Annotated in this window: 60 protein-coding genes and 1 riboswitch (1 of these 61 cut by a window edge); of the genes, 31 read left to right on the top strand and 29 right to left on the bottom strand. The window is 63.0% G+C overall.

The features are described from left to right. The 3 genes in view from EDD52_RS13965 to EDD52_RS13955 are tightly spaced (at most 41 nt apart) and all read left to right on the top strand, a layout consistent with a single transcriptional unit that may run on beyond the window. Positions 1 to 152, top strand: the 3' end of a protein-coding gene (locus EDD52_RS13965) for an ABC transporter permease (protein ID WP_132246001.1). Its footprint begins 718 nt before the window's first position; the window shows 152 of its 870 coding nt (coding positions 719-870); its start codon lies beyond the left edge, outside the window; its stop codon occupies positions 150 to 152. Next, complete coding sequence (locus tag EDD52_RS13960) at positions 149 to 931, top strand: ABC transporter permease (protein WP_132245999.1); 783 nt, start codon at positions 149 to 151, stop codon at positions 929 to 931. Before EDD52_RS13965 ends, EDD52_RS13960 begins: the two co-directional genes overlap by 4 nt. Before the next feature lie 41 nt (positions 932 to 972). Next, positions 973 to 1956 carry an ABC transporter substrate-binding protein gene (locus EDD52_RS13955; RefSeq protein ID WP_165907552.1) on the top strand — a complete coding sequence of 328 codons (984 nt, stop codon included), beginning with the start codon at positions 973 to 975 and terminating at the stop codon, positions 1954 to 1956. Between the two features lie 176 nt (positions 1957 to 2132). Here EDD52_RS13955 and EDD52_RS13950 read toward each other — a convergent pair whose 3' ends face one another. From EDD52_RS13950 to EDD52_RS13940, 3 genes are read right to left on the bottom strand one after another with little or no spacing between them, the layout of a single operon-like run. After that, positions 2133 to 2819: a DUF1045 domain-containing protein gene (locus EDD52_RS13950; RefSeq protein ID WP_132245995.1), complete on the bottom strand. Its 687-nt coding sequence runs from the start codon at positions 2817 to 2819 to the stop codon at positions 2133 to 2135. A gap of 35 nt (positions 2820 to 2854) precedes the next feature. Then, positions 2855 to 4009, bottom strand: a complete 1155-nt coding sequence (locus EDD52_RS13945) for a winged helix-turn-helix domain-containing protein (protein WP_243651945.1) — start codon at positions 4007 to 4009, stop codon at positions 2855 to 2857. A 59-nt stretch (positions 4010 to 4068) separates the two neighbouring features. Further along, positions 4069 to 5097 carry a LacI family DNA-binding transcriptional regulator gene (locus EDD52_RS13940; RefSeq protein ID WP_132245991.1) on the bottom strand — a complete coding sequence of 343 codons (1029 nt, stop codon included), beginning with the start codon at positions 5095 to 5097 and terminating at the stop codon, positions 4069 to 4071. Between the two features lie 938 nt (positions 5098 to 6035). On the opposite strand from EDD52_RS13940, the gene EDD52_RS13935 reads away from it, so the two are divergent. Genes EDD52_RS13935 through EDD52_RS13925 form a run of 3 tightly spaced genes read left to right on the top strand, consistent with a single transcriptional unit; the run spans position 6036 to position 9711 of the window. Then, entirely contained in the window at positions 6036 to 6542 is a 507-nt protein-coding gene (locus EDD52_RS13935; protein ID WP_132245989.1) for a 2Fe-2S iron-sulfur cluster-binding protein, read from the top strand. Further along, positions 6539 to 7525, top strand: a complete 987-nt coding sequence (locus EDD52_RS13930; protein WP_132245987.1) for an FAD binding domain-containing protein — start codon at positions 6539 to 6541, stop codon at positions 7523 to 7525. Before EDD52_RS13935 ends, EDD52_RS13930 begins: the two co-directional genes overlap by 4 nt. Then, the gene (locus EDD52_RS13925; protein ID WP_132245985.1) at positions 7522 to 9711 is read left to right on the top strand and encodes a xanthine dehydrogenase family protein molybdopterin-binding subunit; all 2190 of its coding nucleotides are present in this window, start codon (positions 7522 to 7524) and stop codon (positions 9709 to 9711) included. The genes EDD52_RS13930 and EDD52_RS13925 overlap by 4 nt, the downstream gene beginning before the upstream one ends. A gap of 127 nt (positions 9712 to 9838) precedes the next feature. Here the strand turns inward: EDD52_RS13925 and EDD52_RS13920 are convergent, their stop codons facing one another. The 12 genes from EDD52_RS13920 to EDD52_RS13865 form a co-directional block, all read right to left on the bottom strand. Beyond that, the gene (locus EDD52_RS13920; protein WP_132245983.1) at positions 9839 to 10639 is read right to left on the bottom strand and encodes a crotonase/enoyl-CoA hydratase family protein; all 801 of its coding nucleotides are present in this window, start codon (positions 10637 to 10639) and stop codon (positions 9839 to 9841) included. Then, positions 10636 to 11895, bottom strand: a complete 1260-nt coding sequence (locus tag EDD52_RS13915; RefSeq protein ID WP_132245981.1) for a CaiB/BaiF CoA transferase family protein — start codon at positions 11893 to 11895, stop codon at positions 10636 to 10638. Before EDD52_RS13915 ends, EDD52_RS13920 begins: the two co-directional genes overlap by 4 nt. A gap of 8 nt (positions 11896 to 11903) precedes the next feature. Further along, positions 11904 to 12233 (bottom strand): NIPSNAP family protein, encoded by a 330-nt coding sequence (locus EDD52_RS13910; RefSeq protein WP_132245979.1) that lies wholly within the window; start codon positions 12231 to 12233, stop codon positions 11904 to 11906. A 132-nt stretch (positions 12234 to 12365) separates the two neighbouring features. Next, complete coding sequence (locus EDD52_RS13905; RefSeq protein WP_132245977.1) at positions 12366 to 12737, bottom strand: YciI family protein; 372 nt, start codon at positions 12735 to 12737, stop codon at positions 12366 to 12368. Positions 12738 to 12801: 64 nt separating this feature from the next. After that, positions 12802 to 13761 carry a Bug family tripartite tricarboxylate transporter substrate binding protein gene (locus EDD52_RS13900; RefSeq protein ID WP_132245975.1) on the bottom strand — a complete coding sequence of 320 codons (960 nt, stop codon included), beginning with the start codon at positions 13759 to 13761 and terminating at the stop codon, positions 12802 to 12804. A gap of 79 nt (positions 13762 to 13840) precedes the next feature. Then, positions 13841 to 15334 carry a tripartite tricarboxylate transporter permease gene (locus EDD52_RS13895; RefSeq protein WP_132245973.1) on the bottom strand — a complete coding sequence of 498 codons (1494 nt, stop codon included), beginning with the start codon at positions 15332 to 15334 and terminating at the stop codon, positions 13841 to 13843. A gap of 2 nt (positions 15335 to 15336) precedes the next feature. Beyond that, on the bottom strand, positions 15337 to 15804 hold the full coding sequence (locus tag EDD52_RS13890) for a tripartite tricarboxylate transporter TctB family protein (RefSeq protein ID WP_132245971.1): 468 nt from the start codon (positions 15802 to 15804) through the stop codon (positions 15337 to 15339). A 27-nt stretch (positions 15805 to 15831) separates the two neighbouring features. Further along, entirely contained in the window at positions 15832 to 16887 is a 1056-nt protein-coding gene (locus EDD52_RS13885) for an Ldh family oxidoreductase (protein WP_132245969.1), read from the bottom strand. Beyond that, entirely contained in the window at positions 16884 to 17771 is an 888-nt protein-coding gene (locus tag EDD52_RS13880; protein WP_132245967.1) for an alpha/beta hydrolase, read from the bottom strand. Before EDD52_RS13880 ends, EDD52_RS13885 begins: the two co-directional genes overlap by 4 nt. Before the next feature lie 36 nt (positions 17772 to 17807). After that, on the bottom strand, positions 17808 to 18365 hold the full coding sequence (locus EDD52_RS13875) for an NADPH-dependent FMN reductase (protein WP_132245965.1): 558 nt from the start codon (positions 18363 to 18365) through the stop codon (positions 17808 to 17810). A gap of 21 nt (positions 18366 to 18386) precedes the next feature. Beyond that, complete coding sequence (locus EDD52_RS13870) at positions 18387 to 19292, bottom strand: VOC family protein (protein WP_132245963.1); 906 nt, start codon at positions 19290 to 19292, stop codon at positions 18387 to 18389. Positions 19293 to 19423: 131 nt separating this feature from the next. Continuing rightward, positions 19424 to 20269: a fumarylacetoacetate hydrolase family protein gene (locus EDD52_RS13865; RefSeq protein WP_132245961.1), complete on the bottom strand. Its 846-nt coding sequence runs from the start codon at positions 20267 to 20269 to the stop codon at positions 19424 to 19426. A 246-nt stretch (positions 20270 to 20515) separates the two neighbouring features. Here EDD52_RS13865 and EDD52_RS13860 point away from each other — a divergent pair, with 246 nt between their 5' ends. Further along, positions 20516 to 21145: an FCD domain-containing protein gene (locus EDD52_RS13860; protein ID WP_207906029.1), complete on the top strand. Its 630-nt coding sequence runs from the start codon at positions 20516 to 20518 to the stop codon at positions 21143 to 21145. A 174-nt stretch (positions 21146 to 21319) separates the two neighbouring features. On the opposite strand, the gene ygfZ is transcribed toward EDD52_RS13860, so the two are convergent. Then, on the bottom strand, positions 21320 to 22051 hold the full coding sequence (gene ygfZ / locus EDD52_RS13855; protein ID WP_132245957.1) for a CAF17-like 4Fe-4S cluster assembly/insertion protein YgfZ: 732 nt from the start codon (positions 22049 to 22051) through the stop codon (positions 21320 to 21322). 67 nt (positions 22052 to 22118) lie between these two features. Between ygfZ and EDD52_RS13850 the strand changes: the two genes are divergently transcribed. Beyond that, a complete protein-coding gene (locus EDD52_RS13850) occupies positions 22119 to 22706 on the top strand; it encodes a glycosyltransferase (RefSeq protein ID WP_165907549.1) in 588 nt (195 codons plus the stop codon). Between the two features lie 21 nt (positions 22707 to 22727). Here the strand turns inward: EDD52_RS13850 and EDD52_RS13845 are convergent, their stop codons facing one another. Both EDD52_RS13845 and EDD52_RS13840 read right to left on the bottom strand, forming a co-directional pair. Further along, positions 22728 to 24485 (bottom strand): ABC transporter ATP-binding protein, encoded by a 1758-nt coding sequence (locus tag EDD52_RS13845; protein WP_243651944.1) that lies wholly within the window; start codon positions 24483 to 24485, stop codon positions 22728 to 22730. Beyond that, positions 24482 to 25183, bottom strand: coding sequence for a fused DSP-PTPase phosphatase/NAD kinase-like protein (locus EDD52_RS13840; RefSeq protein ID WP_132245953.1), 702 nt, complete (start codon positions 25181 to 25183; stop codon positions 24482 to 24484). The genes EDD52_RS13845 and EDD52_RS13840 overlap by 4 nt, the downstream gene beginning before the upstream one ends. Positions 25184 to 25318: 135 nt before the next feature. Here EDD52_RS13840 and EDD52_RS13835 point away from each other — a divergent pair, with 135 nt between their 5' ends. Further along, positions 25319 to 26536, top strand: coding sequence for a pyridoxal-phosphate-dependent aminotransferase family protein (locus tag EDD52_RS13835; RefSeq protein WP_132245951.1), 1218 nt, complete (start codon positions 25319 to 25321; stop codon positions 26534 to 26536). Positions 26537 to 26560: 24 nt separating this feature from the next. Here EDD52_RS13835 and EDD52_RS13830 read toward each other — a convergent pair whose 3' ends face one another. Both EDD52_RS13830 and EDD52_RS13825 read right to left on the bottom strand, forming a co-directional pair. Then, positions 26561 to 26743: a hypothetical protein gene (locus EDD52_RS13830; RefSeq protein WP_132245949.1), complete on the bottom strand. Its 183-nt coding sequence runs from the start codon at positions 26741 to 26743 to the stop codon at positions 26561 to 26563. 96 nt (positions 26744 to 26839) lie between these two features. Further along, positions 26840 to 27946 carry a pyridoxal phosphate-dependent aminotransferase gene (locus EDD52_RS13825; protein WP_132245947.1) on the bottom strand — a complete coding sequence of 369 codons (1107 nt, stop codon included), beginning with the start codon at positions 27944 to 27946 and terminating at the stop codon, positions 26840 to 26842. A 212-nt stretch (positions 27947 to 28158) separates the two neighbouring features. On the opposite strand from EDD52_RS13825, the gene EDD52_RS13820 reads away from it, so the two are divergent. The 3 genes from EDD52_RS13820 (at position 28159) to EDD52_RS13810 (ending at position 30685) form a co-directional block, all read left to right on the top strand. Next, positions 28159 to 29445 (top strand): lipoprotein-releasing ABC transporter permease subunit, encoded by a 1287-nt coding sequence (locus EDD52_RS13820; protein WP_132245945.1) that lies wholly within the window; start codon positions 28159 to 28161, stop codon positions 29443 to 29445. Then, positions 29438 to 30136, top strand: a complete 699-nt coding sequence (locus EDD52_RS13815) for an ABC transporter ATP-binding protein (RefSeq protein WP_132245943.1) — start codon at positions 29438 to 29440, stop codon at positions 30134 to 30136. Before EDD52_RS13820 ends, EDD52_RS13815 begins: the two co-directional genes overlap by 8 nt. A gap of 138 nt (positions 30137 to 30274) precedes the next feature. Continuing rightward, positions 30275 to 30685, top strand: a complete 411-nt coding sequence (locus EDD52_RS13810) for a c-type cytochrome (protein ID WP_132245941.1) — start codon at positions 30275 to 30277, stop codon at positions 30683 to 30685. A 199-nt stretch (positions 30686 to 30884) separates the two neighbouring features. Here the strand turns inward: EDD52_RS13810 and irrA are convergent, their stop codons facing one another. Beyond that, positions 30885 to 31304, bottom strand: coding sequence for an iron response transcriptional regulator IrrA (irrA, locus tag EDD52_RS13805; RefSeq protein WP_132245939.1), 420 nt, complete (start codon positions 31302 to 31304; stop codon positions 30885 to 30887). Between the two features lie 194 nt (positions 31305 to 31498). Here irrA and fabA point away from each other — a divergent pair, with 194 nt between their 5' ends. From fabA to EDD52_RS13790, 3 genes are read left to right on the top strand one after another with little or no spacing between them, the layout of a single operon-like run. Beyond that, positions 31499 to 32008, top strand: a complete 510-nt coding sequence (gene fabA / locus EDD52_RS13800) for a bifunctional 3-hydroxydecanoyl-ACP dehydratase/trans-2-decenoyl-ACP isomerase (protein ID WP_132245937.1) — start codon at positions 31499 to 31501, stop codon at positions 32006 to 32008. Positions 32009 to 32035: 27 nt separating this feature from the next. After that, positions 32036 to 33265, top strand: a complete 1230-nt coding sequence (fabB, locus tag EDD52_RS13795) for a beta-ketoacyl-ACP synthase I (RefSeq protein ID WP_132245935.1) — start codon at positions 32036 to 32038, stop codon at positions 33263 to 33265. Positions 33266 to 33272: 7 nt separating this feature from the next. Continuing rightward, on the top strand, positions 33273 to 34064 hold the full coding sequence (locus EDD52_RS13790) for an enoyl-ACP reductase FabI (protein ID WP_132245933.1): 792 nt from the start codon (positions 33273 to 33275) through the stop codon (positions 34062 to 34064). A 50-nt stretch (positions 34065 to 34114) separates the two neighbouring features. On the opposite strand, the gene EDD52_RS13785 is transcribed toward EDD52_RS13790, so the two are convergent. Next, positions 34115 to 34981: a hypothetical protein gene (locus EDD52_RS13785; protein ID WP_132245931.1), complete on the bottom strand. Its 867-nt coding sequence runs from the start codon at positions 34979 to 34981 to the stop codon at positions 34115 to 34117. A gap of 113 nt (positions 34982 to 35094) precedes the next feature. Between EDD52_RS13785 and miaB the strand changes: the two genes are divergently transcribed. From miaB to EDD52_RS13730, 11 genes are all read left to right on the top strand, one after another. After that, on the top strand, positions 35095 to 36405 hold the full coding sequence (gene miaB / locus EDD52_RS13780) for a tRNA (N6-isopentenyl adenosine(37)-C2)-methylthiotransferase MiaB (protein ID WP_132245929.1): 1311 nt from the start codon (positions 35095 to 35097) through the stop codon (positions 36403 to 36405). 137 nt (positions 36406 to 36542) lie between these two features. After that, positions 36543 to 37274 carry an outer membrane protein gene (locus EDD52_RS13775; RefSeq protein ID WP_132245927.1) on the top strand — a complete coding sequence of 244 codons (732 nt, stop codon included), beginning with the start codon at positions 36543 to 36545 and terminating at the stop codon, positions 37272 to 37274. 190 nt (positions 37275 to 37464) lie between these two features. Beyond that, positions 37465 to 38448, top strand: a complete 984-nt coding sequence (locus EDD52_RS13770) for a PhoH family protein (protein ID WP_132245925.1) — start codon at positions 37465 to 37467, stop codon at positions 38446 to 38448. 48 nt (positions 38449 to 38496) lie between these two features. After that, a complete protein-coding gene (gene ybeY / locus EDD52_RS13765; protein WP_132245923.1) occupies positions 38497 to 39003 on the top strand; it encodes an rRNA maturation RNase YbeY in 507 nt (168 codons plus the stop codon). Between the two features lie 23 nt (positions 39004 to 39026). Then, positions 39027 to 39956, top strand: a complete 930-nt coding sequence (locus EDD52_RS13760; protein WP_132245921.1) for a transporter associated domain-containing protein — start codon at positions 39027 to 39029, stop codon at positions 39954 to 39956. Continuing rightward, entirely contained in the window at positions 39949 to 41439 is a 1491-nt protein-coding gene (lnt, locus tag EDD52_RS13755; RefSeq protein WP_243651943.1) for an apolipoprotein N-acyltransferase, read from the top strand. The genes EDD52_RS13760 and lnt overlap by 8 nt, the downstream gene beginning before the upstream one ends. Positions 41440 to 41478: 39 nt before the next feature. Further along, positions 41479 to 41526: riboswitch (SAM-SAH riboswitch) on the top strand. Positions 41527 to 41532: 6 nt separating this feature from the next. After that, positions 41533 to 42699 (top strand): methionine adenosyltransferase, encoded by a 1167-nt coding sequence (metK, locus tag EDD52_RS13750; protein ID WP_132245919.1) that lies wholly within the window; start codon positions 41533 to 41535, stop codon positions 42697 to 42699. A gap of 197 nt (positions 42700 to 42896) precedes the next feature. Continuing rightward, positions 42897 to 43775, top strand: a complete 879-nt coding sequence (locus EDD52_RS13745) for a DUF1353 domain-containing protein (protein WP_132245917.1) — start codon at positions 42897 to 42899, stop codon at positions 43773 to 43775. A 45-nt stretch (positions 43776 to 43820) separates the two neighbouring features. After that, on the top strand, positions 43821 to 44549 hold the full coding sequence (gene trmB, locus EDD52_RS13740; RefSeq protein WP_132245915.1) for a tRNA (guanosine(46)-N7)-methyltransferase TrmB: 729 nt from the start codon (positions 43821 to 43823) through the stop codon (positions 44547 to 44549). 86 nt (positions 44550 to 44635) lie between these two features. Further along, on the top strand, positions 44636 to 45988 hold the full coding sequence (gene aroA, locus EDD52_RS13735) for a 3-phosphoshikimate 1-carboxyvinyltransferase (protein WP_132245913.1): 1353 nt from the start codon (positions 44636 to 44638) through the stop codon (positions 45986 to 45988). Positions 45989 to 46071: 83 nt separating this feature from the next. Next, positions 46072 to 46689 (top strand): (d)CMP kinase, encoded by a 618-nt coding sequence (locus EDD52_RS13730; RefSeq protein WP_132245911.1) that lies wholly within the window; start codon positions 46072 to 46074, stop codon positions 46687 to 46689. A gap of 1 nt (position 46690) precedes the next feature. Here the strand turns inward: EDD52_RS13730 and EDD52_RS13725 are convergent, their stop codons facing one another. From EDD52_RS13725 to EDD52_RS13705, 5 genes are all read right to left on the bottom strand, one after another. Beyond that, positions 46691 to 47335 carry a phosphoribosylanthranilate isomerase gene (locus tag EDD52_RS13725; RefSeq protein ID WP_132245909.1) on the bottom strand — a complete coding sequence of 215 codons (645 nt, stop codon included), beginning with the start codon at positions 47333 to 47335 and terminating at the stop codon, positions 46691 to 46693. A gap of 10 nt (positions 47336 to 47345) precedes the next feature. After that, positions 47346 to 47696: a lipopolysaccharide assembly protein LapA domain-containing protein gene (locus tag EDD52_RS13720; RefSeq protein WP_132245907.1), complete on the bottom strand. Its 351-nt coding sequence runs from the start codon at positions 47694 to 47696 to the stop codon at positions 47346 to 47348. A gap of 4 nt (positions 47697 to 47700) precedes the next feature. Next, positions 47701 to 47982: an integration host factor subunit beta gene (gene ihfB, locus EDD52_RS13715; protein ID WP_132245905.1), complete on the bottom strand. Its 282-nt coding sequence runs from the start codon at positions 47980 to 47982 to the stop codon at positions 47701 to 47703. A 649-nt stretch (positions 47983 to 48631) separates the two neighbouring features. Next, positions 48632 to 48838, bottom strand: a complete 207-nt coding sequence (locus tag EDD52_RS13710) for a hypothetical protein (RefSeq protein WP_132245903.1) — start codon at positions 48836 to 48838, stop codon at positions 48632 to 48634. Positions 48839 to 48856: 18 nt separating this feature from the next. After that, entirely contained in the window at positions 48857 to 49261 is a 405-nt protein-coding gene (locus tag EDD52_RS13705; protein ID WP_132245901.1) for a hypothetical protein, read from the bottom strand. A 242-nt stretch (positions 49262 to 49503) separates the two neighbouring features. Between EDD52_RS13705 and EDD52_RS13695 the strand changes: the two genes are divergently transcribed. Continuing rightward, positions 49504 to 49821 carry a hypothetical protein gene (locus EDD52_RS13695; RefSeq protein WP_132245897.1) on the top strand — a complete coding sequence of 106 codons (318 nt, stop codon included), beginning with the start codon at positions 49504 to 49506 and terminating at the stop codon, positions 49819 to 49821. 28 nt (positions 49822 to 49849) lie between these two features. On the opposite strand, the gene EDD52_RS13690 is transcribed toward EDD52_RS13695, so the two are convergent. Then, positions 49850 to 50758: a GlxA family transcriptional regulator gene (locus EDD52_RS13690; protein WP_243651942.1), complete on the bottom strand. Its 909-nt coding sequence runs from the start codon at positions 50756 to 50758 to the stop codon at positions 49850 to 49852. Between the two features lie 93 nt (positions 50759 to 50851). On the opposite strand from EDD52_RS13690, the gene EDD52_RS13685 reads away from it, so the two are divergent. Both EDD52_RS13685 and EDD52_RS13680 read left to right on the top strand, forming a co-directional pair. After that, complete coding sequence (locus EDD52_RS13685; protein WP_132245893.1) at positions 50852 to 51439, top strand: cysteine hydrolase family protein; 588 nt, start codon at positions 50852 to 50854, stop codon at positions 51437 to 51439. A 63-nt stretch (positions 51440 to 51502) separates the two neighbouring features. After that, complete coding sequence (locus tag EDD52_RS13680) at positions 51503 to 52102, top strand: LysE family translocator (protein ID WP_132245891.1); 600 nt, start codon at positions 51503 to 51505, stop codon at positions 52100 to 52102. 462 nt (positions 52103 to 52564) lie between these two features. Here the strand turns inward: EDD52_RS13680 and EDD52_RS13675 are convergent, their stop codons facing one another. After that, on the bottom strand, positions 52565 to 52837 hold the full coding sequence (locus tag EDD52_RS13675) for a hypothetical protein (RefSeq protein ID WP_132245889.1): 273 nt from the start codon (positions 52835 to 52837) through the stop codon (positions 52565 to 52567). 120 nt (positions 52838 to 52957) lie between these two features. On the opposite strand from EDD52_RS13675, the gene EDD52_RS13670 reads away from it, so the two are divergent. Together EDD52_RS13670 and EDD52_RS13665 are read left to right on the top strand one after the other, a co-directional pair. After that, positions 52958 to 53872 carry a LysR family transcriptional regulator gene (locus EDD52_RS13670; RefSeq protein ID WP_132245887.1) on the top strand — a complete coding sequence of 305 codons (915 nt, stop codon included), beginning with the start codon at positions 52958 to 52960 and terminating at the stop codon, positions 53870 to 53872. Positions 53873 to 54409: 537 nt separating this feature from the next. Further along, complete coding sequence (locus tag EDD52_RS13665) at positions 54410 to 55021, top strand: hypothetical protein (RefSeq protein WP_132245885.1); 612 nt, start codon at positions 54410 to 54412, stop codon at positions 55019 to 55021. Positions 55022 to 55420: the final 399 nt, after the last annotated feature.

Genomic DNA, 55420 nt, shown 5'->3' with positions numbered 1-55420 from the left:
GCGCGCGGATGCTGATCGGGTCGCAATTCGGCAATCCGATGATCATGTGGTCGGCGCTGTTCGCGGCGGCAATCCTTGCCGCGCTGCTGATCTGGATCGTCTCGGGCGTCGAACGGCTCGCTGTGCGGGTCATGGGCGGGGGGCAGGCATGATGCGTCAGCCTTCAGTCGTGATGCGGATCGGCCTGCCGCTGGGCTTTGGCCTGCTGGTTCTGATCCTGTGGGAGCTGCTTGTCGGTGCCTTCAACATCCCGCCCGCGATCCTGCCCGCCCCGTCAGAGATTTGGGCCGCGATTGAACGCTCCACCGCGATCCTCTGGGTCGACTGGGTCCAGACGGTCGTGAAAGGCGCGCTGACCGGGCTGGTCATTGGCAGCCTTGCGGGGTTTGGTGCCGCGCTGGCCATCGACAGGGTGGATTTCCTGCGCAGGGGCCTGCTGCCCGTGGCCAATTTCGTGGCCGCACTTCCCATTGTGGGCGTGGCCCCGATCATGGTCATGTGGTTCGGCTTTGACTGGCAATCCAAGGCGGCGGTCGTGGTGGTCATGGTGTTCTTTCCGATCCTCGTGAACACGCTGGCCGGGCTTGCCGCAACCGACAGGATGCAGCGCGATCTGATGCGCACCTATTCGGCGAGCCATGCCCAAACCTTGAGCAAACTGCGCCTGCCTGCCGCGATGCCCTTCATTTTCAACGGGCTCAAGATCTCGGCCACCCTTGCGCTTATCGGTGCTATCGTGGCGGAATACTTTGGCTCTCCCACCAAGGGGATGGGGTTCCGCATCTCGACAGAGGTGGGGCGGCTGGGGATCGATATGGTCTGGGCTGAAATTGCCGTCTCTGCGTTGACAGGAACGGTGCTTTACGGGCTCGTCGTGCTGATCGAGCGTTGGGTGACCTTCTGGCACCCGTCGCAGCGGCGGGGCCGATAACAATGAAACGCGATCAACAACATGGAGTGTTCAGGATGACGATGAAGAAGATTGCAGGACTGGCCTTTGCGGCAGGGCTGATCGGCTCTGGCGTGCAGGCGGCGGATGATCTGACGCTGCAACTGAAATGGGTCACGCAGGCGCAGTTCGGTGGCTATTACGTGGCGCTTGAAAAGGGATTTTATGAAGAAGAAGACCTGAACGTCACCGTGAAACCCGGCGGCCCGGATATTGCGCCGACGCAGGTGATTGCGGGCGGCGGTGCCGACGTGATCGTCGAATGGATGCCCGCCGCACTGGCCGCGCGCGAAAAGGGCCTGCCGCTGGTCAATATTGCCCAGCCCTTCAAGTCGTCCGGCATGATGCTGACCTGCCTGAAGGAAAGCGGCATCGAAGGGCCCGAGGATTTCCCCGGCAACACGCTGGGTGTCTGGTTCTTTGGCAATGAATACCCGTTCCTGTCCTGGATGAGCCAGCTTGGCATCCCGACGACGGGCGGCGCGGATGGTGTCGAAGTGCTCAAACAGGGTTTCAACGTGGACCCGCTGTTGCAGAAACAGGCGGCCTGTATCTCGACCATGACCTATAACGAATTCGGTCAGGTTCTGGACGCGGGCATCGCAGAGGATGATCTGGTCACCTTCAAATACGAGGATCAGGGCGTCGCCACGCTTGAGGACGGGCTTTACGTGCTGGAAGACACGCTGGCAGACGAAGCGATGGTCGACAAGCTGACCCGATTTGTGCGCGCGTCGATGAAGGGTTGGAAATACGCCGAGGAGAACCCCGACGAGGCGGCCGAGATCGTGCTGGAATATGACGAAACCGGCGCCCAGACCGAAGCTCACCAGAAACGGATGATGGGCGAGATTGCCAAGCTCACCGCAGGTTCGAACGGTGCGCTGGACGAGGCGGATTACCAGCGTACGGTCGATTCGCTTCTGTCGGGTGGGTCCGATCCGGTCATCACCGCGCAGCCCGAAGGCGCGTGGACCCATGCGATCACCGACAAGGCGCTGAACTGACGCCCGTCAAAGATATTGCATGAGACAGAATTGGGGCGGTCCATCGGGCCGCCCCTGCGCATTCTGAAAAGGCGTTGCGGGTCATGGGCTGTGGTGCAATCGGCCCAGCCGCCGCTTCCTTAGGTGACTGATGTGACGCCATTGTGACGGGTGTGCTTTGCGCATCCTGTAGGGCATCAGCCGCGCAGCGGATGCCTTGAGATCATGTGGAACATGCCTGCGTCATCCTCGCCCACAAGTGTCAGCGCGTCCAGAATGAAGGGCGACGGCAGGAGCGGTGCCAGATGCTCTGTCAGGGTGGCCTGCAAGGCCTTGGCGCGGGCCACGGGCAACCGGCTGCTCAGCGTCAGGTGAAACCGGTACTGGTCCATCACGAAAGGATAGCCCCACCGGTCCAGCAATTCTGCCTGCCGTGCCGACAGCGTGCGCGCGCGGTAACGGTCCAGCTCTGCCGGGGTGAGGGGCGCGCGGAAACCGTCCAGCGCATCTACAGTGCCCGCGGCCAGCTCAACCAGGTCGCCGGTTTCGCCTGTGGGTGTCAGCGCCACGAAACGGCCAAGGCGGCTGACCTCCAGCCCGTCGGCCCGGGCGGGGGGCAGGCGCAGGCTCAGCGTTTCCACCGCCCCGGCCAGGGCATCGACACTCTGCCCATCGGCCAGCCGGAAAGGCGGCTTCAGCGTCGCGTGAAACCCGTAGCGGCGGGGCGCTTCCGTCAATCCATGGGCAGGCTCGGCAAGGCCCGGAACATCCGGCGCTGCGCGCGCCGTGCCGGTCGCCATGTCCCAGCCCAGCCATGCGGACCCGAACCGCGCCAGCGCCCCCCCTGCGGGGACGTAGTAGATTGCATAGCGACGATAGGTCATGTCCGGCCTCCACCGCGGGGCGTGCTGCGGCGATGTCAGCTTAGGGCATCGGCGATGAGCGGACCAGCCGGCAGGCGCACCTCTTCCAGCCCGGCAAAACGTGCGATGCGGTCCAGCTCTGCCTCCAGCCGGGCAAAGCGCGCATCGCTCCAGCGGACACCATGTTCGGGCCAAAGCGCGGTCACGTTCAGAACGCCCGCCCGGCGATCCGCCTTCATGTCGATCCGGCCGACAAGGCGATCCCCTTCAAGCAAGGGGAAGACGTAATAGCCGTAGACGCGCTTTGCCGCCGGGGTGAACACCTCGATCCGGTAATGGAAGCCGAACAGGCGTTCGGCACGGGCCCTGTCTCTCAACGCCGGATCGAAGGGGCTGAGCACGCGCATCCGGGCAGGGGGCCTTGGCGCGCTTTCTGCCGCATCGGCGATGCCCGGCCGGGCGACAGAGCGCCGCAGGCTGCCATCGGCACCCTCAATATCGATTTCCCGCAAGGCCCCCGAGGCAAGACCGCGCGCGACCCAATCCTTTGCCTCTGCCGCCGTGGCCTTGGCCCAGAACGCTGCGATCTCTCCGGAGGTGGCAAATCCCAGACGGTCGAGCGCCGCGTTGCAGGCCCAGTCGATGGTCTCGGCCACTGTCGGGCGATGGGCAAGATGCTGCGCCGGGATGACGTTCTCGGCAAGGTCATAGATCTTGCGGAACCCCTCGCGCCTTGTCACGGCCAGCGCGCCCGACCGCCACAGGTATTCCAGCGCCGTCTTTGACGGGTGCCATTCCCACCAGCCGCCGGATGTGCGCCCCTCGCCCTTGCCAACCTCTGACGAACTGGCAGGCCCGTGGGTGCGGATATGGTCCAGCACGGGTTGCGTCTTGTCCTCGAAACCCTCGGGGCGGGCCTTGCGCCACCGGGCGCCAAGCGTGTCGGCGTCCCGCGCGCAGCGCAGATGCCAATAGGGGTAAAACTCTGTCGGGATGACCGCCGCGTCATGCGTCCAATGTTCGAAAATCGCGCGGTCCCGGTCCAGCAAAGGCGCAAGGTTGCGCGGCCGGTAGGATTGCCTGCGCGCATGCAGGATCATGTGATGAGCCCGCGCGACCGTGTTGATGCTGTCGATCTGGACGAAACCAAGCCGCTGGATCAGCTTTGCCAGCGCGCAGCCCTTTGCCCGGCCGGTCGGGGGTTCGGCCAAGGCGTGCCGGTCCAGAAACAACCGGCGCGCATCACGATTGCCAAGAACAGGCGTCCCCGTCACTTCCGCTTGAGCGTGTCGCCATAGGCGATCGTCGGCGTCAGCTCTACATGGCGTTCGTATTTGGCCTCGTCACCGTCTGCGACGCGGGTGGCGATGATCTGGGCAGCGGTTCTGCCAACGTCCAGCCGACAGGCATCCATCGTCGCCAGCTGCCGCGGCAGCCCGTCAAGCAGATCGACCCCGTTAAATCCGGCAAGCCCGATCTCTGCCGGGATGTCGACGCCTTTTTCCAGCAGGTAGAGCAGGCCACCCGCCCCGATCATGTCGTTGGAATAGTACAGGAAATCAAGATCCGGCGTGCGTTCCAGCATGGCCTGGGTCATCTCGCGCCCTTTCACAAGGGCAGAGCCGCCGGAATAGAACTCCTGATCCGCGACCTCGATCCCGCCCTTGGCCAGCGCCTCTGTGAAACCTTCGAACCGTTTGCGGGCGCGATGATCCAGCGGCATCTTGGTGCCCATGAACCCGATGCGTTTATACCCGGCCTTCAGGATCGCCTTGGCCATTTCGCGGCCCGCGCGCCGATGCGAAATGCCAACCATGCAATCCACCGGCGTGCCGTCCACATCCATGATCTCGACCACCGGGATGCCCGCGGCCTGCAACATGGCGCGCGACGCCTCGGTATGTTCCAGCCCCGCGATGATCACGCCAGAGGGGCGCCAGGACAGCATCTCGTACAGGACGCGCTCTTCCTTTTCGGGGGTGTAATCGGTGACACCGACGACGGCTTGCAGCTCTGTATCTTCCAGCACCTGATTGATGCCGGTCATGACTTCGGGGAACACCATGTTCGACAGGGACGGGATGATGACAGCCACAAGATTGACCCTCTGGCTGGCCAGCGCGCCTGCGATCTTGTTGGGGACGTAGCCAAGCTGCCTTGCGGCTTCCAGCACCTTCTCGCGGGTCGAGTCAGAGACGTCGCCCCGGTTTCGCAGTACCCGGCTGACCGTCATTTCGGAAACGCCCGACGCTTCGGACACGTCACGAAGGGTCAGCGGGCGAGAGTCATCATGTGCCAAACTCGGAGTTCCTGTAATTGATCGTGCGTGATGCTACGCAATCGCCTGACCCGGTTCAAGGCAACAAAGCGGCAAGGGTGAATGCACCGTCAACGCCGCCGATAGGGACTTGCCGGGCCGCGCGAAGAATCGTAGAACCACCGTGGATGTGTGTCTGCGTAGCTCAGCTGGATAGAGCACAGGATTCCTAGACGATAATTGGGCGTTGCGATGGGAAACCGCGCAATGGATCTGCTCAAATTCGGGGAACGCTACGGTGCAACCGCACCTTGCCAATCCCGAGCCAAGCCCCGCAAGGGGAAGGTGTAGAGACTGGACGGGCAGCACCTACGGACCGGTGGTCTAGGGTGAAGGGACAGTCCAGACCACGAACGCCCGCAGGGCGGCGGCGAAAGCCGAAGTGGTATGAATCCTGGGGCCGTGGGTTCGAATCCCGCCGCGGACACCATCCTGTCACCTTAACGCGCTGTTTTCAGATGCTTTCAGGCCGGGTTTGCGCGGGCCTCAGCCGTCCTGTTGCGATGCACCCGCAAGGCGCATCTGCCGCGACGGCCACCCCGTTCAACACGCCATGCGCGCCGAAATCCCGGCAGGCTGAAACGGCCTCGATACAGCGCGTTCGGGGGGGATCAAGCAGCGCCAGTATGTCCACCCCGGCTGATTGATTTCCGTCAGCGCCTGCCACTCGACCGGCATGGCACGGAAAGGGCAAGAACGGCTCGTTCCCTTCCTCGACCGCATTTCCGATCCGGGCCGTTCATGGTGGCGCGCAGCCTGCGGCGCAACGGGCAAACGCCGTTTCTTCGCCACCACCCGGACCCGCTGCAAACGGGCACCCATTGCGGCCAGCCGTTCTGCGGCCTTCTCAAAAACCTCGGAACCAAGGGATCGCAGCCAAGTTAGTCTCCCGAGCTTGGATCAATTCAAAGAGGTTTCCCGTGCAGACAAATCTGACAATCAACGGCACGCCGCAACGGCTGGAGCTTGATCCAAGGACAACGCTTCTGGACGCGCTGCGCCATCATCTGGGCCTTACGGGAAGCAAGAAAGGCTGCGACCACGGCCAATGCGGCGCCTGCACGGTCATGGTCAACGGGCGGCGCATCAATGCCTGCCTGACGCTTGCCTGCATGCATGACGGCGACGAGGTGACGACCATCGAAGGGATCGGCCAGCCCGACAACCTCAGCCCGCTGCAACAGGCCTTTGTCAGCGAGGACGGCTTTCAATGCGGCTATTGCACGCCCGGTCAGATCTGTTCTGCCACAGCGATGCTGGAAGAGGTCAGAAACGGATGGCCGAGCCATGTGACAGATGATCTTGACGGTGGGGCGGACCTCACGACCGAGGAAATCTCGGAACGGATGAGCGGCAACCTTTGCCGCTGTTCCGCCTATCCCAATATCGTCGAGGCGATCCGCAAGGCTGCAGGGGAAAACGCATGAGGTCGTTTGAATATACCCGCGCCGAAAGCACCGGCGCCGCAACGCGCGACGCCGCCACTGGCGGCACTTTTATCGCCGGGGGCACCAATCTGCTGGATCTGATGAAGCTCGAAGTCATGGCGCCCGAAGCCCTGATCGACATCAACCGGCTGGACCTCAACCAGATCGAGGGCACCGAGGATGGCGGGCTGCGCATCGGCGCGCTCGTGACCAATAGCGACCTTGCCAATGACAGCCGCGTGCGCCGCAACTGGCCGGTGCTGAGCCGCGCCTTGCTGGCAGGCGCCAGTGGTCAGCTTCGCAACAAGGCGACAACGGGCGGCAACCTGCTTCAACGCACCCGGTGCCTTTATTTCTATGACCGCGCGATGCCCTGCAACAAACGCGCACCGGGCAGCGGCTGTGCTGCGCGGGACGGGTTCAACCGTATCCTCGCCGTGCTGGGCACGTCGGAGCATTGCATCGCCACGCATCCCAGCGACATGGCCGTCGCCATGCGCGCTCTTGGGGCAGAGGCCGAGACGCTGAAAGAGGACGGAACCACCCGGCGGCTCACCCTGGAGGAGCTTTACCTGCTTCCCGGCGACCGCCCCGACCGCGAAACCGTGCTGGAGCCGGGCGAGCTGATCACCGCGGTCGTCCTGCCCGCCCCCGTCAGGGCGCGCCAGACCTATCGCAAGGTGCGCGACAGGGCGTCCTATGCCTTTGCGCTGGTCTCTGTCGCCGGGATCGTGGCGATGGAAAACGGCCGCATCACCAAGGCAAATCTCGCCTTTGGCGGGCTGGCCCCGAAACCCTGGCGCGACGCCGCGGTCGAAGAGCTTTTGACCGGCGAGGCGCCCTCGGACGCGCTTTTCAACCGGGCCGCCGATCTGCTGCTCGCCGACGCGCAGGGCTTTGGCGGCAATGATTTCAAACTGCCCCTTACCCGCCGCACGCTCGTATCGGTGCTTACGGAACTGACGCAGGAGGCACGGATATGACAGAGCATTTCAAAATGGAGACCCCGGCAACCGAACGGCGGCTGGATGACATGGCGCAGGGGCTTGTCGGCGCACCGCTGGACCGGCCAGAGGGGCCGCTGAAAGTCACCGGCACCGCCACCTATGCGAATGAATGGCAGATCGAGGGCATGGCGCATGGTGTCATGGTACGCGCACCCGGCAATAGCGGGCGTGTCATTCTTGCCAACCGTGACGATGTGGCGAAACTGCCCGGCGTCCTTGCCGTAATCCAGGACGACCGCCTCCTGCGCAACCCCGCGCAGGGCACGGCCAACGAGGCCCCCGTCCAATCCCCGCATCACGCCGCCTATCTTGGCCAGTTGATCGCCGTGGTGGTGGCCGAAACCTTCGAGCAAGCCCGCCATGCCGCGCAATCCCTGCAGGTCACGCTTGAAAACGCACAGATGGTGCAAGTCGACCCGGCAACCGCCGCAGTCGAGCCGCAGGACGGGCAGGCGCTGGATCAGGGCGATCTTGATGCGGCGATGCGCGATGCACCCCACAGCGTTGACCTGGTCTATACCACCCCGTCCCATTCCAGCGCCCCGATGGAGCCGCATGCCTCGATCGCGTCGTGGCAGGGCGGGGACCTGACCCTTCGCGGCAGCTACCAGATGCTGAAATACAACCGCAACGAACTGGCGGATTCGCTGGGCATTCACCCCGACAGGGTGCGGATCATCTCGCCCTATGTGGGCGGGGGCTTCGGCTCCAAACTGGGGCTGGCGCCCGAAGCCGTGGCCGCCGCCATCGCCGCGCAAGAACTGGGTCGCCCGGTCTCGGTCGCGCTGCAACGCCCGCAGGTTTTCGAAGCCACGATGCGCCGGTCCGAGACGCGCCAGCGGGTGCGACTTGCCGCCGATGCCGAGGGCCGACTGACCGGTCTGGGCCATGATGCGCGCGTGTCGAACCTGCCCGGAGAGAGTTTTGCAGAGCCCGTCCTGCAAGCCTCGCATTTCCTTTATGCCGGGGCCAACCGCAGGATGTCGCTTGAACTGGCGCGTCTGCACCGGATGTGCGCCGGTTCCGTCCGCGCCCCGGGCGAGGCGGTGGGCGTGACCGTTCTGGAAAATGCGATGGACGAGCTGGCACATGAGATCGGCATCGATCCCGTCGCACTCCGCTTGCGCAACATCCCCGAGAAAGACCCCGAAAGCGGCAAGGACTATTCCTCCCGCCGGTTCCGCGAAGCGCTGGAAAGCGGCGCAGAGGCCTTTGGCTGGGCCGACCGCCCCGGCGTGAAAGAGCGGCGCGAGGGCGAATGGCTGATCGGCTACGGCATGGCCTCGGCCGCGCGTGTCAATGTGCTGATGGAAAGCCAGGCCCGCGTGACCCTGCTGCCGGATGGCACGGCGCGGGTTGAAACCGACATGACCGACATCGGCACCGGCACCTATGCAATCCTTGGCCAGATCGCAGGCGACATGCTGGGCCTTCCCCGCGACAGGGTCGAGGTTGTCCTTGGCGACACCACCTTGCCGCCTGCCGCCGGGTCGGGCGGCTCCTGGGGGGCGTCTTCCAGCGGCACCTCGGTTTATCTCGCCTGCGAAGCGATCCGCCGCCAACTGGCCCAACGGCTGGAGGTGGACGAGCACGATCTGACGCTCAAAGACGGCCGCGCGACCTATGCCAATCAGGTGAAATCGCTCAGCGATATCCTGCAAGGCGACGAGATCGCAAAGCTGGGCCATGTGAAGCCCGGCGATACGTCCACGGACGTGCGGCAAGCCACGTTCGGCGCTTATTTCGCCGAGGTCGCGGTCCATGCAGCATCGGGCGAAACCCGTATACGGCGCATGCATGGCAGTTTTGCGGCAGGGCGCATCCTGAACGCCAAGACCGCGCGGTCGCAATGTCTGGGCGGGATGACCTTCGGCATCGGCATCGCGCTGACCGAAGAGCTGGCCTTTGATCCGCGCGATGGTCATGTCGCCAACCACAACTTGGCCGAATACCACATCCCGGTGAATGCCGATGTGCCGCAACTGACGGTGGAGCTGCTGGAAGAGCGCGATGACTGGGCCAACCCGATGCAGGCCAAGGGCATCGGAGAGCTGGGCATCTGCGGCGCGGCGGCCGCAATCACCAACGCGATCCACAACGCAACAGGCGTCCGGGTGCGGGACTATCCGGCGACCCTGGACAAGGTGATTGCCGGGATGTGAATGGCAGAGGCGCTGACGGTCCTATTGCGGGAAACGCCTCCCAAGGCCGTCAGCCCTCTCTTCCGCGTCGCGTGTCCCGTTACGCCCTACGATTGGTCCCGCAGCGGCCGGCAGGCTCCGGCACGGTCTAATCGCCTTTGAAATGCCCCGTGCGACGCTCCAGAAGGGCGTCGACGGCCTCGGCATGGTCATTCGTCTGATGCGCCGCACCCTGATAGGCGGCAGAGAGCTCAAGCAGTTGATCCAGCGTGGACACGGTCCCCTCGCGGATCAGCCGCTTGGTCAGCCGCAGCTGCCGTGGCGGGTTGCGGGCAATGCGTTTCGCCATGCTCATCGCCCTGTCCATCAGCGCTTCCGGTGCGGTCACTTCGGAAATCAGCCCCCAGTCCAGCGCGGTCCGGGCGTCGATCGGATCGGCGGTAAAGGCCATTTCGGCCGCACGCGACAGGCCCACATGGCGCGGCAGGATCCACGCCCCGCCATCGCCCGAGATAATGCCGACATTGACAAAATTCTCTGCAAACACCGCCGTCTCGGACGCGATCCGGATGTCGCAAAACAGCGTCAGGTCACAACCCGCGCCATAGGCAGGGCCGTTGACCGCGGCAATCATCGGAACCTCGACAGACCAGACGGCCTTGGCCACGCGCTGAATGCCGCGGCGATAGCTGTTGCGCACCGCGATGGCATCGCCCCCGAATATCCCCTCCTTGTCGCGCATATGTTTCAGGTTGCCGCCCGAGGAAAAGGCCTTGCCCGCACCCGTCAGGATCGCACAGCGGACAGACTGATCGCGGTTCAGCCAATCCATTGCCGCGCAGATATCCTCGACAACATCCGCATCGGTGATCGGGTTGCGCAGGTCCGGCATGTTCAGCGTCAGCGTGGCGATACCGTCTGTCTGGTCGATCAAGAGCTTGTCGGTCACGGCCTGTCTCCTTTGAATGAAACCGCTCCGGCGGCCTGCAGATCGTTGATGTCAAATTCAAGCGGGTCAAGCAGCCGGGTCAGCACAGACTGCGTATCGGCCCCCAGATCCGGGGCCGCGGCGGGCGGGATCGGCGGCGTTTGCGACAGTTTCAGGGGGGAGGCGACACCGCGCAATTGCGCCCCCTCCGCATCAACGGGCCGCGTATGCATGCCCCGTGCCCTGACATGCGGATCGTCGAAAACCCGTTCAAGATCGTTGATCGGCCCGACCGGAACGCTGGCCTCGTTCAAACCGGCAATCCAGTCATCCATGCTGCGGCCCGACATCACGCCCTGCAGGATCGGAATAAGCGTGGTGCGGTTGCGGACCCGCGCGGGGTTCGTCGCAAACCGGGGATCGTCTGCCAGCCCGGGTATCCCGGCCACCTTGCAAAACCGCGCGAACTGACCGTCATTGCCGATGGCCAAAATCACATGCCCATCACTTGTTTCAAACGCCTGATAGGGCACGATGCTGGGATGGGCATTGCCAAGCCGCGTGGGCGATTTGCCCGTCGCCAGATAGTTCATCGCCTGATTGGCCAATGTCGCGACCTGAACATCCAGCAGCGCCATGTCGATCTGCTGCCCCTCTCCGGTCGCGTCGCGGTGGCGCAGGGCTGCCAGAATGCCGATCACCGCATAAAGTCCCGTCAGAACATCCGTCAGCGCCACGCCAACCTTCATCGGCTCTGCCCCCGGCGTGCCATCGCTTTGCCCGGTCACGCTCATCAGGCCGCCCATCGCCTGTATCAGGAAATCATAGCCCGCCCGGTCGGCATAGGGGCCCGTCTGCCCGAACCCGGTGATCGAACAATAGACCAGGTCAGGCCTGATCCGCCGCAGGCTTTCGTAATCCAGCCCGTATTTCGCCAGGCCCCCGACCTTGAAATTCTCGATCACCACATCCGATGCTTTTGTCAAAGCCCGCAGCGTCCGTTGCCCCTCTGGATGGGCGATATCGATGGCCACGGATTTTTTGCCCCGGTTGGCGCTGTGAAAGTAGGCCGCCCCCCGGTCCTGACCTGCGTCATCCGTGACATTCGGCGGCCCCCAGCTTCGCGTGTCATCGCCGCCTTCGGGGTGTTCGATCTTGATCACTTCCGCGCCAAGATCGGCCAGGATCTGAGTGGCCCATGGCCCGGCAAGAATGCGGGTCAGGTCAAGAATTCGGATCCCCGAAAGGGCCCGGCCGGGTGCAGCGCGATTGGTCATCCCGTCCCCTATTTCACTGTCGAAAACGCGGTGGGCGTCAGAAAGCTGGACGCGATATTGGCCACCACTTCGCCATGCCTGGCCTGATGCGCCTCGCGCGCGGCCACCCATTCGGGATCTGTCGCGAACGCGTTCCACAATTGCTCGCGCTCCGCCAGCGACTCCCATGCCAGGAAATAGGTCAGATCGTGGTTATGTGGCCCCACCAGCGTGGTGAAGAAACCCGCCGGGCGCAGCCCCATGCGCTCCCAAATCCTTAGCGTCGTGGTCTCGAACCGTTGCAAAAGCGCGGGCATCCCGCCCGGCACACAAGAATAGACGCGCATCTCGTAGATCATTCATGTCCTTTCCAACCGGCTGTCAGGCCGGAGTTTCAGCTGTCTGCGTAGAATTCAGCGGCATCGCCCTCAAAGCGCCGCCCTCAAAGCGCCGCCCGCACCCAAGCGCCCCGCTGTGCGCTTCTGATGGGCCTAATCGATCACCGCAGTCTGGTCAGAATACCGAACGGTGAGCGTCATGGCGCCTTCGTTCAGCATCCAGCGGGTCAGCGTGTACTGCCGCAAACCCGCGGCATGAAACGGGTCGGCATCCGCATGTGCGCGGGCTTCGGCCTCGTCCCTGGCGCGTAGGATGATCATCCCGCCATAGGGGACGCTCTCGCCTTCCCTGAACAGGGGGCCTGCGCCAAAAAGAATGCCGTCACGCTCCATCCTGATCTGGTAATCAAGATGCGCGGCCAGCTTCTCTTGCATTCCCGGTCCACGCGCGGGCGTGGTGGTGATCACGTAAAGGGTCTTTCGCAGCATGGTTGCATACAGGTCTTCGGGCTTCGTCGTGGTCATGATGCAGATCCTTTGTGACCCGATGGGTCGGCCCGCCAGCACCCCGCCGGCGGGCCGGGCGGTGTTACCGCTTTTCGATGCCCGCAGACTCGATCACGTCCTTCCAGACAGCGACCTGCCCCTCGATCAGCGCGGTCATCTCTTCGCCAGAGGAGGGCGAGGGCTTGGCGCCAAGCGATGCGATCTTTTCGCTGACCGCAGGCACGGCAAGCGCGTCATGCACGGCTACGCGAATGGTGCCTGCAATCTCGTCCGGAACGCCCGCAGGCATGCCGATACCGGTCCAGGACACCACGTCGAAACCGGGCGAGACGGTCTCGGCAACGGTCGGTACATCCGGGGCATCCGGCCACCTTTCGCCCGATGTGATCGCCAGAATGTCATAAACGCCCGCATCGGCCTGTGGCCGGATCACGGTGCCCGTGTCGATCACCACATCCACTTCGCCGCCCATCAAGGCGGTCGATGCGGCCGCGCCCCCCTTGTAGGGGATGTGCAGGAATTCCGCACCGGTCCGCAGGGCCAGCAATTCGCCCGTCAGATGCTGCGTCGATCCCACGCCGGAATGCCCGATCTTGATGCTGCCCGGCGCGGCCTTGGCGGCCTCGACCAGCGCTTCCATCGATGCGTATTCCCCGGCGCGCGCCGCCACCATGAAGGGGAACTGACCAAGTGTCGAAATGAAGGTGAAACCCTCGACCGACTCGTAGGGCAGCTCTTTGTACAGGGCCGCTGCCACGGCATGGCCGCCCACCATCAGCTGCATCGTGTAACCGTCAGGCGCCTCCTTGGAGACATAGCCAGAGGCGACCGTGCCACCGGCACCGGGGCGCGATTCCACGACCATAGGCTGGCCAAGCGTCCTGGACATTTCCTCTGCCATGATCCGCGACACGGTGTCGGCATTGCCGCCAGCACCAAAGCCGTGAACGATCCGCAAGGCGCGATCGGGGAAATCCTGCGCCGCTGCCGGGACGGCGAGGGCTGCCACAAGGGGCAGCGATGTGAGTAGTTTCCTTAACATTGTATTCCTCCCAGTTGTGTAAGCCCTTGTTTGTCTGTCTTTGCCCTGGGCTTGAAAAAGGCTCTCCGCGCGACCGGATTCAGGACCGCGCGGCTATTCTTCGGGCATTGAGGCTGGACCAGATCCCGATGACGATCAGCACGCCCGAACAGGTGACCAGAACGGCACTGATGGGCCGCGTCAGGAAAATCGTGAAATCACCGCCGTAAAGCAGCATGGTGCGGCGAAAATTGTCTTCCAGCAGCGGGCCGAGCACAAAGCCCAGAAGCACGGGCGCAGGCTCGAACCGGTAATTCTTCATCACGTATCCAAGGATGCCGAAGACCAGCGTCAATATGACATCCGTCACGCTGGTTCTGTGCGAGTAGACCCCGACACAGATCATGACGACGATCACCGGGTAAAGCTTCTGGTACGGGATGCGCAGCAGCAGCACCCACAGCTTGATAAGCGGGATATTGATCATCAGCAGGATGATGTTGCCGACAAAGAAGCTCGCAATGACGCCCCAGAACAGCTCTGGCTGGTCAACCATCAGCCGCGGCCCCGGAATGATTCCGTTTAGGATCAGTGCACCGATGATCAGCGCCATCACCGCGTCGCCCGGAACACCCAGCGTCAGCGTCGGGATGAACCCGGTCTGCGAGGCCGCATTATTCGCCGATTCAGGTGCCGCCAGCCCGGGCAGGTGCCCTTTGCCGAACTTCGCGGGCGTGCCGGAAAAGCGCCGTTCCACCGCATAGGCCATGAAAGAGGCGATGGCGGCCCCGGTTCCGGGCAGCGCCCCAAAGAAACTGCCAATGCTCGATCCGCGCATGATCGGGAAAACCAGCGACCGTGCCTGCGCGCGGGTGGGGAACACATCGCGCATCCTGATGGACAGGGCCGGTGCGTCGACAGCCGCGCGTTGAGAGGCGTTGCGAATGACTTCGCTGACGCCGAACAACCCCATGGCGAGTGAAACAAGGCTGATCCCGTCGGCAAGCTCTGGCATGGCGACAAACCGGTAATAGCCCGTCGTCGCATCCGCCCCGACAAGGCCCAGAGCGATCCCCAGCGCCACCATGGCAAAGGACCTGATCTGCGACCCCGTGCCGATCATCGACGCGGCCAGAAGCCCCAGAATGACAAGCATCGCATATTCCGGCGCGCCGAATTTCAGCGCGATCACCGTCATCGGGATGGCCGCCAGTACAAGGATCGACACCCCGACCATCCCCCCCAGGAACGACGAGAACGCCGCCACGAACAATGCCAGCCCCGCGCGGTTGCTTTGCGCCAGCGGATAGCCTTCCAGACAGGTCACAACCGATGACGGCGTCCCCGGCAGGTTCAGCAGGATCGACGCGATAGAGCCGCCATATTGCGAACCATAGTAGATGCCCGCCAGCAGGATCATCGATGTGGTCGCATCAAGATAGAAGGTCACGGGCAGCAGCAACGAGATCGCGGTGATCGCACCCACGCCCGGAAGCACACCGATAAGCTGCCCGATGAAGACGCCGAAAAACGCATAGATCAGCACATCGGGTTGCAGAACAACGGACAGGCCAAGGAGGAACTGATCCAGCATCGCTACCTCCAGAAGGCCGGAATTGGCAGCTCGAGCCCGACAAGGAACAGCAGCCAGCCGAAAAACGTCGCCAACAGGGTGTAGATCAGCACCGGGACCGGCCGGGCCTGATGATCCGCGAACATCGAAACCGCCACGGCAAGGAACATCGACGGCACCAGCCCCGCGACATCCACCAGCACGGCAAAGATGATGACGGCGGCAGAGATGAAGATCAGCCCCCGCCAGTGAACCGGGCCCGCCCGTTCCGGCTCTGGCGCCTTCAGGTCGATGACGATGATGGCCACGGCAAGGCCGGAAATCAGGATGGCAATGGCTTGCGGGATGAACCCGGCCCCCATCTGGTTGAGCGTCCCGGTCGGATAACCCCAGGCGAAGAACAGCATGACAAGACCTGCCAGCAAGAGCACGCCGCCGCTGGCTGCGCGCGAGGCCATGTTCTGGTCTGCATGATTTTCAGTGTTCGCCAAGGTTCCCTCCCAAGAACGCCAGATGCGCTATTTGTTCTGGTTTGCCGTCTTGTCCGGCGCGATGGCTTTGGGTTGCGCCACCCCAAGCCTGTCCGCAAGGCTGGCCAGCCGTTCAAGCGTTCCACCCGCCAACGGGATGCCCGCCCGCATGCGCGTCTCTGACAGGCGAAACCCGCGTTCGCCCGGCAGCAGGATCTCGTCCGTGTCAGGCGCCTTTGGCAAGGCTTTCAGCGTCTGGCCAAGATCCGCGATATGGCTGGCAAACACGTCCGGCGCACCGAACGCCTCGACCCTGATCGCAAGTGCCGCCCCGTTCATGGCCCCCTTGCCGCCGCCCAGAACCGATGAAATCACCGGGTTTCCCAACAGCACGCTGCACAGCACTTCGATCATCAGCGACAGCCCCGATCCTTTCGGCCCGCCAAGCGGTGTCAGCGTCGCCACCTCGGACGGGTCGGTCGCGGGCGCGCCATTGGCGTCAATCGCCCATCCGGCCGGGATCGGCGTGCCTGCGTCCCTGGCATGCATGATCTTGCCCAGCGCAACTGTCGAGGTGGACATATCCAGCAACAGGGGTAGGTCCGTTGACGGGGCAGAGATTGAAATCGGGTTGGTCGACAGCCCTGAAACCCTTGCGCCGTGATAGGCCATCAAGGGGCCAGAGGCGGTCATGACAATCCCGATAAAGCCGCGCCGCGCGGCCCGCAGGGCGAAATATCCAACCGCCCCCGCATGGGTGATATTGCGGGCAGAGCACCACCCGATATTGTGTCGGCCCGCGATGTCTATCGCGGCATCCATGGCACCCACCATCGCAGAGGCACCCGGCGCGCGATGCGCCTCGATCACGCCCACAGCACCGTCCTGCGACACAAGTTCCGGCTCTGCCTTGGGGTCGATCAGACCCTGCTCCACCATTTCGACGTAACGGGGGATGCGCAAAACCCCATGCGAATTAGCCCCCCGCGCATTTGCCCAGACAAGGATGTCCGCCGTCCGCTCTGCATGGGCGGGCGAATAGCCCCCGCCCTGCAACAAGGCGGCGGCATATGCCTTCAGGTCATCTGCGCGGAACGCTGTCATGCCGTGTCGCTCAATGGCGTGGGAAAGAACTTTGCCAGCCATGCCGCGATCAGCGCGCGGGTATGCGCGGCGTCATCCTCTGACAGCGGGAAATGCGACACCCCGGTCGGGATCATCAGTTCCGCATTGGCGCCTGCCTTTTCGAACAGGCGGATGGATTGCTCCATCGGGGTGACAACATCGCCCGCCGTGTGAAACAGCAGCAGGGGCCGGGGCGCGATATCGGCCACCACATCCTCGGCGCGGAAGTGATACATCGAAATCGCGGTCTCGACCGGCACTTCGAACTGGGCATGCGGCGACAGGTTCTTGCGCAGCTCTTCGGGGATCGGCACCACGTCAAAGCGAGATACCCACATGCTCTCGCCGGTTTCGGCCTTGTGTTTGCGCCCGGCCTCCAGAATGCCGGTGAAACGGGCCCATGCCTCGGGCGTGGGGTGTTGGCCGCGGAACTTGCGTTCACCGTCGCCCCAGCCGCAAAGCGACACGACGGCCGCGACACGCTGATCGACCCCGCCCGTGAAAATCGCCACCGCCGCACCAAAGCTGTGACCGGTCAGGGCAATGCGGTCAGGATCAACCTCCTCGCGCTGGGCGATAAAGGTCAACGCGTTTCGCGTGTCGGCGACCTGGTCATGGCACCGCACTTCACCGCGCGCGCCTTCGGATTGCCCGCATCCGCGAAAATCGATCCGGAAGACGCAATATCCCATCTCCTCGATCATGCGGGCGACCAGCTCGACATGCGACTTGTCCTTGGTGCCGACAAATCCGTGCAGCACGATGAAGGTCGGAAGGCGCAGCCCCGGCTTGCGCCCTTCGGGCACATGCAGAACGCCAGAGAGTTTCAGCCCATCGGACATGAATGTCAGCGAATGTTCCATTTCGGTGCGCCTCCTTGTGTCGGTTGGCAGCAGCGCTCAGGCGCCGCCCCACGCGTTGCAGAATGTGGCAAAGCCGGACAGGTGGCCCCGCAGGAAAGCCTCTGTGTCGGGGTTGGTGACCCGCCCCGCATCCACATCCAGCTTGCCTTTCGCACCGGCGATCTGCACCTCGGGCTTGGCCATGACGCGCATGTCCTGCGACAGCAGCGTGTTGCGCAGCCCTTCGTGAACCCGCGCGCCGCCCAGAAGGCCGGGGGACACGCTCCAGATCGCGACGGGCATGTGTGCCAGCGGGCTGGGCGTCTTGCGCGACAGCCAGTCAATCGCGTTCTTCAATCCGCCCGGAATGGACCAGTTGTATTCCGGCGTGACGATCAACAGCGCGTCCACGCCCTGCACGGCCGCAATGAACGCGCCGACAGCGTCGGGCATGCCCTCGTCCAGCACATCCTGATTGAACAGTGGCAATGTGCCGGGATTGGGCAGCGCCACGGCCTGCATCCCTTCGGGCACAAGACCCGCCGCCGCCCGCCCGGCCGCACGCGACAGCGACGCACGCCGCAAAGAGCCTTCCAGAATTCCAAGTTTCGTCACGGATGTGTCCTCTTCAGTGTTTCAGGCTGCGGGGGCGGCCCAGGGGAAATGATGCTCGCGCCACGGCAGCGGCGCAGGCTCTCCCCAGACATTCATGACGCGCACGTTTTCCGGCCGTTTCAGCGCGGTGATCACGTTGGGCTCATAGCGGTCGTCGTCATTGATCAGCGCCATGTTCCCGGCGCATTCCACCATCGCGCCACAGGCATCGATGTAATAGGCAAAGGTGTTGTCACCGGGCCGGTGCCGCCCGGGGCCCCAGATGAAATTCTTCCCGATCGTGTCCAGACGGTCGCCCAGCTGGCAGTAATCCGAAAACGCCGCCACCTCCCAGGAATAGTGGTGCAAGCCGGTCTCGCCCCGCACGATCCCAAGGATATGATGCAGCCGGTTCGCCCCGCGCATCCAGCTCAGCCCGTCATCCACCATCCGCTCGGACAGGCGCATCCCCATGATCTGTTCCATCTGCGCACGGGTCTCCGCAGGCTCTGGCGAGGTGATGTTGACATGGTCGATCCGCAGCGGCGCCATGCCGATCGTCGGGTGCCGGTTACCGTAGATCTCTGTCTCGACGGGGCTGTGCAGCTCGAACCTATGTCCCTGGGGGGTCACGAACTGCATGCCCTTTCGGCAGCACGCAAGGCTCGGCTCTTCCGAAACCAGCCGACAGCCCGCATCCTCGACCCGGCGCGCCGCCTCGGACACGGCCGCCTCGGACACTGCCTCGAACCCCAGTGACCGGATCGCGTTATCGCCCGCTTCGTGAAGGACAAGCTCTGCGATCCGCCCATTGGACGACAGCCAGACGCAGCCGCTTTCTTCGCGTGTGACGCGCAGCCCAAGGATGTCGCAGGATTCCCGGACCAGAGACTCCACGTCCACAACATTCAACTGAACGTGCCCCATCGCGTTCACCAAGTAGGTCATGGCCGCATCTCTCCCCTGCTGCGTTTCACACCGTTTAGCACGCATTTTCCGAAATGCCAATTATTTTCGAAAATCTACACATAGTTGAAAAATTGCGATGCGCGCCCCGCTGGACAACCCCGGAGAACGCCTCATCGCTCTGCCTGAACCGGGTTCGACAGCACGCCGATTCCCTCGATCTCGACCTCCACAACATCCCCCGGCACCAGAAATTCCTGCGGGCGGCGCGTGCTGCCAAAGCCGGTGCAGGTTCCGCTGACGATCACATCACCCGGTTCCAGCGGCGCGAAGGTCGAGATGTAGGAGATGAGATACGGGATATCGAAGATCATCCGCGACGTGACCGTCCGCTGCTTTTCAACCCCGTTCACCCGCGTCACCAGCGCGAGCCCCTCTTTCGGGTCGGGCAGGTCGCCAGCCTCCACCATCCACGGCCCGAACGCGCCTGTGCCTGCGAAATTCTTGCCGGGGGTGAACTGGTGCGAATGCTTTTGCCAGTCGCGCACGCTGGCGTCGTTATAGATGGAATAGCCCGCGACATGGCCCATCGCCCGGTCCGCGGTGATGTGGCGCCCGCCCGTGCCGATAATGACGGCCAGCTCGCCTTCGAAATCCAGCTTGCGCGAGGAGCGCGGCTCGATCAGCGGCGCGCCATGGCCGATCTGCGAAGAGGCCAGCCGCAGGAACAGCACAGGATAGGCCGGGGCCTTGTCCACGTCCTGCCCGGCTTCCCGGTAATTGATCGCCGCCAGAACGATCTTGTCAGGATTGGGGATCACCGGCGACAGCATGACATCGCACAGCCTCAGGTCAGGGCCGCCCAAATCCGCCAGCACATCCCGCGGCATGCCCGCCGCGATAAATGACTTCAGATCAGGGAAGCGGTCGGGATGCCTTGCGCCAAGGTCCACCAGACCCTGTGTCACCATGCACCCCCAGGAGGCGCGCCCCGCATGCGAAAAAGAGAGCAGCTTCATTCTTAAACCTTCACATTTTCGAAAATAAGTCTATCCTTGAAAATATGAACAGGAAACCCACATTCTCGAACCGGGTATTCATTCCAGGGAAGATCGGATATTCGAAAATCTGGAACACAGGCAATCGATGCTCTGCGCGCAGGCCACTGCACCGATTGATCCATGATGGAGCAGCGCGTGAAGCCAAGTCGTTTGAACCCCGCAAGCAGCCGATCCCCACAGTCCGACACGGCCGCGGACCGCGACGTGCTGACCCGCTTGCGCACGGATATCGTGACCAGCGTTCTTGAACCGGGCACCCGGCTGAAATTCGCGGATATGACAAAGCGCTATGATGTCGGCATCGGCACCCTGCGCGAGGCCTTGTCGCAACTGTCATCCGAAGGGTTCGTCACCGTCGAAGTCGGCAAAGGCTTCAAGGTGGCGCCGGTCTCGGCAGAGGAGCTTGTCGAGATCACCGACCATTTCATCAATTTCGAAAAGCGCGCCGTGCGCGAGGCCATCGAACATGGCGATGACGACTGGGAGGCGAATATTGTCGCCGTGCATCATCGGCTCAGCCTGATCGAAGGGCTGCCATGGGAACGGCGCATGGAACGGCATTCGGAATGGGTGGAACGCCACCGCGATTTTCACGAGGCGATCGTGGCCGCCTGTCAGGGAAGGTGGTTGTTTCGCCTGCGGTCCATCATGTTTGATCAGCTCGACCGGTATCGCTTTGTGACAAAGCGTGCGCCCGAAGGTCTGGGTGGCCGCAAATACGAGGAACATGGCGAGATCATGGCAGCAACGCTCGCGCGCGATGCCGATCTTGCATCAAGCCTGATCGAGCATCACATCCGCGACACATCCGAGCGCGCGATAAAACTGCTGTGACGGGCAGGGGCGCGTCGGTGTGACCGGCCCCCGGCGGCATCGCTGTTTCAAGGTCGCAAGCCGCCGGTCAAACGGGCAATTTCGTTCGCTCAGACCGCCGCGATCTCCCGCAGTCTGTCGTCCAGAGGGCATTTGTACCAAAGGGCAGTACAAAAAGCACAAAAGGCCCCAAACTCACAGCCTGCGAAGCGTCGCCTCGCCCGCTTTCATCTCGCCCGTCGCGCGGTCAAAACGCAGGTAGGCGATGGCCTTGTCGCCCGACCGCGTGTGCAGCGTGCCCGCCGCTTTACCCTCGCTCGTCGTGATTTCTGCACCGGGGTTTGCGGCGCCATCAATGGCGACCAGTGCCAGCCCCTTGCGCAGTTCGGTCTTGTGCCGCATGCGGGCCGTAACCTCTTGACCTACATAGCAACCTTTGCGGAAATCGACGCCGTTCAGCCTGTCGAACCCGGCCTCAAGGATGAACGTATCCGGCCCCAGTTCGATCCCCGTTTCGGGGATGCAGGCCGCCACGCGCAGCGCCTCCCAATCGGCGGGCGAGGCGTCAAAGCCCGCGCCGTATCCGCGCCAACCCATTGAAACATCACGAGGATCTGCAAAAGCCCCCTCGGGCGCGGGGTCAGTGCCGCAGGTGACGTTCGTGTCCTCGCGGGTCAAACTCACGGGCGAACGCAGCTTGTACATCGACAGCCGCTGAAACAGCCCTTCTGCAAGCGACGCGTCCACGTCGATCAGCACATCCTGACCATCGGGCACCATGAAGAAATCCGCCAGATACTTGCCCTGCGGCGTCAGCATCGCGGCATAGACAAGCCCCTTGTCCAGCTTCGCGACATCGTTGGTGACAAGCCCCTGCAGGAAGTGCCGCGCCCCCTCGCCGCCGACCCGGATCACGCTGCGTGTCATGAATTTGCTCCCGTTGTTCGTGCAAGTGACATATAGGATCGGGAACCGAGCACAACAGGGCCTTCCGATGCGCGCACCGATTTCCGTGGTGATCCCGACATTGAACGCAGAGCAAGACCTCCCCGGCTGCCTGTCCGCCCTGATCGAAGGGCTGGAGGCCGGGCTGATCCGCGAGCTTATCGTTACGGATGGCGGGTCCGGGGACGCAACGCTTGCGATCGCTGCGGCGGCAGGGGCGCGGGTAGTGACCGGGCCTGCTGGCGTCGGGGGGCAGTTGCGTCGCGGCGTGGCCGTGGCCGAAGGTGACTGGCTGTTCATGCTGCTGCCCGAATGCTGGCTGGGCGCGGGATGGACCGTCCATGCCGAGGCAGCGCTGGCGACGCCCGCCGCCTATTGGAGCAGTATTGGCGTCCGCGGTGGCGGGCTTGTGCCCCGGATGGTCGCGCAGTGGGTGAACATGCGCAGCCGGATATCCGCGCGCCCGTCGGCGAGGCAGGGCCTTTTGCTGCCCTATCCGCTATATGAAACCGTGGGGGGCTACGCCGATCAGCCGCGCGTGGAGGATACGCAATTGCTGCAACGACTGCGCGGGCACATGCGCCCGCTGGGGGCAGAACTGACAGTCACGCCGGAAGCTCTGCGCGCACGGGGCTAAGCCGCTGCGCAGCCCCGGATTCTATTCGGAAACCTTGGTATCGAATTGCAGGCGATGCAGGTCTGCATAAGTGTCGCAGCGCGCCAGCAGTTCCTCATGCGTGCCCATGTCCACGACCTGCCCCTGATCCATCACGACAATGCGGTCGGCATTGCGCACGGTCGACAGGCGGTGCGCGATCACCAGCGTCGTGCGCCCGTGCGACAGGCGGTCCAGCGCCTCTTGCACGATGGCTTCGGACTGCGCATCCAGGGCCGAGGTCGCCTCGTCCAGAAGCAGGATCGGCTTGTTGCGCAGAAGCGCGCGAGCGATGGCCACGCGCTGGCGCTGGCCGCCGGACAGGTTGCTGCCGCGCGGCCCGACCGGACTGTCGAGCCCGTTGGAAAGGCGCGGCAGGAAGTCCGTGACATGCGCCGCATCCAGCGCGCGGTTCAGCGCATCCTCATCGACATCCGTCTCGCCCAGCAGGATGTTTTCGCGCAAGCTATCATCGAACAGCATCGCCTCCTGCGACACGACCGAGAACATGCCGCGCAAGGCAACAAGGTCCATTTCGGGCACCGGGACGCCGCCAATGCTGACCACGCCGGAATCCGCATCGACAAGCCGTGACAGCAGGTTGAAGACGGTGGATTTGCCCGCACCGGAGGGGCCGACCAGCGCGGTCGTCTTGCCCGCCTCCGCCACGAACGAGGCCCCGCGCAGAACCTGCGTGTCGCCATAACTGAGACAGACGTTTTCCAGACGGATCTCTGGCACACCTTCGGGGATGGGGCGCGGGTTGGCGGGGGAGGCCAGTTGCGGCCGCATCGCCAGAAGCTCCTTGATGCGTTCGATCCCGGCGGCGGCGACCTGCCAGGTGCCGCTGACCGCACCCAGACGGCGCAGCGGTTCGAAGGCAAGGCCGATTGCGGTGAAAAAGGCCATGAAATCGCCGACGGTCTTGGCCCCGGACATGATCTCGGACGCGCCGTAGATCAGCACACCCATGAAACCCAGCCCCGACATGATGTCGATCAGCCCGGGGATCGCGGCTTGCCCGATGCTGGCCCGGATCTCGACCCGGATGCGTTCCTTTGTCAGCTTCGCGTAGCGCTTGGACTGGTAGCTTTCCAACCCGTTCAGTTTCACCGCGACAATGCCGTGAAAAATCTCGTTCAGGCGGGTGGACAGGCCCGCCGCCACGTCGCGCGCCAGCCGCGAATTGCGCCGGACAGAGCGTTGCAACAGGATTGACGGGCCGACCAGCAGCGGCGTGCCGATCAGCGCAACCAGGGTCCATCGCCAGTCAATGCCTAACGCAACAGCGAACAGCGCGATCAGGGCGATCACGTCGCGCCCGGCGCCGGTGATGATGGTGCGCCACACCTTGTTGATGGAGCCGACATCCCCCTCGATCCGCTGCATCACGTAGCCGGGCGGGTGGGTCTGGTGAAAGCTGCCATCCAGCCGCATCAGATGCGAAACAAGATCGGCCCGGATATCGGCCACGGTCAGCTGCGATATCCGCGTCAGCACGACTTTCTGCACCATGCTGGCCATGCCCCGGATCAGGAAGATCCCGAAGAATGCCAGCGCAACCCAGCCGATCGCGCCAGAGTTGCCGCCCACGAAGACGCTGTCGAACATCGGCTTCATCATGTAGCTGAGAAAGCCGAACATCGACCCTTCGAGCGACATGAAGAACATGCCCAAAGCCAGCAGTTTCCAGTGCTTCGACAGGTATTGTCGCCACAGCCAGACCAACAGGATGCGCGCGCCGGGGGTCTCGGTGGTCACGTCAGCACCAACTCGTTCGGCGGCGTCTTGGCGTCAAACCCGCGTTGCAGGGCCCTGTGGTCGTATTCGGTGCGGATCCACTCCTCAAAGCCGATGGGCTCGCGGGCGTTGCGCGCGGCATAGCTGTCCAGGATGTAGCCCTGAATGCCGGTCTTGGTGAATTCCAGGTGGATGTATTTCAACCCCATCTGGCGGCGGGCAAGCTCGACAGGGGCGTTCTCGAAAACCAGCAGGTACAGTGCGGAGGCGAAACCCGCCCGGTCGGCACCTGATTTGCAGTGGAACATCAATGGCTTTTCGGCGCTGCGCATCACGTCGATCAGATGCACGATATTCTCGCGCTTGGCCGCCTGCCGCGCCCAGAGCTTGGCATTGATCAGCGTCAGCCCCAGCGCCTCGCAGCTTTCCTGCTCGAACAGGTAATGCGCGTGCTTGTCGGTGCCGCGCAGGTTGATGACCGTCTTGATCCCCATCTCGGCATATTTCTCGAACCGCCTGTGGGTGGGCTGGTTGGACCGGTAAACGCCCGGGGCCACCTCGAAAAAATTGGTCCAGAAGCTGCGCAGAAAGGCATGGTCGAAGATGTTGTAATGGAACGTGGCCCATCGCCGCCCCGAAGGCGTCACGATGTCCTTGCCGAAGGAGCGTCGCAGCGAGCGTTCCGCCTCTTCGATACGTGTCCACAGCCGTTTCAGCATTCGCGGGCCTTCCTGCCGGTTTGCGCGGGGTTTAGTTTGACTCAGCCGGTGTGGCAAGCGTGCTGCCCGGGATTGACGGCGGGGCCGCGCCGGTTAATGTGCGCCTCGCCCTCATTTTTCCGGAGCATTGCCCAAATGTCGCTCGCCCATGGTCGCCCTTATCTGGCCATTCCCGGCCCGTCTGTCATGCCTGACCGCGTCCTGCGCGAGATGCACCGCGCCGCGCCAAACATCTACGAGGGCGACCTCATGGATATGACGGCCTCGCTCTATCCTGATCTGCGTCGTGTTGCGCGGACAGAACATAGTGTTGCGATCTACATCTGCAATGGGCACGGCACATGGGAGGCCTCGCTTGCCAATGTCGCGGCACCCGGCGACCGCGTTCTGGTGGCCGTGAACGGCAATTTCGGCAAGGGCTGGGCGGACACTGCCAGAAAGCTGGGTATCGAGGTCGAGATCGTGGATCACGGGTTGCGAGAGGCCATCGATCCCGCCCGCGTGGCAGAGGCTCTGGCCGCCGACAGCGCCCACCGGATCAAGGCCGTGATGGCAGTTCATGTCGATACTTCCACCTCGATCCGCAACGATATCGCCGCGCTGCGCCGCGCGATGGACGAGGCCGGGCACCCGGCGCTTTTGATGGCGGATTGCATTGCGTCGCTGGGTTGTGACCGGTTCGAGATGGACGCCTGGGGCGTCGATGTGATGATCGCGGCCAGCCAGAAGGGTCTGATGACACCGCCGGGCTTGGGCTTTGTCTTTATCTCTCCCAAGGCCGAAGAGGCGCGCCGCGCCCTGCCGCGCGTCAGCCCCTATTGGGACTGGGCGCCGCGTATCGCGCCCGAGATATATTCCAACCAGTTTTGCGGCACCGCCCCGACGCATCACCTGTTTGGCCTGCGCGCCGCGCTGGACATGATCCACGAAGAGGGGATGGAGAATATCTGGTCCCGGCACGAGACACTGGCGCGTGCGCTTTGGGCGGCCTGCGATGCCTGGGGGCAGGGCGGCGTGCTGGAACTGAACATGCCCGACCCTGTCAGGCGCAGCCATGCGGTGACGGCGGCCCGTCTTGGCCCGCCCGATGCGTCGCGTCTGCGCGCATGGTGCGAAACCCAGGCCGGCGTGACGCTGGGCATCGGGCTGGGCATGGTCCCCCCGACCGATCCAGCATGGCACGGGTTTTTCCGCTTCGGGCATATGGGGCATATCAACGCCCATATGATGCTGGGTCTGATCGGCACGGTAGAGGCGGGCTTTTGCGCACTTGATATCGCGCATGGCGCGGGCGGGACCGGTGCGGCCGCGCGGGTGATTGCAGGGGCGGCGGGCGGGAATGCCTCTGCCTGACGCGGCACGGATGGCAGGGCGGGGTCAGCCCCTGCGCCGCCTGTCCAGCCGGTCGATAAGCCAGTTCAGCCCCAGCGACAGCAGCATCACGACAGGCAGACCGAATACCGCCCAGATCACACCCAGGATCCACAACAGGTTGACCCCGCCCATCACCAGCGCGGCGGTTGTGTAATTCGGTGCGCTTGGCAATTGACCGTTGCGCATGGCCTGTCTCCTTGCTTCACCTTCAGACAGGCAAGAAGATAGCGCAGCCTTGAAAAACGCCAAGACGGCCGGATGCGCCCCATGGGCCCCCGGCGCCTAGCCGCGCGCCGCAGCCAGCGCACGTGGCAGCGCATCCGCAAGCACATCAAGGTCTTCAGGCGTGCCCGCGCTGATGCGGATACAGCGATCCTGCGGCGCCACGAAGGGCATCCTCACGAACACACCTTCGCGGCCCAGAGCCTCCAGCAGCTTGCGCGCAAACGCCCCGTCCGCGCCGCAATCCACCGCCACGAAATTGGTGGCAGAGGGCAGGGTGGTCAGCCCGTTATCCCGGGCGATCAGGGCAATGCGATCCTTGGCCTTAGCCACATCCGCCTTGACGGTTTCCAGCCAGACCTCGTCCTCGAGTGCCGCCAGCGCGCCGATCTGTGCGGTCCGGTTCATGCCGAAATGGTTGCGGATCTTGTCGAAGGAGCGGATCAGGTCAGCCGCCCCGATGGCATAGCCGACACGCGCCCCGGCCATCCCATGCGCCTTGGAAAAGGTGCGCATCCGGATGACGCGGGGGTCTTCGATGTCCAGCACCGGCGACGTCCCCTCGGGGGCGAATTCGATATAGGCCTCGTCCAGCAGCAACAGGGTGCCTTCGGGCAGGTCGTCCAGCGCGGCGACCAGCGCCGCACCGTCATGCCAGCTGCCCATCGGATTGTCCGGATTGGCAAGGTAGACCAGCTTGGCATCCACCTCTGCCGCCTTCGCGAACAGCACCGCCGGGTCTTCATGGTCGTCGCGGTAAGGCAGCTTGTGCAGCACCCCGCCAAAGCCCGCAACATGGTAGTTGAAGGTCGGGTAAGCCCCGTCCGACGTCACCACAGCATCCCCCGGCGCGATAAGCAGCCGCACGAGATAGCCCAGAAGCCCGTCGATCCCCTCGCCCACCAGCACGTTCTGCGTGCCCACGCCCAAGGATGCCGCGAGCGCGCGGCGCAGATCGAAACTCGTCGAATCGCCGTATTTCCAGATCTCGCCAGCTGCTCGTTGCATCGCGGCCACCGCTTTCGGGGATGGCCCGAAAACGCTCTCATTCGCGCCCAGACGGGCAAGGAACGGCGCACCGCGCTCGCGCTCCTGGGTTTCGGGGCCGACAAAGGGCACGGAGGAGGGCAGATCGGCGATGAGGGCGGGATAGCGTGGTCCAGTCATGGCCGCTTCTATGCCTCCTTGATCGGGGTCAGACAAGCCCCCTGTCATGCCCGGCCATGCTGGCCCGTTAACGCGCGCGCGCCCTTTCGCCGGCACTGGCAGAATGGCGCTTATGGCCGGGCTTGCAGCACACCGCCCCACCCTTGACGCGCCGCACGCGCTGCATCAGGTTGCGCGCGCGACTCGCAGCCGCCCCAACCGAGGACCCGCCAGTGACACTTCCACCACCGCCCTTCGCGGGTTTCGAATGGATGATCGCATGGCGCTACCTGCGCGCGCGGCGGGCCGAAGGCGGGGTCAGCGTGATGACCTGGATCAGCCTGATCGGCATCACGCTTGCCGTCTTTGCCCTGATCGCCACGCTGGCTGTCCGGTCCGGGTTCCGCGCGGAATTCGTGGATACGATCCTTGGCGCGAACGCGCATGTCACGGTCTACAATATGCCAGAGGCGCAGGCGAATGGGCGTCTTGACCGGACGATCCCCGACTACGCCGAAATGGCCGGGCGTGTGGCCGCCGTACCGGGTGTCACCCGCGTGGCACCGCTGGTCAAAGGGCAGGTCATGGCCACGGCCAATGGCCGAAATGCCGGGATAGAGGTCTACGGGATCACTTCCCAAGACCTTGCAACCATCCCCCGCATCGCCAACCCGGAGGAGGCGCAAGGCGACATTGCCCGCTTTGACGAAGGCATCGCCATCGGGTCGGGCGTGGCCCGAGAGCTGGGCGTGAGCGTGGGCGACCGGATGCGCGTTATCTCGCCCGATGGCGTCAAGACCGCGTTCGGCACCTCGCCGCGCGTCAAGGCCTATGAGGTCACCTATATCTTCACCGCCGGGCGCTATGACATTGACCGTACCCGCGTCTACATGCCCTTCGCCGAGGCGCAGATCTATTTCAACCGCGAAGGTGTCGCGGACGAGCTGGAGGTGATGGTCGAGGATCCCGAAACCGTCGACGACATGACCCTGCCGCTGCTGCGTGCAGCGGGCGACCGGGGGCAGGTCTGGACCTGGCGCGATTCCAGTGGCGGCTTTCTGCGCGCGCTGGAGATCGAGGATAACGTGATGTTCGTCATCATGGCCATCCTTGTACTGATCGCGGCAATGAACATCGTTTCCGGCCTGATCATGCTGGTCAAGAACAAGGGCCGCGACATCGGCATCCTGCGCACGATGGGCCTGACCGAAGGGTCGATCCTGCGGGTCTTCTTTATCTGCGGTGCCTTCACCGGGCTGATCGGAACGGCTCTTGGCGTCGCGTTGGGCTGCCTCTTCGCGATCTATATCGACGAGATTTTCTCGCTCGTGAACTACGTCTCGGGCGGCGGCGTCTGGGATCCGTCGATCCGCGGGCTGTACTCCGTCCCCGCCAAGCTGGAGCTGGGCGACGTGATCTCGGCCATCCTCTTGTCGCTGGGCCTGTCCTTCGTGGTAACGATTTTTCCCGCGCGCCGTGCCGCCCGGATGAACCCGGTAGAGGCGCTGCGCTATGAATGACACGACCCCGCGTGACGCCGTGCTGGAGCTTTCCGGCATCGCCAAGACCTATAATAAGGGCAAACAGTCAGAGGTTCGCGTGCTGGACGGCGTGTCCCTGCGCGTGGCCGCGGGCGAGGTTGTCGCCCTTGTCGCGCCGTCGGGGGCGGGCAAGTCGACGCTGCTGCATATCGCAGGGCTGCTGGACACACCCGACGCCGGCACCGTGCGCATCGGTGGCGAGGACATGAGCTCGCGTTCCGATCGGCGCCGCACCCTGACCCGCCGGTCCGAAGTCGGCTTCATCTACCAGTTCCACCACCTCCTTCCGGAATTTTCGGCGCTGGAAAATATCGTGCTGCCGCAGCTTGCCAACGGGGTGCCCCGCCGCGACGCCCAAGCACGGGCAGAGGACCTGCTGACCCGCGTCGGCATCGCGCCGCGCGCAAGTCACCGCCCTGCGGCCCTGTCGGGGGGCGAGCAACAGCGTGTCGCCTTTTGCCGGGCGCTGGCCAACGCACCCAAGCTGCTGCTGGCGGATGAACCCACGGGCAATCTGGACCCCGCGACCTCGGATCAGGTCTTTGCGGCCCTGATGGAACTGGTCCGCGATACCGGGCTTGCGGCGGTCATCGCCACGCATAACCCGGAACTTGCCGCGCGCATGGACCGCACCGTCCGGCTGGATAATGGCCGATTGGTGGCGGGCTGAGCCCTGTCTGTCAGGTGCAGCTCCGGCGGGGGCGGGCAGGGCATGAGGGGGCCGCGCAGGGGCCTGTCTGCAATATCGGGCTTGAACAGTCGCGCGCCACAGGCGACACATGGATTAATCAGGTGAGGGAGTATGATCATGGCCGGACGGGCAATTGTTGCAGGGTTCATCGCGGCACTCGGGGTGGCAGGTTGCATGACGGCTGAAATGCCGGTCGCAAGCGACGGGCGCGCGCTTTTCGTGGAAAATTGCGCCGTATGTCACGGCAATGACGGGCGCGGCAACGGGCCGATGGCGCGGGCAATGACCAAGGCGCCGAAAGATCTGACGCTGATCGAGGTGCGCAATGGCGGCAGCTTCCCGCGTGCCAAGGTGCTGTCCACCATCGACGGCTATACCCGTCTCGACATGCCCAACATGCCGGAATTCGGCGCGCTGCTGGAAGGCGATGAGATCCCGTTCGATTCCGGCGATGGCAAGATGACACCGACACCGCGCAAGCTGGTGGCGCTTGTCGAATATCTTGAGAGCATTCAGGCACAGCGGTAATTCCGGCGATTTATCCCAGCGGCGCCAGTCTTGCCGGGGTCTGTCTGCGCGGTTGTTCGACAAGACGCCGTCAGGGCGGGGGCGCTGATCCCGCCCGCGCGGCACGCCGATGCAGCTGATGCGTCACAACACCGGAAGCCCCCGGGCCGCTAAAGGGCCGGTTGGTTGCAGGCTGTGCGGGGACGGGTAAGCGCGGGGGTCAGGTCTTGGGGCGCAGGCGGATCACAACCTCGACGCTGGCGATCTCTGTGCCCTCGGGCGCCTCTGGCAATTGCACGATCTGCAGCTCATTCGCCGGTGCATCCGTCAGCGAGCCGTCATTTTCCCAGTAGAAATGCGGGTGGTCGTGGGTGTTGGTGTCGAAATAGCTGCGCGTGCCATCCACCGTCACCTCCTGCAAAAGGCCAACATCGCAAAACGCGCGCAGGGTGTTGTACACGGTGGCCAGCGAAACGCTTTCGCCCTGCTGCTTGACCTTGGCGAACAGGCTTTCTGCGGTGACATGCCGGTTCTTGCCGTCACCCACCAGAAGGGCGGCGAGCGTCAGCCTCTGGCGTGTGGGACGCAATCCCGCACCATCCAGCCAAACTGATCCGCGTTGCAATGCCTGTTGCTCCATGAGGTCACAGCCCCCTTTCATTGCATCTAATATATGCGTCTGACCCGTGTCAGTTCAACCAAATTTGCCGCAGCAACCGGACGGGGCACGGCAACCGGGCCGCATGCGGGTCGGACAGGCCGGGCTTGCATGGCCGCAGGCCACGGTGATAGAGGGGTTTGACGTGAAAAAATTATGGAAGGGCACGCCCTCGTATGGCCTTGTATCCAAGCAGTTTCGACCGGGACGATCTTTTGAAATGCGCAAGAGGAGAGCTGTTTGGCCCCGGAAATGCGCAGCTGCCCGAACCACCGATGCTGATGATGGACCGGATCACCGATATTTCGGGCGATGGCGGCGAACATGGCAAGGGCCATGTCGTGGCCGAATTCGACATCAAACCCGACCTCTGGTTCTTTGACTGCCACTTTCCCGGCAACCCGATCATGCCGGGCTGTCTGGGGCTGGACGGGCTGTGGCAGCTGACCGGTTTCAACCTTGGCTGGCGCGGCTGGCAGGGGCGCGGCTACGCGCTGGGTGTGGGCGAGGTCAAGCTGACCGGCATGGTACGCCCCGACCGCAAGATGCTGACCTACTACGTTGATTTCACCAAGGCGATTCAGACCCGCCGGTTGACGATGGGGGTTGCGGACGGCCGGGTAGAGGCCGATGGTGAGGTGATTTACCAGGTCAAGGATATGAAGGTCGCCCTTTCGGAAAACTGACCCCACTTCCAGACTAAGGAGAACGCCATGCGCCGCGTCGTCGTCACTGGACTGGGCATCGTCTCGTCCATCGGAAACAATGCCACCGAGGTGCTGGCCTCGTTGCAGGCCGGAAAATCCGGCATCACCGCCAATGAGGCGATGAAAGAACACGGGTTTCGCAGCCAGGTGGCGGGCAGCGTAAAGCTGGACGTGGCCGACCATGTGGACAAGCGCACGCTGCGGTTCATGGGGCCGGGTGCGGCCTATGCCCATATCGCCATGAGCCAGGCCATCGCCGATTCCGGGCTGGAGGAGGGCGATATCGTCAACCCGCGCACCGGTCTTGTGGCAGGCTCCGGCGGGCCGTCGACATCGGCCATGCTGGTCGCGCATCAGACCGTTCTGGAAAAGGGCAGCCCGAAACGCATCGGGCCGTTCGCCGTGCCGAAATGCATGTCGTCGACAATCAGTGCCAATCTTTCGACCGCGTTCAAGATCAAGGGCATCAACTATTCCATCACCTCGGCCTGTTCGACCAGCCTGCATTGCATCGGCAACGCGGCAGAGCAGATCATGATGGGCAAGCAGGACGTGATGTTCGCAGGCGGCGGCGAGGAGCTGGACTGGACCCTGTCCTGCCTGTTCGACGCGATGGGCGCGATGTCCTCGAAATATAACGACACGCCCGAGAAGGCGAGCCGCGCCTTTGATGCGGATCGCGACGGGTTCGTGATCGGCGGCGGCGGCGGTGTCGTCGTTCTGGAAGAGCTGGAACATGCCAAGGCACGCGGCGCCAAGATCTATGCCGAGGTGACGGGCTATGCGGCCACGTCGGACGGGCACGATATGGTGGCGCCATCGGGCGAGGGCGGCGAGCGCGCCATGCGCCTTGCCCTGCAATCTTTGCCCGAAGGCCGCAAGGTCGGCTATATCAACGCGCATGGCACCTCGACCCCCGTGGGGGATGTGGGCGAGATCGAGGCCGTGCGCCGCGTCTTTGGCCAGGGCAGCACGCCGCCGGTGTCCTCGACCAAGTCGATGACCGGCCACAGCCAGGGGGCCACCGGCGCGCAAGAGGCGATCTACTGCCTGCTGATGCTGCAGAACGATTTCATCGCCCCGTCGATCAACGTCGAAACGCTCGACCCGGCGCTGGACCCGGCCGAGATTGCCACGACCCGCGTGGACAATGCCGGGCTGGATACGGTGATGACCAATTCCTTCGGGTTCGGCGGCACCAACGGGTCGATGCTGCTTTCAAAGTATAACGGGTAGTCAGAACATGTCGGATCAGATGAAGGGCAAGCGCGGGCTTGTCATGGGCGTCGCCAACGAACGCTCGATTGCCTGGGGCATCGCCCGTGCGCTGGCCGAGGCGGGCGCAGAGCTTGCCTTCACCTATCAGGGCGACGCTTTCGGCAAACGGGTGGAGCCGCTGGCCGCCAGTGTCGGGTCCGACTTTCTGGTCGATGTCGATGTGACCGACGATGCCTCGCTGGATGTGGCGTTCGACAAACTGGCCGCGCGCTGGCCGACGATCGATTTTCTGGTCCATGCCATCGCCTATTCCGACAAGTCGGAGCTGACGGGGCGGATCCTGAATACCAGCCGGGCGAACTTCAAGCATTCCATGGATATCTCGTGCTATTCCTTCATCGAATGCGCCCGTCGCGCCCATCCGCTGATGAAGGATAATGGCGGCACGCTGCTGACACTGACTTATCAGGGGTCCAACAAGGTTGTGCCCAATTACAACGTGATGGGCGTGGCCAAGGCGGCGCTGGAATCCGCGACGCGCTATCTGGCCAATGATCTGGGGCCGGAAGGCATCCGGGTCAACGCGATCTCTCCGGGCCCGATGAAGACGCTGGCAGGCGCTGCCATCGGTGGGGCGCGCAAGACCTACAAACATACCGACATGAACGCCCCCCTGCGCGCCAATGCAACGCTGGAGGCAGTGGGCGGCACGGCGGTCTGGCTGGCCTCTGATGCGGGTGCGTGCACCACGGGCGAGGTTATCCATGTCGATGGCGGCTTCCACGTGCTGGGCATGCCGCAATACGAAAACCTCTGACGTTACCTCTGACGCGCCTCACGCCCCGGCTCAGGCGGGGCGTGACGGTCTCAGAACCACTGTCCGGGTTCCATAAGCCCCAGGTCCAGCAATTGCCGCGAATGCCACTCGAACGGGGTGGAGTTGTGCCAGCGGAAACTGGGAATGTCATAGGTGGAGCCGGGATTGCGCTTGAGCGCCTTCGCGGTGCGAAAACTGGCAACCGCCGAGGTCAGGTTGTGGTGCCAGGGGCAGGAATAGGTGTTGTATTCCTCAATGCTGAACGTGTGATCCTCGCGCAGTTTCAGGCCCGGCTTGGCGCGAAAGATCGCGATCCGGTCGATCCGGCGGCGGTCAACGGGGACGTGTTCCTCGTATCGCCAGCGCAGACCGCCAAAGAAATCCAGCTGGCGTTGCTTGGAGTCGGCCTCCGGTGCGTCGCGGCGGGCCAGCGCGTAATAGCCTGACTTGTCCAGCCAGGCATCCTCCAGCGAAATCGCGTTCGGGCAGCGGTCCAGATCCCCGGCATATAGGTCAACGACATAGCACAGCATCGCGTCGCGCCGTTCCTCGGTGTGAAAGGCCAGCATTTCGCCAATGGTGCGGGTCTCGCAGAAGGGAAAGAACAGGTATTCCGCGTTGTAGCAGTAATAGATCCACGTGCCCGGAACGGCCGCGATCACGGCATTCACCGCGTCGGTCAGGGCATTGTCGGCGGTCATGTCATAGCTGACCCGGAAGACCTTGTCGCCAAGATCGCTGGGCAGGACCGTCCCGTCGCGCATGAACGCCACGACCGCGGCAAAGCCCATCGACAGATGGTGGCGCAGGCTGCTCTCGATCTCCACGTCATCCTCGACAAAGATCAGCGCAACCGGCCCCTTGGACAGGGCCGCCTTGTTCTGCCTCAGAAAATCGCCAAGCGCGGGATGGGTCATCTCTTTTCCTGCCGTCACCTTGTTTTGCCGCAGACTCCGCGAATTTCAGGTCCATTGCAACCCGGGGCCGTTCTGCGCTATGCCCCCGCACTGAGACTCGTGAGGAGTGTGCCATGACCGCGCCCAAGAAACTGTTCATCAAGACCTATGGCTGCCAAATGAATGTCTATGACAGCGAGCGCATGGCAGAGGCCATGGGCGGGCAGGGCTATGTGCAGACCCAGACGGCTGATGATGCGGACATGATCCTGCTCAACACCTGTCACATCCGCGAAAAGGCGGCGGAAAAGGTCTATTCCGAACTTGGCCGCTACAAGGGGCTGAAGGCCGCGAAGCCGGATCTGAAGATCGGCGTGGCGGGCTGTGTCGCGCAGGCCGAGGGCGAAGAGATCATGCGCCGCCAGCCGATGGTGGATCTTGTCGTCGGACCGCAAAGCTATCACCGCCTGCCAGAGATGGAGGCGAAGACCCGCGAGGGGCAAAAGGCGCTCGACACCGATTTCCCCGAGGAAGGCAAGTTCGACAAGCTGATCGCCCGCCCCAAGGCGGCGCGCGGCCCGACGGCCTTTCTGACCGTGCAGGAAGGCTGCGACAAGTTCTGCGCCTTTTGCGTGGTGCCCTATACGCGCGGGGCAGAGGTCAGCCGCCCATCGGATCGCGTTCTGACAGAGGCGCGCGATCTGGTCGAACGCGGCGTGCGAGAGATCACCCTGCTGGGCCAGAACGTCAACGCCTATCACGGGCATGATGGCGGTCTTGCCGGGCTGATCTGGGCGCTGAACGACATTGACGGGCTGGAGCGGATCCGCTTCACCACCAGCCATCCCAATGACATGGACGACGCGCTGATCGATGCGCATGGCGATTGCCCGAAACTGATGCCCTACCTGCATCTGCCGGTACAGGCCGGGTCCGACAAGATCCTCAAGCGGATGAACCGCAGCCACACTGCCGAAAGCTATCTGCGCGTGATCGAGCGTTTGCGTGCCGTGCGCCCCGACATTCACCTGTCGGGCGATTTCATCGTGGGCTTCCCGGAAGAGACCGAAGAGGATTTTCAGGCCACGCTCGATCTCATCAGGGCCGTGCGCTACGGCTCTGCCTATTCGTTCAAATATTCCACGCGTCCCGGCACCCCCGCCGCGGAGCGCCCGCAAGTGTCCGAGGCCGAAAAGGACGACCGCCTTCAGCGGCTTCAGGCGTTGCTGTCACAGCAGCAAAGACAGTTGCAGGACGAGATGGTCGGCCGCGAGGTCAATGTGCTTTTCGAGAAACCCGGCCGGATGCCCGGACAGATGGTCGGCAAATCCGAATACCTGCACTCTGTCCATGTCACCACCGATGCGGCGGTGGGCGAAATGCGCCGGGTGCGCATTACCGCGTCGGTTACGAACTCGCTGGCGGGCGAGCTTGTGGGAAACTGATGCAGCGACGCAACGTCTGAAAACAGTTCCGCGCCCGTCCCGACAGAAATCGTGGCTTTCGCGCGGCCATACTTCACTTTGGGTCAGGAATTGACCTATTCCAAGATCCGTGGTGGGTATTGACCGGGAGTTTTCAGATGTCAGTGGATTTCAAAATTAAACAGGCCGGCGCAGCGCTTTTCATGCTGGTGGGTTTTGCAGGCGCGGCCAACGCTGGCAGCCTGGATACCCCGCAAGTTGATCCGCAGCCAATGGTCTCCAGCTCCGGCTGGGAAGGTTACTATGCGGGCGCGCGGCTTGGGTTCGGGTTCGCGGGCGATGACGAGGTCGGGCACCGGTCTGCGGCGGGTCTGTTGATTGCGTCGCCGGGCACGCTGGCAATGGATGGCGGGCTTTACGGCCTGCGCATGGGCTGGCGCCGTGAAAAGGCCTATCGCAACACCTCTGTCGTCTTCGGGGGAGAGCTGAGCTACGAGCGCGGCAATCTTGAAGATTCCTTCGACAAGAACGGCTACGAGGCGTCCAGCAAGCTCGACAATCTTTGGGGCATGCGCTTCAAGGTCGGCGGCACAACCCCGTCGCGCGAAACGCTCTTCTACGGCATTCTCGGCTATGCGCGGGCAGAGTTCGACTACGAAGTCGCCGGGGCCACCGGGGCTGAAGTGATCGATCTTGATACCAACACCGATCTGGGCGGCTACATCGTCGGCCTCGGCGTGGAACACAAGCTGTCCGACCCGCTTTCGGTGACAGCAGAGTGGGAGTTCATGGAATTCGGCAGCACCAAGCTGACCGACAGCGCCGGTGCAGTCACATCGGCGACCCCGAAATTCCAGAATTTCAGCATCGGCCTGAATTACAGCTTCTGATCGCTGACGCATCGCTGCCGACGGGGCCTGCCCTGTCGGCGGTTTGCAGCACGCCCGCGCGGGTGCTGCGCAGGTCCTCGCCCAAATGCGCGTCATATTCCTGTCAAAAACATCACATTTTGCGTGTTTGACTTGCACAGAGCACAAGGTGTTGGCACCATCAAGGTGACTCGCAGTGCAGGAGAAGTGCGTGGATACAGGCACATTGACGGAAGTCCTCGTTGAATTTCCCGACAATCGGTTACTGATCGACCTTTGCGGTGAATACGACCGCAACCTTGCAGACATCGAAAAACGGTTGAATGTCCAGATTCTGCGCCGGGGCAACCAGTTGGCCATTCTTGGCGACGGGGATGCCCAGGTCGAGGCGCGCGAAGTGCTGCATGCGCTTTATCAGCGGCTGGAGGCCGGGCGCTCTGTCGATCCCGGCGATATCGACCGCGAATTCCGCATGGGCGCCCCGGACGAAACCACCCCGGATGCAGACGCGCAGATGGAGATGTTCTCGGGCGGCAAGGTCGAGATCAAGACCCGCAAGAAGCTGGTCGAGCCGCGCACGGACGCGCAGAAGGCTTATGTGCGCTCGCTCTTTGCCAACGAGCTTGCCTTTGGCATCGGGCCCGCGGGCACCGGCAAGACCTATCTTGCCGTGGCCGTGGGGGTGAACATGTTCATCTCGGGCGAGGTTGATCGCATCATCCTGTCGCGCCCCGCGGTGGAGGCGGGCGAGAAGCTGGGCTATCTGCCCGGCGACATGAAGGACAAGGTCGATCCCTACATGCAGCCGCTTTACGACGCGCTGAACGATTTTCTTCCCGGCAAGCAGCTGGCGAAGATGATGGAGGAAAAGACCGTCGAAATCGCGCCGCTGGCCTTCATGCGCGGGCGGACGCTGTCGAATGCCTTCGTGGTGCTGGACGAGGCGCAGAATGCCACGACCATGCAGATGAAGATGTTCCTGACCCGTCTGGGCGAGGGCAGCCGCATGGTGATCACCGGCGACCGCACGCAGGTTGACCTGCCGCGCGGCATGCCATCCGGTCTGGCAGATGCCGAACGGCTGCTGACGACGATCCCCAAGATCGGGTTCAACTACTTCACGTCTGCGGATGTTGTGCGCCACCCGCTGGTCGCGGCGATCATCAGGGCCTATGAGGGCGACACTCAGGGTTAGTGGGGGCACCGGGAACGGTGCTCTCTGCCCCGCCGGATGGAACACGTGATGCTGACCGACACGATAATCGAGGATGACCGCTGGCAGGCGCTTGGGCTTGCCGCGCTGGCCGAGGCATCGGCCAAAGCCACGCTCGACCGGCTGGCGCTGGACGCCTCGGAGTTCGAGATCGCTCTGCTGGCGACGGATGACGCCCGCATTGCCGTGCTTAACGCCGATTTCCGGGGCAAACCGCAGCCAACCAATGTGCTCAGCTGGCCATCGGAAGAACGCGGCGCCCAGGACGACGGTGGCACGCCCGAAGCGCCGGACACCGATCCCGACCCGGAATTGGGCGACATCGCCATCGCCTATGACACCTGCGTCCGAGAGGCGTCCGAGGCGGGAAAACCGCTCAGCGATCATGTGACGCATCTGATCGTTCATGGCGTTTTGCATCTGTTGGGGTATGACCACGAGCGTGACCGTGACGCCACGTTGATGGAATCACTGGAACGCGAGATACTTGGCAGCATGGGGTTGCCTGACCCATATAGGGAAGATGACCGGGCCTGACGGCTCGCCTCTGGATAGGAATGATGGACGACAACGAAGGCTCTTCTAACGCAGCGCAGGGCGCGCAGGACGAAGATCAACAGGACAGGCCGGAGGGATTCTTCCGGCGTATCATCGGGGCGCTCAGCCCCACGGAGGGGGGCGATGACACGCCTGACCCTGATCCTACACACGGCACGTTCCAACTGGCCCATGGCCTGATCAACCTGCGCAGGATGCGGGTTGAGGATGTGATGATCCCCAAGGCAGAGATCATCGCCGTTCCCGACACGATCGAGAAAGCGGACCTTGTGCAGGTCTTCCGCGACAGCGGCATGACCCGCCTGCCGGCCTTTTCCGGCACGCTGGATACGCCCGTGGGCATGGTGCATCTGAAGGATTTCGCGCTCAGCCACGGGTTCAACGGCAACAGCGCCTCTTTCGATCTGCACGCGATGCTGCGGCCGCTTTTGTTCGTGCCGCCCTCCATGCCGCTCGGCGTGCTGCTGACCAAGATGCAGACAGAGCGCAGGCATATGGCGCTGGTGATCGACGAATATGGCGGTGTCGACGGGTTGGTGACGATCGAGGATCTGATCGAACAGGTCGTGGGCGAGATCGAAGACGAGCACGACATTGACGAGGGCCAGAACTGGACCCGCGAAACGCCGGGCTGCTATCTTGCGCTGGCCAAGACCCCGCTGGAGGAGTTCGAGGAAGAGATCGAACTGCAACTGACCAATGGCGAGGATATCGACGCCGAGGAGATCGACACGCTGGGCGGGCTGGTTTTCGTGCTGGCAGGCCATGTTCCGGCGCGCGGCGAGATGGTGCAACACCCGTCCGGCACGGAATTCGAAGTGGTCGATGCCGACCCGCGCCGTATCAAGCGCCTGCGCGTGCGCCTTCCCGGTGTGACGTCGGCCAAGACCAGCCCTGCCGCTGCCGCGTCGCAACAGGCCGCAAGTGGCTAAGATCCTCGCGCCGGTGGCCGCCTGGCGGTCCCGCGGGACGTGGCAAGTGCCGCTCGCGGGCTTGCTGGGCGCGGGCGCGGCACTTGGCCAGGCACCGTGGGATCTGTTGGTCATGGCGGTGTTTGGCGTGGCCGGGGCCTTCTTCCTGTTCGCACGGGCCCGCTCCGCGCGCTCTGCCGCGTGGATCGGCTGGGCCTTCGGCACCGGGTATTTCGCGCTGGCCCTCAGCTGGATCCCTGAACCCTTCATGGTCGATGCCGCCCGCGACGGGTGGATGGCGCCCATTGCGCTGGTCGGAATGGCGGGCGGTCTGGCGCTGTTCTGGGCGCTGCCCTTCTGGCTGGCGCATCGCCTGCGCGGTGGGGTCTGGCTGCTCGTTCCGCTTTGGGCGTTGGCAGAGATGGCGCGCGGCACGGTCCTGACCGGCTTCCCCTGGGGGCTGCCGGGCTATGCCTGGGGGGCGGTGCCTGCCGCGCAATGGGCCTCTGTCTTGGGTGTCTACGGTCTGACCGCGCTGCTTTTCGTGGTAGCGGCCCTGCTGGCGCAGCTGCGTGTGTTGCCCGTGCTCTCTGCTGCGGGGCTGAGCGCAGCACTGATCGCAGGCGGCGCGTGGATCGCCACGGACCTGCCGCAGACGACCGATGCGCCCGTCATCCGGCTGATCCAGCCCAACGCGCCACAGCATGAAAAATGGGATCCCCAGAAAGTCCCGGTCTTCTTCCGCCGTCAGGTCGACTATACCGCCGCAGGCCCGCGCCCGGACCTGATTGTCTGGTCGGAAACCGCCCTGCCAACCTTGCTCAACCACGCGGACGAGGCACTGGCGATCATTTCGGACGCTGCGGGCCCGGTGCCTGTTGTCCTTGGCCTGCAACGCGAACAGGATTTCACGTGGTACAACTCCGCCATCGTGCTGGAGGGTGACGGGACCGTCTCGCAGATCTACGACAAGCACCACCTCGTGCCCTTTGGCGAATACATGCCGCTGCCCGGCTTTTTCCGCAGCTTGGGGATAGAGGCGTTGGCGCAGCGTGCTGATGGCGGCTATGGCGCGGGGCCGGGGCCACAGCTTCTGGATCTTGGCCCTCTGGGCCGCGCCTTGCCGCTGATCTGCTACGAGGCCGTCTTTCCGCAGGATCTGCGCGGCACCGACCGCCCCCGCTTTCTGCTGCAACTGACCAATGATGCGTGGTTCGGCCAGTATTCCGGCCCCTACCAGCATCTGGCACAGGCCCGGTTCCGCGCGATAGAGCAGGGGCTGCCGCTTCTGCGCTCGGCCAATACCGGGGTGTCGGCGGTCTTTGACGCGCGCGGCAACATGGTGGCGAGCCTTGGTCTGGGCAAGGCGGGGTATCTTGACGCCGCGCTGCCCGCCGCGCTGCCGCCCACGCTTTATGCCCGCTACGGTGATCTGCCTGTGCTGGTGCTGCTTGCCCTGATGGCCGCCGCGTCATTGTGGCAGGCGCGCCGCGATTCAGATTGACCGCATCTTCGAGCAGGCGTATCCCGGCGCAAATGAAAAATCCCGTCACAACGGCTTCCTGGCGTGACGGCAGACATCAATGGAGCACTTCCCATGTCCCGATCGAACTATACTTTCACCTCCGAGTCCGTCTCGGAAGGCCACCCCGACAAGGTCTGCGATCGGATTTCCGATGCGGTTCTGGATGCGCTTCTGGCGGAAGAGCCGAATGCGCGCGTCGCCTGTGAAACCTTTGCGACCTCCGGGCTTGTGGTGATCGGGGGCGAGGTCGGCCTGTCCGACCAGGAGCTGCTGAAAAACTACATGGGCCGTATCGGCCAGATCGCCCGCGACTGCATCAAGGATATCGGCTACGAGCAGGAGAAGTTCCACTGGAACACCTGCCACGTCCTGAACTTCCTGCACGAACAATCCGCCCATATCGCGCAGGGCGTCGATCAGGACGGTGCCGGCGATCAGGGCATCATGTTCGGCTACGCCACAACCGAGACGCCGGAACTGATGCCGGCCCCCATCCAATATGCGCAAGCGATTCTGCGCCGTCTGGCCGAGGTCCGCAAATCCGGCAAAGAGCCGACGCTTCGCCCCGATGCGAAATCCCAGCTGTCCGTCCGCTATGAGAACGGCAAGCCGGTGGGGGTGACCTCGATCGTGCTGTCCACCCAGCATGAAAGCGAAGACCAGTCCTCTGATGATATCCGCGCGATTGTAGAGCCCTATATCCGCGAGGTTCTGCCCGCCGACTGGATCACCGAAGAGACTGAATGGTGGGTCAACCCGACGGGCACTTTCGTGATTGGCGGGCCGGATGGTGACGCGGGCCTGACTGGCCGCAAGATCATCGTGGACACCTATGGCGGGGCCGCCCCGCATGGGGGCGGTGCCTTCTCGGGCAAGGATCCGACCAAGGTGGACCGCTCCGCCGCCTATGCCGCGCGCTATCTGGCCAAGAACGTGGTCGCTGCAGGCATGGCGGAACGCTGCACCATCCAGCTCAGCTATGCCATTGGCGTGGCCAAGCCCCTGTCGATCTATGCCGACACCCACGGCACCGGCCTTATCGAACCGGCCGCCATCGAAGCGGCGATCCCCCAGGTCATGGATCTCAGCCCGCGCGGCATCCGCGAACATCTGCAACTGGATCGTCCGATCTATCAGCGCACTGCGGCCTACGGCCATTTCGGGCGCGCACCGGAAGAAGACGGCGGGTTCAGCTGGGAACGCACGGATCTTGCCGAGGCGCTGAAGAAATACGCCTGAGACGGCTGAAATAGGCCTGTCCCGCATGCCGGGGCAGGCGGCATTCCCCGGCTGATATCACCGGGGCGCGCCCGCAAAAAGGGCTGACGCCAGGACTTCAGGGCGCAAACCGTGGCTGTCCGGGCTTCGGGGTTGATCGCCGCACGCGGGCAGGCCTATCCTGCCGCATCTGATCAACGATTAATTTGGTATCTCTTATGTACAAACTTATTTCGACTATTGCGCTTTGCACAGCTATGTCCGGCTGCGCGCCAATCGGCACCTCGCCCGAGGAATTCGACACACGCCAGGTTCTGGCCGCCCGCCACTGCGAAGGCCCGTCGCCCGACGGATGCGTCTTCGTCAACAGCCCGGTGAAGCTGGAACAGCAAAAGGTGAACATCCCCTCGCGCATCGCCCCGTTCTACCCGACGGCCGAGCGGCTGGAATTCATCGACCTCAACCGGCGCCGCTGGATCGCGCCCCAGCGGACGCTGACCGATGGCGCCTCCATCCCGTGGATTTTCGTGCCCATCGTGGGCTCGCCCACCTCGCAGGAATTCGTCAATGCGGCTGCGGTGCATGACGCTTATTGCGGCATCGGCAACGAATTTCTGGACGAATACCACTCTGCCCCCTGGCAGGATGTCCACCGGATGTTCTATGACGCGCTCCGCGTCGGTGGCACGCCCGAACACCGCGCCAAGGTGATGTTCGCCGCCGTCTACCTTGGCGGTCCGCGCTGGAACAATCCCGGCCGCAACCTCGACTTCGTTCCCGATGCCTATCTCCGTCAGGCGCTGCTGGACACGATGGCCTTCATCGACGCGAAAAACCCCACCCTCCCGGAACTTATCGATTTCATCGAAGGGCTGGAAAAGAAGCTGATAGAGACCTGGACCCCGCCTAATGAGGACGACGATACCGGCCCGCGCCGCACCGTTGACAAGGACGTGCCCGACCCGGAAACGCCTGATACGGGCGGCGAGGGTGGCGGCTCCCAGCAGGGGAACGAGGGTGACGACGGGTTTAGCGAAGGGTCCTATGGAAAAGACCAGTTTCCATCCGAACCCGTCGTTGTTGTCACCGATAGCTGACGGCGCCATTGCGCTGGGGCGCGCGGCACGCTAGACGCTCTGCCCATGACTGGACAGGACAGGCGTGACACGCACCCCTCTGGCGCCCCGTGGCGCAATTTCTACGGCCGTTTCAAGGGCAAATCCCTGCGGCCCAGCCAAGAGGCCTATCTGCAAGAGGATCTCGACGCGCTCTCGCCCGGCGCGGTTGGCTGGGACGTCAACCCGGACCGTGACCCTCTGGATCTGCCTACGATTTTCGGCGATGCCCCGGTCTGGCTGGAGGTCGGCTTTGGCGGCGGTGAACACATGGTCCATCAGGCCGTGCGGAACCCGGATGTCGGCATCATCGGCTGCGAGCCTTACATCAACGGCGTCGCCATGCTTCTGGGCAAGATCCGCGAGGCAGGCGCCACAAACCTGCGCGTCCATCCCGGCGATGCGCGCGACCTGTTCGACGTGCTGCCAGAGGCGTCCATCGACCGCGCCTTCCTGCTTTACCCCGATCCCTGGCCGAAAAAGCGCCACCATCGCCGCCGCTTCGTGACGCCCGACCACCTGGCCCCGCTGGCCCGCGTGCTGAAACCCGGCGCGATTTTCCGCGTGGCGACCGATATTCCCGACTATGTCCGCCAGACGCTGGAGCAGGTGCCGCGCCACGGCTTTGACTGGCAGGCCGAAGGCCCGCAGGACTGGCGTGAACCGTGGGAGGACTGGATCCCCACGCGCTACGAGAAAAAGGCCCTGCGCGAAGGCCGCGTGCCCCATTACCTGACCTTCCGGCGGCAGGGCTGAAGCGCGGCCCCCCGAAGGCCGATTTACGCCCCCACGCGCTTGCGCTATCAGGCGGGGCACCACCACGTTTATCCAAAGGTCCACAGATGTCCGCACATGGCGCCCCGATCCCGATGACCTCCCGCAAGTCCGGCCCCCTGAAGGGCGAGGCGCATGTGCCGGGGGACAAATCGATCTCTCACCGGTCGCTGATCCTTGGCGCAATGGCCGTGGGCGAGACGCGCATCACCGGCCTTCTCGAAGGGCAGGACGTGCTGGATACCGGCAAAGCCATGCGTGCCTTCGGGGCAGAGGTCGAGGATCTGGGCGGCGGCAACTGGCGCGTGCAGGGCGTGGGCGTCGGCGGCTTTGCCGAACCTGAGAACGTGATCGATTGCGGCAATTCCGGCACCGGCGTGCGCCTGATCATGGGGGCTATGGCCACGACACCGATCACTGCCACCTTCACCGGCGATGCCAGCCTCAATTCGCGTCCCATGGCGCGGGTGACCGACCCGCTGGCGCTGTTCGGGACAAAGTCGGTGGGCCGTTCTGGCGGGCGCCTGCCGATGACCATCGTGGGGGCGGCAGACCCGGTTCCGGTGCGCTACGCCACGCCCGTCCCGTCGGCGCAGGTCAAATCCGCTGTTCTGCTGGCGGGCCTCAACGCACCCGGCAAGACCGTCGTGATCGAGAAAGAAGCCACCCGCGATCATACCGAACGGATGCTGGCAGGCTTCGGCGCCGAGATCACCACCGAACTCACGGACGAAGGCCGCGTCATCACCCTGACTGGCCAGCCAGAGCTGAAACCACAGGACATCGTGGTCCCGCGCGATCCATCCTCTGCCGCGTTCCCGGTCTGTGCCGCGCTGATCACCGAAGGGTCGGACGTGCTGGTGCCCAATATCGGGCTTAACCCCACACGCGCGGGGCTTTTCACCACGCTGCGCGACATGGGTGCCAACCTGACCTACGAGAACGCGCGGGAAGAGGGCGGCGAGCCGGTGGCCGATCTGCGCGCGCGCTACTCGCCTGACATGAAGGGTATCGAGGTGCCCGAAGACCGCGCCGCAAGCATGATCGACGAATATCCCGTCCTGTCGGTCGTCGCGTCCTTTGCCACGGGCCGCACGATGATGGCCGGCGTCAAGGAATTGCGCGTCAAGGAAAGCGACCGGATCTCGGCCATGGTCGCGGGGCTGGTCGCCAATGGCGTGCAGGTGGAAGAGGGCGAAGACTGGTACGCCGTGGACGGCAAGGGCCCCGGCAGCGTGCCCGGCGGCGCAGAGGTGCAAAGCCATCTTGACCACCGCATCGCGATGGCCTTCCTCGTGATGGGGCTGGGGGCAGAAAATCCGGTGCGCGTCGATGATGGCGGCCCGATTGCTACCTCCTTCCCGATCTTCGAGCCGCTCATGACCGGGCTTGGCGCGCAGGTTCACCGCTCCAACCGCTAACCATCAGCCAAGCGCGGCGCTTGCGCAGCGGCGCGCCGCTTGGGATAACCTGCGGCACGGGCAGGGAACGGAAGGGCCTCAGAATGGCATTCACCATCGCAATCGACGGGCCAGCCGCAGCCGGCAAGGGCACGATCTCCAAGGCCGTGGCCGCGCATTTCGGCTATGCGCATCTTGATACCGGGCTGCTGTACCGTGCCGTCGGGCGGCGGATGCTGGACGGGGTAGACCCGCTGGAGGCGGCAACCTCGCTGATGGCCAGGGATCTTGACGCCACTGACCTGCGCAGTCCAGAGGTGGCACAGGCAGCGAGCCGTGTCGCCGTCATACCCGAGGTGCGTGCGGCCCTTGTCGACTTTCAGCACGCCTTTGCCCGCCGCGATGGGGGCGCCGTTCTGGACGGGCGCGACATCGGCACGGTGATCTGCCCCGATGCCGAGGCCAAACTGTTTGTCACCGCCAGCGCCGAAGTGCGCGCCGAACGTCGCTTTCGCGAGCTGAGGGAAAAAGGTGTCGAGACCAGCTTTGACACCGTGCTGGCGGATGTGCGCGAACGGGACGCCCGCGACATGGATCGCGCCGCAGCCCCAATGAAACCGGCCGAGGATGCCGTGCTGATCGACACATCCGATTTGACGATCGAGGATGCCGTCGCGGCGGCCATTGCGGCGGTTGTCGAAAAAGGCGCCGTGCGGGGCTGACCTACCGCGCGCGCAGCGCCTCTGCGAAGGCGGCGATCTTGCCTGCATCTTTGACGCCCGGTGCGCTTTCCACGCCCGAGGAGACATCCACCTGCCGCGCCCCCGTCATCTGCACGGCCAGTGCCACGTTGTCTGGCGTCAGCCCGCCTGCCAGCATCCACGGCACCGGCCAGCGCCGCCCGGTAATCAGCCGCCAATCAAAGGCCAGCCCGTTGCCTCCCGGCAAATCGGCCCCTTTGGGCGGCTTGGCATCAACCAGCAACTGGTCGGCCACGCGGCCATAACGCTCCAGCGCGGGCAAATCCTCCGCGGAGCCGACACCCACGGCCTTCATCACCGGTAAACCATAGCGCGCCCGGATCTCCTGCACACGCTCGGGGCTTTCACTGCCATGAAGCTGTAACATGTCGAGCGGAACCGCGCCCGTGATCTCGTCCAGCAGCGCATCATTGGCATTTACCACCAGGGCAACCTTGGCAACACCCGGCGGCGTCAGCAGCGCCAGTTCCCGCGCCCGCGGGATCGTCAGGTTGCGGGGGGATTTGGGGAAGAAAACGAACCCGGCATAGGCCGCACCCGCACGGGACACGGCCTCAATGTCGGTCTCGCTGCCGAGCCCACATATCTTGATTCGGATGTCGGACACGGGCTGACGCTCAGCTCGCCTCGTCAAGGATGGCAAGAACCTCGTCCTTGCCCTCATCGCGCTGGCCTTTGACCCGGCGCAGCTCCCGCTCCAGCTTCTTGACTTCGCTCTGCTTGCGGCTGGCCTCGGCGCGGACCTTGTGTTCGCGCAGCCATTCCCAAACGAAACCGATCAGCAGACCGGCCGCAATGCCGCCAAAGATAACCAGAAAGAGCGGCAGATCGATGGTCTGCGTCAGCCCCAGAAACTCTGCCAGTTCGGCAGGCAAAAGCCGCAGCGTCACCAGACCCCGGTTGGCCAGCGCCACCGCGATCAGAATGACAGCCAAAGCGCCCAGGAAGGCATAGCGAATATAGCGCATAAGGTTACTTTCCGTTCAGCCTGTCGCGCAGCAGCTTGCCGGTCTTGAAGAAGGGAACATGTTTCTCTTCGACCTCGACCGACTCGCCGGTACGCGGATTTCGTCCTACCCTCGCATCCCGCTTCTTGACGGAAAAGGCGCCAAAGCCGCGCAGTTCAACGCGGTCGCCTCGGGCCATCGCGTTGGTAATCTCTTCGAAGATCGTGTTCACGATCCGCTCGACATCGCGCTGGTAGAGATGCGGGTTATCGTCTGCAATCTTCTGGATTAACTCCGACCGGATCATGAATATTGCCCCCCCCGGGCATGTCCCATGGTTCTCATTTATGAAGGCAACTATAGGATCAAACGCGCAAAACGGAAATGATATCCGGGCCTTGGAGGTGGAATTATTGTCACAAGGCGCCTGCGTCGGGGGTTGACGTGGGGTGCGCTGGCCCTTGCCGCGCAAACGACTCCCCACCCCGCGCATCTTCCGGCCCGCAGGCCGGACGATGATTCGCCCCTCGTCCCGCGCCTGCCCGCAGCCGGATCGCACCCACAAGATGCCCCGACGAGCCGACCCACCGGCGCGCTCCCAGCCAGACCCCAAAGCGCCACGAGCGCCAAAACCAGCCCCGCCCAGACCGCAAGGCCCGCAGCTCCACCTGCCGGTATGAGCCCATCTTGCACTTTGGATTTTCGTGCTGCGCGCGTTTGCAGGGCGACGAATGCCGCAGGTGCTCCGTTCGCAGTGCCGCTATGCAGCGGCGGAAGTGGTCGTTCAGGTGTTGGGTCGCTGCCGGATCGGCGGACGGAGGGTTTCCAGCGGTTGATGATCCTGCCTGATTGTCGTCACTGGTAGAACTTGCGCCATCACTTAGGCTCAGGCCAAAGGCATGCGGGCCCTCAACTCTGAAAGGTCAAAACGTCAACCGGTGCGACCCTTTGGGCCTTCAGGCGAAGTTCAGTGAAGTGAAGAACAACGAAGGCGCGTTGCAATCTTCAAAGACAGCGCGGGCGTCTTCGTTGATGATCAATTCTCGCGTTTTGATGTCCTGATACATCGGGAGATCGCCGAGGTTTTCCTTCTTCAGGTATCCAGGCGCCGTCCTAGTCCAGAAGATGTCATCCTGGTTTCCCCGAAAAGGGTACGGCGTCATGGTCATCTCGTTGGCATTTCAGCCGTCGGCCCGCCGCAACACGTTGACAACGCAGAAGTTCGGTGTGTCGAAAAACGTCTCGGCTGTGCGGTCCCACATCGTGCCCAAAGGGATGAATTCCATGCCCTCTGGATCAAGGGCGCGAAAAGCATCCACCTTGTCCGAACGCACGGCAAACCGGAGCGGATCGCGCTCTGACTTTGTCCACAAGATGCCCGGTAAATCGGTTGTTCGACCAACCGCAAAAACCATGTTATCCATCGCGGCTCGCGTGACTTGGTCGACGCGCCCGTCGGGGTCGAATGTCGCCTTGGAAAACCGCCAATTTGTGTCGGTCACCGTTCCGTCGGCGGTTTGCTTCATGGCGAATATGTCGAACGCGCGTTTGTGCGTGATATCTTGTTCGGGAATGAAGTAGTTCATCTATTGGGCGCTCTTCACCTTCAAGCTCTGGTAGAACTGCTCTACGAAATTGCCCGGATCATTGAACGGGGAAATTACATCCGCAACATTGAAATCTGGGCCGCACCGCCATTCTCCCACAGTTTCGAGCCGAAATCCCGCTTCGAATCTTGCCGTCAATTCCGGCGTGACCACGGCAAAGCTCAGATAGAGGAAGCCATCGGCCATGAAGCGTAAAAGAGGTCTGAGAGCGGAGCTTCATCTTGGTCTTGAATGACCCCTATGGCGATATCGGCTACAACGCAGCGTCAAGTATGCCGGACGTGCGGACAGATGCTGCGTCAGCGAAGTGCGAAAAACGAACGACCGAAAAGTCCCGCGTCCTGCCTGTTCGAGCATTGCGCAGCGAACGGTTGCGCTTCCCGAAGCTGCCACTCCTGAACCGCGCAGCGAAGGAGGAAGGAGAGCCCATTTTGACCAATGCTGCGGTTTGCTTTAATGGCCGCTTCGCCGGATCACGGATTGTCCACAGCACGATTGTTCGTTCGGATATGGACCTGCCCGTGGCGGTGCTCCGATAGCATACAACTGAGTGCGAGGCTGCGAGAGTCATGTAACGGCAAACCGTCGTCTGTATTCGCTGGCGCTCACGCCGCAGATCGAGCGGAAGAGGCGACTGAAGGCCGAGGCGTCGGTGTAACCGACCGCCCAGCAGATGTCGCTCACCGGCATCGCCGTCCGTTCCAGATACCCCCGCGCCTTCTCGATACGCAGTTCCTGGACATAGCGGCTCACCGGCAGACCCGTTGCCTGGGCAAAGCGGCGCTGCAAAGTGCGTTCGGTCATGCCGGTCCCGGTTGCCAACGCTGACAGCGTGAGGTCAAAGGCGGCGTTTTCCTCCATCCAGTGCTGGAGGGCCCGAATCGGGTCGTCGCCGTGATCCATGCGCGGTCGGAAACTGCGATAGTTGCGCTGCTCGCGCCCCTGGGGGTCAATCAGCATATGGCGGCAGGTGCGCGAGACGACGTCCGGTCCTAGCCATCGGCGCACCAGGAACAGCCCCAGATCGACCCAGGCCATCACGCCGCCCGTGGTGACGATGTCGTGGTCGTCAATCAGCAGATGTTCCGGATGCAGGTCCGCGCGCGGAAAGGCGGCGCGGAACTCGGCCTCCAGCGCCCAATGGGTTGTCACGGGACGGCCGTCCAGCGCACCTGCATGGCCCAGCCAGAACGCGCCGGCGCAGGCCGAGCACAGGATCGCACCGTCACCATGTCGGTCTGCGATCCAGCGATGGATGCTCTGGTCCGTATCGCCCCTACCGCCGGTCAGATTGGGCGGCAGGACAACGGCATCGAACTCCGTCTCGCCATCGAGATCGCCGGGCTGAAGGACAGCGTATTCCACCCGGCCCATACCGACTTCTTCCGCATAGCGGTTTGCGACGGTCAGGATGTCACCGAGGCCAAGCACCGCGGACATTTGCGCGCCTTCATAGGCGAGGAGGGCGATCTTCACCCGATTTGGCGTATCCGGCACAGTGATTGTCATCAGCGCCAATCGTAGAGCGAAGGGTGGAACGCGTAAACTGGAGAAAAGGAGAACACAGATATGACCAAGACAGCCCTGATCCTGATCGACATCCAGAAGGACTATTTCGACTGTGGCCTGATGGCCCTCGACGGCATGGACGTCGCCGCCGCCAATGCCGCGCGTCTTCTCGTCGCCGCGCGGGCCCGCCGAGAGCCCGTCCTTCATATCCGTCACATTGCAGGTTCGGCCGAAGCACCTTTCTTCCGCCCGGGGACCCTGGGCAGCGAAATCCATGAGACCGTGCGGCCAGATCCCGGCGAGACGATAATCGAAAAGATCCGCCCCAACGCCTTCATCGGGACCGGTCTGGAACAGGCACTGCGCGCGGTGGGGATCGAACACCTGATCCTCTGCGGTGCCATGAGCCAGATGTGCGTGGATGCCACTGCCCGCGCGGCGGCCGACATGGGCTTCGCCGTAACTGTGGTCGGCGATGCCTGCGCCGCCGCGTCGGTCAGTTACGGCAGTGTTTCGGTACCGTCATCACATGTCCACGCCGCGATCATGGCCCCCTTGGCAGCGAGCTACGGCAAGGTCGTGACGACCGACGACATCGAAGGCAGCCGCGCTGCCGGAAACGGACAGACCGCACTGCAATCCGCATGAACCGGGCTGTATCGCCACATAAGTCCGCTCACCATTGCGGGAACCGCCATCGGAGGAACTGACATGACGACAACCATCGCAGCCCTTATCGCCTTCCTCTTTCCGCTGGCCTACAGCCCAGGCCCGGGAAACATGTTCTTCGCGGCCAATGGTGCCCGCTTCGGGATGAAAGCGACCCTGCCTGCCAATTTCGGCTATCACGTCGCCACATGGCTCGTGACGGCGGCGATCGGCTTCGGCGCGCTGGCCGCCTTCACGACACATCCCGGCGCCTTCCATGCGTTGAAACTGTTCGGAAGCCTCTACGTGCTATGGCTGGCCTGGAGCCTGTTCCGCAGCGGTGCACACGATGAAGCGGCGGAGGCGGCACCTGCCGGTTTCGGCACCGGGGTTATGCTGTTATTGTTCAATCCAAAAGCCTATCTCATCATCGCCTTGATGTTCACGCAATTCGTCGCGGATGCGGACGGCACTTCGGAATGGCAACTCGTGCTTGTCGTCACGACGGTCTTCACGCTGAACAACCTCCTCGCGTTTCTGGCATGGACGGCGGCTGGCGACCGATTGGCCAAACAGTTTCGCGAAGAACAAAGTGCGAGGTGGATCAACCGGACCTTCGGCGCGGTCCTCGCTGCCGTCGCTGTGTGGATGGCTTTCGGCTGAAAGTCCCGACATCTCGACGTCTCAAGACCTGCAACGTCCAACAGGACAGGCTCGGCCAAGACCGACCTTCGAGCATGGCGCAGCGAAACCCAACTTCGTCCCGCGCCGTACCAGTTCGAGCACTGCGCAGTGAACGGCTGCGCTTCCCGAAGCTGCCACTCCTGAACCGCGCGGCGAAGGAGGAGGGAGAGCCCATGTTGTCGGATGCTGCGCGATGAATGAATGTCCGCTTGGACTTCTGGTCGAAAAGTGGCTGTCGACGGTGTCGACACTTCGCTGCTCATCGCGCGCTTTGATTGGCCTTGAGAGACATCCAAACCATCAGGCCGGAAATATGCAAAAATGCTGCTGCGCAATAAACAACTCCTGCAGCTTCTGCTCGAACCGATCATGCGCCGATCCGTTAGCTTCTGAGTTTGTGTGCTTACTGAACGAACGTTTTGGCCGCCGGAACCACATCTCCTAATCGTCCTCCAAGAAGTAGCTCAGTTGCTCGACGAAACCGAACTTACGCATCATCGCATCACCCTCCGGCGTTCGGCTGATGGCACGCATTTTTTCAAGGTCGTGGACCTCGCCAACGACGGCCGCCTGATTGGCATCATTCGGGTCCCGCAGGAAAATTAACTTACCGGCGGCATCTCCAAAAAGCTCTTTGTGTGCGGCGTGAAATTCTTCGAGTTCAGGTCCCACGGGGATGTGAGAGACGCGGGTTACAGATACGAGCAGTGCCATGATGTGTCCTTTCAATCATCAGAGATACCGGGCAGTTGCCCGATGCCCTGAATGTTGGCACACACAAAATTATGTGAGTATATAGGCATTATGCGGTTCATAATTTTATAGGATCGAACAATGATTGATCAACTCAGAACGATGGCGATCTTTCAGACAGTGGCGGAACTTGGATCGTTCCGGCAGGCGGCGAAAAAGCTGAGCCTCTCACCATCAGTAATCAGTCACCACATCTCAAAGCTTGAGGAAGACCTCGGTACACCGCTGCTGTATCGCTCGACCCGCCGCATGTCCTTGACCGACGCAGGCGTAGCGCTTTTGGCGGCTAGTCAACGTATGACCGCAGCGGCTATAGACGGGCTTTCGGCGGTTCAGCGACGTGCGTCGCACCCGACGGGAACACTGACCATCGCTGCGTCGACCCCGTTTTCCCACAGCCCTTACGTCGAAACTTTTGCCCGGTTTGCCCAATCCTATCCGGATGTGCATCTGTCCATTCAGCTTGAAGACCGTGCGATCCCTTTGGAAGGGTCGAACATTGATGTCGCGATCCGGGGCCGCGCGGGCGACCTCGACGACAGCAGTTACAAAGCGCGCAAGTTGGGTAACGTTAAGTTCAGCGTCTTCGCGGCACCGTCATATGTGCAGGGCCGACCCACCCCCCAATCCATGAACGACTTGGCCGAATGGGACTGGATACAAAGCCTGCCGGTGCCTTGGTCTGCATTCGCAACGTTGGCAGACGGGACAGACCCAGATCGGGTACCAAAGACAGTAGTCACGTGCTGCAACTTTACGATGGCGCGAAAATTTGTTGATGAAGGGCTGGGGTTCATGATCGAAACCAATCCGCTCGTCGCAGATGATTTCCGCTCTGGGCGCCTTGTCCACGTGCTGCCGCATGTGAAGCTACGCCCGATCGACGTTTACGCGATCTATCCCACGAATAGTCCGCAAGATGGCCTCGCGCATCTTTTCATAGATTTTATGATGGATCAGATTTGGGCAACGGAATACGGTTTCGGTCTCAGGTGATCCTTACACGCGAAACGAGAAAAGCCGCCATTGGCTCTTCCAAACTCTTAGGCAGCTTTGTCCCGCGTCCTGCCAGTTCGAGCATTGCGCAGCGAACGGTTGTGCTTCCCGAAGCTGCCACTCCTGAACCGCGCAGCGAAAGCCGAAAGAGAGCCCAGAGTTACCGATGCTGCGATGTGCCCGAACGGCTGGTATAAGGACGAGTACTGGAAATCATCCGTTTGGAGTTTTCTGCCCAAATTTGGACCGGTAGAGGGGGCTGAGCGCGGCCCTGATTACCAAGGCGAAGACGGTGCCCATTTCGGAGCGTGACGGGTCTGTTTAAGCATTTGTCGTAATACCCATTTTTTACAAATGGGTTGATCGACAAACATTATTCTCTAATCATTTTTCTCACTGGTTATTAAACTCGGGGGACATTTTAATGACACCGGAAAACCGGGGCGCACTCCCTGGTGTCGTGGGGGCGCTTACAGTTGAATATTGGCCCCAAGCCACCCTAGGCGCGCATGTACGATACGCTCCGAGCCTGATTGAATGAGCGAAAAGTGGGACGCCTATGTGGCTGAAGTCAAGGATGCAGCGCCTGCTCCTCATAACGAAACCGAGGCTTACGAACAGTTTTCGCATTGGTTCACGTTGTTCGCCTTCGGCGCGGCAATTGCCCTGTGCTATTTCATGGCGTGGAAGAACCTGGACGGAACGCTGATCGATGCCGCGCGCGTGTCAGAGGTTTTCCCCCTGGCTGCGGGTCGAATAGCCTTTTTTGAGGAGCAGGACAAAGCCTCGCAAGGGGCCCATACGGCTACGCTTACTGCTGGCCTGGTGATCTTGCCGACCTTTCTGGTAATGAATGGAATTGGCTACTGGAGAACGGTCGTGGCACCGGGCCACTGTCGCAGAGTTAATCGTCTGACATTGCATTCCGTGATTCCGCTGCTCGTGGTCATTACGATCTTCTTCCTGATCGGGTTCGTTGAGGTCCCAGAATCTAGTGTGCCAGGACGGCGCGGCATGTCGATAATCCTTTTCTGGCCGGTGTTTCCGGCGCTTGGTGGGGGTCTTCTGGTGCTCTGCGCCTTTTCAATTTTTATGGCCCTCGTGGGTGGGCTGAAATTTCTGTTCGGTCTAGGAGGTAAGACTGGCTGAGACCGGTACAGTAACTGGTGTCCATCCTCACAGGACCTATCGGAAATTTAAGACGGTGAGAGTCAAGGCTTCGGAAGATCTGGGTTGCTGATCCGTTACACGTATCATCTTCCAAGAGCGGACATTAGTCGTTCACCAGAGACGGCTGCAAAACCCGCGCCGGACCAGTTCGAGCACTGCACAGCGAACGGTTGCGCTTCCCGAAGCGGCCACTCCTGACCCGCGCAGCGAAGGAGGAGGGAGAGCCCTTACCTACGTGGTTTCTGCAGAATGGCGAATGTCGTGTGTGGATGGCTCCTGCATAGTAACCGCCCGATTTGGACCACCTGCCGCATTCGCTTAGTAGATCTTATACGACGTCGTTACTGACGTGGATAACGACGTCGTATGCGGCGAGGG

It is taken from the genome of Primorskyibacter sedentarius (genome assembly GCF_004342065.1).
GTDB classification, from domain to species: Bacteria; Pseudomonadota; Alphaproteobacteria; order Rhodobacterales; family Rhodobacteraceae; genus Primorskyibacter; species Primorskyibacter sedentarius.
This window is presented reverse-complemented; position numbering and strand designations above follow the sequence as displayed.

What these genes read in the sequence shown, in the direction of transcription:
- EDD52_RS13760 (WP_132245921.1), top strand. Translation starts at nt 39,027, where the DNA reads ATGGACGACAACGAAGGCTCTTCTAACGCAGCGCAGGGCGCGCAGGAC.
- metK (WP_132245919.1), top strand. Translation starts at nt 41,533, where the DNA reads ATGTCCCGATCGAACTATACTTTCACCTCCGAGTCCGTCTCGGAAGGC.
- ihfB (WP_132245905.1), bottom strand. Translation starts at nt 47,982, where the DNA reads ATGATCCGGTCGGAGTTAATCCAGAAGATTGCAGACGATAACCCGCAT.
- EDD52_RS13810 (WP_132245941.1), top strand. Translation starts at nt 30,275, where the DNA reads ATGGCCGGACGGGCAATTGTTGCAGGGTTCATCGCGGCACTCGGGGTG.
- EDD52_RS13775 (WP_132245927.1), top strand. Translation starts at nt 36,543, where the DNA reads ATGTCAGTGGATTTCAAAATTAAACAGGCCGGCGCAGCGCTTTTCATG.
- EDD52_RS13705 (WP_132245901.1), bottom strand. Translation starts at nt 49,261, where the DNA reads ATGAACTACTTCATTCCCGAACAAGATATCACGCACAAACGCGCGTTC.
- EDD52_RS13835 (WP_132245951.1), top strand. Translation starts at nt 25,319, where the DNA reads ATGTCGCTCGCCCATGGTCGCCCTTATCTGGCCATTCCCGGCCCGTCT.
- EDD52_RS13720 (WP_132245907.1), bottom strand. Translation starts at nt 47,696, where the DNA reads ATGCGCTATATTCGCTATGCCTTCCTGGGCGCTTTGGCTGTCATTCTG.
- EDD52_RS13955 (WP_165907552.1), top strand. Translation starts at nt 973, where the DNA reads ATGAAGAAGATTGCAGGACTGGCCTTTGCGGCAGGGCTGATCGGCTCT.
- irrA (WP_132245939.1), bottom strand. Translation starts at nt 31,304, where the DNA reads ATGGAGCAACAGGCATTGCAACGCGGATCAGTTTGGCTGGATGGTGCG.
- EDD52_RS13915 (WP_132245981.1), bottom strand. Translation starts at nt 11,895, where the DNA reads ATGACCAATCGCGCTGCACCCGGCCGGGCCCTTTCGGGGATCCGAATT.
- EDD52_RS13870 (WP_132245963.1), bottom strand. Translation starts at nt 19,292, where the DNA reads ATGACCTACTTGGTGAACGCGATGGGGCACGTTCAGTTGAATGTTGTG.
- EDD52_RS13930 (WP_132245987.1), top strand. Translation starts at nt 6,539, where the DNA reads ATGAGGTCGTTTGAATATACCCGCGCCGAAAGCACCGGCGCCGCAACG.
- miaB (WP_132245929.1), top strand. Translation starts at nt 35,095, where the DNA reads ATGACCGCGCCCAAGAAACTGTTCATCAAGACCTATGGCTGCCAAATG.
- EDD52_RS13745 (WP_132245917.1), top strand. Translation starts at nt 42,897, where the DNA reads ATGTACAAACTTATTTCGACTATTGCGCTTTGCACAGCTATGTCCGGC.
- EDD52_RS13830 (WP_132245949.1), bottom strand. Translation starts at nt 26,743, where the DNA reads ATGCGCAACGGTCAATTGCCAAGCGCACCGAATTACACAACCGCCGCG.
- aroA (WP_132245913.1), top strand. Translation starts at nt 44,636, where the DNA reads ATGTCCGCACATGGCGCCCCGATCCCGATGACCTCCCGCAAGTCCGGC.
- EDD52_RS13950 (WP_132245995.1), bottom strand. Translation starts at nt 2,819, where the DNA reads ATGACCTATCGTCGCTATGCAATCTACTACGTCCCCGCAGGGGGGGCG.
- EDD52_RS13785 (WP_132245931.1), bottom strand. Translation starts at nt 34,981, where the DNA reads ATGACCCATCCCGCGCTTGGCGATTTTCTGAGGCAGAACAAGGCGGCC.
- EDD52_RS13925 (WP_132245985.1), top strand. Translation starts at nt 7,522, where the DNA reads ATGACAGAGCATTTCAAAATGGAGACCCCGGCAACCGAACGGCGGCTG.
- EDD52_RS13850 (WP_165907549.1), top strand. Translation starts at nt 22,119, where the DNA reads ATGCGCGCACCGATTTCCGTGGTGATCCCGACATTGAACGCAGAGCAA.
- EDD52_RS13865 (WP_132245961.1), bottom strand. Translation starts at nt 20,269, where the DNA reads ATGAAGCTGCTCTCTTTTTCGCATGCGGGGCGCGCCTCCTGGGGGTGC.
- EDD52_RS13815 (WP_132245943.1), top strand. Translation starts at nt 29,438, where the DNA reads ATGAATGACACGACCCCGCGTGACGCCGTGCTGGAGCTTTCCGGCATC.
- ybeY (WP_132245923.1), top strand. Translation starts at nt 38,497, where the DNA reads ATGCTGACCGACACGATAATCGAGGATGACCGCTGGCAGGCGCTTGGG.
- EDD52_RS13825 (WP_132245947.1), bottom strand. Translation starts at nt 27,946, where the DNA reads ATGACTGGACCACGCTATCCCGCCCTCATCGCCGATCTGCCCTCCTCC.
- fabA (WP_132245937.1), top strand. Translation starts at nt 31,499, where the DNA reads ATGGCCTTGTATCCAAGCAGTTTCGACCGGGACGATCTTTTGAAATGC.
- EDD52_RS13885 (WP_132245969.1), bottom strand. Translation starts at nt 16,887, where the DNA reads ATGACAGCGTTCCGCGCAGATGACCTGAAGGCATATGCCGCCGCCTTG.
- ygfZ (WP_132245957.1), bottom strand. Translation starts at nt 22,051, where the DNA reads ATGACACGCAGCGTGATCCGGGTCGGCGGCGAGGGGGCGCGGCACTTC.
- EDD52_RS13880 (WP_132245967.1), bottom strand. Translation starts at nt 17,771, where the DNA reads ATGGAACATTCGCTGACATTCATGTCCGATGGGCTGAAACTCTCTGGC.
- trmB (WP_132245915.1), top strand. Translation starts at nt 43,821, where the DNA reads ATGACTGGACAGGACAGGCGTGACACGCACCCCTCTGGCGCCCCGTGG.
- fabB (WP_132245935.1), top strand. Translation starts at nt 32,036, where the DNA reads ATGCGCCGCGTCGTCGTCACTGGACTGGGCATCGTCTCGTCCATCGGA.
- EDD52_RS13960 (WP_132245999.1), top strand. Translation starts at nt 149, where the DNA reads ATGATGCGTCAGCCTTCAGTCGTGATGCGGATCGGCCTGCCGCTGGGC.
- EDD52_RS13790 (WP_132245933.1), top strand. Translation starts at nt 33,273, where the DNA reads ATGTCGGATCAGATGAAGGGCAAGCGCGGGCTTGTCATGGGCGTCGCC.
- EDD52_RS13895 (WP_132245973.1), bottom strand. Translation starts at nt 15,334, where the DNA reads ATGCTGGATCAGTTCCTCCTTGGCCTGTCCGTTGTTCTGCAACCCGAT.
- EDD52_RS13675 (WP_132245889.1), bottom strand. Translation starts at nt 52,837, where the DNA reads ATGGCACTGCTCGTATCTGTAACCCGCGTCTCTCACATCCCCGTGGGA.
- EDD52_RS13730 (WP_132245911.1), top strand. Translation starts at nt 46,072, where the DNA reads ATGGCATTCACCATCGCAATCGACGGGCCAGCCGCAGCCGGCAAGGGC.
- EDD52_RS13665 (WP_132245885.1), top strand. Translation starts at nt 54,410, where the DNA reads ATGAGCGAAAAGTGGGACGCCTATGTGGCTGAAGTCAAGGATGCAGCG.
- EDD52_RS13710 (WP_132245903.1), bottom strand. Translation starts at nt 48,838, where the DNA reads ATGACGCCGTACCCTTTTCGGGGAAACCAGGATGACATCTTCTGGACT.
- EDD52_RS13670 (WP_132245887.1), top strand. Translation starts at nt 52,958, where the DNA reads ATGATTGATCAACTCAGAACGATGGCGATCTTTCAGACAGTGGCGGAA.
- EDD52_RS13905 (WP_132245977.1), bottom strand. Translation starts at nt 12,737, where the DNA reads ATGACCACGACGAAGCCCGAAGACCTGTATGCAACCATGCTGCGAAAG.
- EDD52_RS13910 (WP_132245979.1), bottom strand. Translation starts at nt 12,233, where the DNA reads ATGATCTACGAGATGCGCGTCTATTCTTGTGTGCCGGGCGGGATGCCC.
- EDD52_RS13685 (WP_132245893.1), top strand. Translation starts at nt 50,852, where the DNA reads ATGACCAAGACAGCCCTGATCCTGATCGACATCCAGAAGGACTATTTC.
- EDD52_RS13840 (WP_132245953.1), bottom strand. Translation starts at nt 25,183, where the DNA reads ATGCTGAAACGGCTGTGGACACGTATCGAAGAGGCGGAACGCTCGCTG.
- EDD52_RS13680 (WP_132245891.1), top strand. Translation starts at nt 51,503, where the DNA reads ATGACGACAACCATCGCAGCCCTTATCGCCTTCCTCTTTCCGCTGGCC.
- EDD52_RS13900 (WP_132245975.1), bottom strand. Translation starts at nt 13,761, where the DNA reads ATGTTAAGGAAACTACTCACATCGCTGCCCCTTGTGGCAGCCCTCGCC.